The sequence below is a fragment of the Verrucosispora sp. WMMC514 genome (genome assembly GCF_027497295.1).
GTDB lineage: Bacteria > Actinomycetota > Actinomycetes > Mycobacteriales > Micromonosporaceae > Micromonospora > Micromonospora palythoicola.
Genome location: NZ_CP114906.1, coordinates 402,746 through 460,416, shown reverse-complemented (window position 1 = coordinate 460,416; position 57,671 = coordinate 402,746). Strand labels below are relative to the sequence as shown.

Genomic DNA, 57,671 nt, shown 5'->3' with positions numbered 1-57,671 from the left:
TGATCAGATTGTGCGCGTCCGGCCCGCCGTGGTGCTCCTTGGCGTAGGAGAAGACGTCGTTGCACCAGCAGATCAGGTCGGCGGCGAGCATCTCCAGGGTGGCCCAGCCGGGGTCGGCCCGGCGGGCGGCCGGTGGAAAGCCGTCCAGGGCCAGGTCGGTCAGGGTGAGGCTGGGGTACACGGCGCCGGTGTGTCGGCGCATCTGGACGTACTCGTCGACCGGCGGAACCCGCTCGTGCTCCCGGTTCGCCGCCTCCCACAGCAGCGCGAGCAGGTACTCGCGCATCCCGGCGACGAACCGCAGCAGCACGGCCGGGCGCCGGTGGCCGCGTACCCGTTGGCACAGGTCGGTCAGCCCGAGCGCCAGCGTCCCGGCCGCTCCGGGCGGCGTCGGACCCGGCGCGCCCTGGCGGTCCAGCACGTCCAGCAGCGCGGCCACGGTCGGCGCGAGTCGGGTGGGCTCGGCGCCGAGCCCGTCCTCGTCGCAGGCGTCGTCCATCACGAACAGCCAGGAGATCAGGTCGGTCAGCAGACGCAGACGCTCCGGCGGGGCCTGCGGGCAGGCCCGTCCGGCGAGCCCGGCGGCATCCGCCCGGTGCAGCCGCTGGCCGTTACTGATCAGGCCCAGTTGCTGCGCCCAGTCCGCGCTCTCCCGGGCCACGCGCTCGGTTTCGTCGTGCCGGACGCCGGTGAACGGAGGCTCTCGCAGGGCCGAGACCACAAAGCTTCGCATCGCGCTCCCTGTCGCCACCCCCCCACGAGGCGGCGCGGGCCAGCGTACGGGAGCACCGATGGTGGTCGGTCGATGCGTCTGGTAACGTTTCGGATTTTGCCGTGACCGGTTCCGCACAGACGGTTAGAGGCCCAGGCTGGCGGTGCGGAGCCGATCGGCCAGAGCCGGGTCGCCGTCGAGTTGGATGCGTGCCGCACGCTGCCGGCCGGACAGGAACAGGGCCAGCTCACCGGGCGTGCCGACCAGCCGCAGCGGTTCGCCGCCCCGGCCGGTGGCCACCTCGCCGTGGCCGGGGGCCTGCACCAGCACCTGGGCGGGGAAGCGGCGCAGGGCCAGCCGGCCGAGCGCCGACAGCCGTCGCCACAACGCCCGCTCCAACCCCACCGGCAGGTCGCGCGGCTGCCAGCCCGCCCGGGCCCGACGGACGTCCTCGTGGTGGATGAAGAACTCCAACGTGTTCGTCAGCTCGTCGGTGAGCGGGTTGCTCACCGGGCTCCACACCGGTGGGTGCCGCACCTGGCCGAGCAGCTCGGTCCAGTCGAGCGCGGCGACCCGGCGTCGCACCCGTTCGGCGTGGCCGCCGAGTGGCGGGACGACGATTCCCGCCGCGGCGTCCGGCCGACGTTCCCGCACCACCAGATGCGCGGCGAGGTCACGGGTCGTCCAGCCCTCGTTGAGGGTCGGGGCGTCCGGGCCCAGGGTGGACATCAGCTCGGCGAGCGCCTCGCGCTCCGATCGGGCGTACCGCGACATGACAGTGATCGTAGGCCGAGGCGGCCGGGGTCGCGTGTCGAGCGGGCGCTGTCGATCCGGCCGTGGGGTGACGTCGGACATATCTCCTCGGGTCGGCGTACCCGACGCGCAGCGGTAAGGATGAGAGATGATTGTGGCGGCTTACGGCGGGGGAGAATGTGGCGAGCGGGACTAGTCGGGACGTGCTCGGTCGCGGGCTGAGCGTCCTCGGGCGGGCCATCCGAGAACAACCGAGGATCTTCGCGGTCGCCGTGTCCGGCAGCGTGCTGTTCGGCCTGATGGTGGTCGCCAGCGCGTTCGTGGTCGGCGCGGTCGTCGGTGACGTGGTGGTGCCGGCCGTGCAGACCGGTTCGGTGGCGGTGGGCGCGCTGGCGCTGGCCGCCGCGGCGCTGCTCGGGCTGAGCGTGCTGCGGGTGGTCGGCATCTTCGGTCGCCGACTGGGCGCCGGCTACATGCAGTTCCGCCTGCAGGCCGCCTACCGTCGCCGGGTCACCCGCCGCTACCTGGAACTGCCGCTGTCCTGGCACCACCGCAACGCGACCGGCACGTTGCTGTCCAACGCCAACTCCGATGTCGAGGCCGCCTGGCAACCGATCGCGCCGCTGCCCTTCGCGGTGGGCACGCTCGTGATGCTGGTCGGTGCGGTGACGTCGCTGTTCGCCGTCGACTGGGCACTGGCACTGGTCGGGCTGGCCGTCTTTCCGGCCCTGTTCGCGCTCAACGTGGCGTACTCCCGTCGGATGGCCCCGCGCCAGGCGCGGGCGCAGCGGCTGCGCGCCGAGGTCAGCGGCATCGCCCACGAGAGCTTCGACGGCGCGCTGGTGGTCAAGACGATGGGTCGGGAGGCCCAGGAGACCGCCCGGTTCGCGGCCCGGGCCGGCCAGTTGCGCGACGCGTTGATCTCGGTCGGCCGGCTGCGGGGCATCTTCGACCCGATGCTGGAGACGCTGCCCAGTCTCGGCACCCTCGCGGTGCTGGTGGTCGGGGCGTACCGGCTGCGGCAGGGCGCCATCGAGGTGTCCGAGCTGGTCAGCGTGGCCTTCCTGTTCACCGTGCTGGCCTTTCCGGTGCGGGCCATCGGCTGGGTGCTCGCCGAACTGCCGCGCAGCGTCGCCGGCTGGGACCGGATCCGCCGGGTACTCGACGCCACCGGCGAGATGCCGTACGGCGACCTCCGGCCCGACCCGGCCGTGGCGACGCCAGCCACGCTCACCTTCACCGACGTCGGCTTCGCCTACGAGCCCGCCGAGGCGCACCTGCCCGGCGCCGAGGTGTTGGGCGAGGTCTCCTTCACGGTGCCGGCCGGCAGGACCGTCGCCCTGGTCGGGCCGACCGGGGCCGGCAAGTCCACCGTCACCGCGCTGGCGGTCCGGCTGGTCGATCCCCGGTCGGGCACGGTGAGCATCGACGGGGTGGACGTCCGGGACCTGGCCGCGGACGTGCTCGCCGGTACCGCCGCGCTGGTCGCCCAGGTGCCGTTCGTCTTCGACGACACCGTACGGGCCAACGTGTCGCTGGACCGGCCCGGCGTGGACGACGAGGCGGTCTGGGCCGCGCTGCGGCTGGCCGAGGCGGACGGGTTCGTCGCCGCCCTGCCCGCCGGTCTGGACACCATGGTCGGCGAGCGGGGTACCTCGCTCTCCGGCGGCCAGCGGCAGCGGCTCACCCTCGCCCGGGCGTTGGCGGGACGTCCCCGCCTGCTGGTGCTCGACGACGCGACGAGCGCGGTCGACCCTCGGGTGGAGGCCGCCATCCTGGCCGGGCTGCGCTCCTCGGCCGGCGGCGGCCCGGGCGCGTCGATCCTGGTGGTGGCCTACCGGCGGGCGACCATCGCCCTCGCCGACGAGGTCATCTACCTGGAGCAGGGGCGGGTGGTGGCGCGGGGCACGCACAGCACGCTGCTGGCCACCGTGCCGGGTTACGCCGATCTCGTCACCGCCTACGAGCAGGCCGAGGTCGACCACGACCGGCAGCGCACGTACGACGAGGTCACCCCGATGACCTCCGGACTGGAGGTGGACCGGTGATGGGCGGCGAGGCGCCGGAGCAGGCCGAGTCGACGTGGCGGACGCTGCGGCGGGGGCTGGCGCTCTCCCCGGAGCTGCGGGTCGGGCTGGCCGGCACCCTCGGTCTGGCCCTCGTGTACATGGTCGGCCGGGTGGCCGTGCCGGTGGCGGTGCAGCAGGGCATCGACCGGGGTATCGCCGGTGGGTTGAACCTGGACGCGTTGTTCGTGGTGGTGTCGGTCACCGCCGCGGTGCTGGTGGTGACCACGGCCTGTGGCTACCTGATGATGCGCCGACTGTTCACGGTCAGTGAGACGGCCCTGGCGGGGGTGCGGATCCGGGCCTTCCGGCACGTGCACGACCTGTCGATGCTGCACCAGCAGTCGGAGCGGCGCGGTTCGCTGGTGTCCCGGGTCACCAGCGACGTCGACCAGATCACCCAGTTCCTCCAGTGGGGTGGGGTGATCCTGCTGGTCAACCTGGGTCAGTTGGCGGTCACCACGGCCGTGATGCTGGCGTACTCGTGGCAGTTGACGCTTGTGGTGTTCGCCGCCTTCGGGCCGGCGGTGCTGGTGATCCGGCTGCTCCAACGCCGGCTCGCCGCGGCGTACGGGGTGGTCCGGCAGCGTACCGGTGCCCTGCTGGGTGCGGTCGGGGAGAGCGTGGTCGGCGCGCCGGTGATCCGGGCGTACGGCATCGCGGGACGCACCGCCCGGCGGTTGGACGAGGCGATCGACGGTCAGCGGCGGGCCCAGCAGAAGGCGATCCGGATCAGCATTCTCGGCAGCTCGGTCGGTGAGCTGGCCGCCGGTCTGGCGTTGGCCGGCGTGGTGGTGCTGGGGGTGTTCCTCGGTGCCGACCGGACGCTGAGCATCGGTGAGATCACCGCGTTCCTGTTCCTGGTGACGCTCTTCATCCAGCCCGTGCAGATCGCCACCGAGGTGCTCAACGAGGCGCAGAACGCGATCGCCGGCTGGCGACGGGTGCTCGACGTGCTGGACGTCGCACCGGACGTGGCGGATCCCGGACCGCAGGGGCGGGAACTGCCCACCGGGCCGCTGGACATCCGCTTCGCCGACGTGCGCTTCGCCTATCCAGGTGGTCCGACGGTGCTGCACGACATCAGCCTGGAGATCCCGGCGAAGAGCCGGGTGGCGGTGGTCGGTGAGACCGGCAGCGGCAAGACCACCTTCGCCAAGCTGGTCACCCGGCTGATGGACCCGTCGGCGGGGGCGGTGCTGCTGTCGGGGGTGCCGCTCACCGACGTGCGTTTCGACTCGCTGCGCTCCCGGGTGGTGATGGTGCCGCAGGACGGGTTCCTGTTCGACGCCACGGTGGCCGACAACGTCCGCTTCGCCCGTCCGGAGCTTTCCGATGAGCAGCTCGCCGCCGCCTTCACCGAGTTGGGGCTGGCCGACTGGCTGGACGGGCTGCCCGCCGGGTTGGCGACCGGGGTGGGCGAGCGTGGTGAGGCGTTGAGCGTGGGGGAGCGCCAGTTGGTGGCGCTGGCCCGGGCGTACGTGGCCGATCCGGACCTGCTGGTGCTGGACGAGGCGACGAGTGCGGTGGATCCGGCCACCGAGGTGCGGTTGCAGCGGACGTTGGACGCGGTGACCCGGGGCCGGACCACTCTGGCGATCGCCCACCGGCTGTCCACCGCGCAGAACGCCGACGAGGTGATCGTGGTGGACCGGGGGCGGATCGTGCAGCGTGGCTCGCACGACGAGCTGATCCGCGACCCGGATTCGGTGTACGGACTGCTCTACGCCTCGTGGCTTGAGCAGACCCGGTAGACGCCGTCGGGCCGATGCCATACCCTCCGAGTTAGGTAAGCCTAACCTCAAAGGAGGTCGTGTCATGCGGCCCAGCCCCGCCGAGATCGTCCGGACCCTGGTCGCGGGTCGGTTGCCCGGCCTCGTCCATCTGGCCTGCCGGCCCGGCCTGCACCACGCGCGCCACGCCACCGACCCCGAGGGGCGGGTGCTGCTGCTGGTGCCGGTGGTGAGCGATCTCGCGGCGGCGTTGGGCGCCGAGGACCGGGCGGTCGCGGTGGTGCTCGACGTGCTCGACCTGCCGCCCGCCGCCGGGGCGCCGTCACTGGGTCGGGCCCTGGTCTCCGGTTGGGCGCGTCGGTTGGCCGGTGACGAGGCGCGGGCCGCCGCGGTGGACTTCGCCACGGTGGAGCCCACCGGCGACCTGCTCGACGTCGGCACCCGCTTCCGGCTGTTCCGCTTCGAGGTGGCCGAGGCCCGTTGGCACCGGGCCGGCGAGTTGCGCCGCGTCGATCCGCAGGCGTACGCCGAGGCCGAGCCGGATCCGCTGCACCCGGTCGAGGCGGAGCTGCTCGCCGAACTGGGCGAGGACCACGCCTCGCGGCTGACCGACTACCTGTGCCGGCAGCTCGGCCTGGCCGCCGGTCCGGCCGAGCACGCGCCACGGGTCGAGCGGATCGACAGGTACGGGATGCTGGTGACCTTCGGCCGGCCGGGCGCCCGGCGACGGGCCCGGCTCGCCTTCGGTCGCCGGCTGGCCGGCCGGGCCGAGTTGACCCGGCTGCTGCACCCGGTGCTCCGCGCGGGCTGAGCTACCGCTCCGACGGTGCCGAGTGGGGCACACCGCCGAGAGCGCCGGTGAGATAGCGGTGCACGGTCGGCCCGACCGTGGCGATGAGGGTCTCGGGCGCGGCGGAGGCGACCGGTTCCAGTCGGATCACGTAGCGCATCAGCGCCAGCCCGACGAGTTGGCTGGCCACGAGCGACCCGCGCAGCGGCACCTCGGCCGGGTCGACGTCGAGATGATCGAGAACGCGGCGCAGCACCTGGGTGGTGAGGAACTCGCGCAGCAGCCGGGCGGTCCACTCGCTGCTGACCGCGGAACGCAGCAGGGCCACCCCGGCGGCACCGGCCGGCGAGTCCCACACCGTGACGAACATGCGGACCAGCCGCTCGCCGAGGGCGGCACGGTCACCGGCGAGCACCTTCGGCAGCAGTTCCCCGGGGTTGACCGGAAAACGCATGGCGGCCAGGAAGAGCTGTTCCTTGGTGCCGAAGTAGTGGTGCACCAGGGCCGGGTCGACCCCGGCCGAGGCGGCGATGGCCCGGATGGTGCTGGCGTCGTAGCCGCGTTCGGCGAACGCGGCCCGGGCCGCGTCGAGGATCGTGTCCCGGGTGCCGGGTCTGCCCGGTCGCCGTCCGCTGCGCCGTACCATCGTCCTCCCTCGCTCCTGTCCGTGGTGCCGCCCCGGCCCGCGCGGGGCACGCGCCGGGGCGGCACCACCGGCCTCAGCCGCTGCGCCGGCGCAGGGTGGCCGCGGCGAGCACCAACGCCAGCACCGCCGCGACGGCGACGATCGCCACGTCGCGCCACATGGTGCCGGTCGGTTCGGCGTGTGTGCCGACTTCCTGCAGGGCCTCGACGGCGTACGACAGCGGCAGCACGTCACTGATCGCCTGCAACCAGCCGGCCATCTCGTCGCGGGGCACGAACAGCCCGCAGAGCAGCAGTTGCGGTGCGACCACGACCGGCATGAACTGTACGGCCTGGAACTCGGTGCGGGCGAAGGCGCTGCAGAGCAGGCCGAGCGCGACGGCGAGCACCGCGTTCAGCGCGGCGATCATGATGACCAGAGCGCTGCTGCCGGCCGTCTGCAGGCCGAAGACCCAGTACGCGACGGCCGAGGCGATGCCGGCCTGCACCGCGCCGGCCAGCCCGAAGGCGATGCCGTACCCGAAGAGCAGGTCGGTCTTGGCCAGTGGGGTGGTGAGCAGTCGTTCCAGCGTGCCGGTGGTGCGCTCGCGCAGCATCGCGATGCTGGTCACCAGGAACATGATGATGAACGGGAAGAAGCCGAGCATCACCAGGGCGATCCGGTCGAAGCTCGACGGCTGTCCGGGCGGCGCGGGCTGGTCGGCGTACATGTAGTAGACCAGGGTGAGCAGGACGGTCGGCACGGCCACCAGCAGCGCGACGGTGCGTCTGTCGTGGCGCAACTGCCGCAGGATGCGCCCGACGGTGGCGGCCAGGATGCGCGGGTTCATCGTGCCTCCCCGGAAGGGTCGGGCTGGGCGGCTCGGATCAGCCGCAGGAAGGCCTCGTCGAGATCGTCCACGCCGGCGGCGGCCCGGACGGCCGCCGGCGTGTCGTCGGCGATGAGCCGGCCCTCGCGGATGAGCAGCAACCGGTCGCACCGGGCGGCCTCGTCCATCACGTGGCTGGACACCAGCAGGGTCGTCCCGGTCGCGGCCAGGGCGTGGAAGCGGGCCCAGAGGTCGGCCCGCAGCACCGGATCCTGGCCGACGGTGGGCTCGTCCAACACGATCAGCTCGGGCTCGCCGACAAGTGCGCAGGCCAGCGACGCCCGGCTGCGCTGGCCGCCGGAGAGGGTGCCGACCAGTTGGCCGGCCGCCGAGGCCAGCCCGACGTCGGCCACCGCGCGGTCGGCCTCGGCCCGGTCGCGACCGTGCAGGGTCGCGAAGTAGCGGGCGTTCTCCCGCACCGTCAGGTCGGCGTAGACGCTCGGCGCCTGGGTCAGGTAACCGACCCGGTGGCGCAGCGGCGGCGAGCCGGCCGGGGCTCCGAGCACCGTCACCGTGCCGGCGGCGATCACCTGCACTCCGACGATCGCCCGCAGCAACGTGGTCTTGCCGCTGCCGCTCGGTCCGAGCAGGCCGGTGACCGAGCCACGCGGCACCGTGGCGTCGATCCCGTGCAGCACCCGCCGTCCGCCCCGGTCCACGACCAGGCCCCGGACGGCGATCGCGTCCGCCATCGCCCACCTCCCTAATTCATCATCTGTTGAAATCAACGGTAGATGAAATACCGCCGCTTCGGCAAGGCGCGGCCACCGGAGCGGGGTCGCGCCGGGCCGGCCGGTGCTGCGACCCTCGAACGATGGACATCGGTACCCGGGAGCCGACCTTCACCGTCAGCGAGGCGGCCCAGCGGGTCGGCCTGACCACCCACACGTTGCGTTGGTACGAGCAGGAGGGGCTGGTGGCCCCGGTGGGCCGGGACTCCGCCGGCCGGCGTCGCTACACCCCGCAGGACGTCAACTGGTTGCTGCTGCTGACCAGGCTGCGCCGCACCGGCATGCCGGTGCGCGACATGCGTCGCTACGTCGAACTGGCCCGCCAGGGTGACGGCACGCTCGGCGCCCGGCGGGCACTGTTCGAGGAGCATCGGGTGCGGGTGCTGCACCGGATGGCCGAGCTGGAGGAGGACCTCAAGGTGCTCGACTTCAAGATCGACCACTACCGGCGGGCGGAGCTCGGCGAGCTCGACTGACCGAGGCTCCTGATCGGGACGAAAATCTCGTAGAGTAACAAGGCCGTAGCAAGCACAGGTAGCCACAGATCGGACGCCAGGTCCGTCACCGGGCATTGCACCCCGATCGGACGTGCGGCACGATGGCGCGGTGGATCACGCTCCGTCACCGGACAGTGGGTTCTTCGACGACTGGACCGCACGGCTGCGGGCCACCGCCGACCGGCCCGTGGTGGGCATCCTGCTGCGCGGCAGCCACGCGCGCCGGGCCGCCACCGCGCACAGCGACGTCGACGTCGACGTCCTGCTCGGCGGCGCTCCGTACGCGGCCCGGCGGGCCTACCTCGCGGAGCACTCCGGCCGACTGACCCACGTGTCGGTCGCGGCCCGGGACATCCACTCGTGGGTGACCCGGCTCGGTGAGCCGGCCGACTGGGCGTTCGGCCTGCCGGTGACGGCACCCACCCGGCTGCTGTGGGCCGACTCGTACTGGCGGCACCGCATCGACCTGCCGGTGCTCTGCCAGCCGGCCGACGAGCCACGACTGGAGGAACTGATCGCCACGCTGGGCAAGGTGGCCGCCGCCCGGGACACCGAGGACGCGCTCGGCGCCCGGCTGGCCGCCGCCGACCTGGCCCGGCTCTGCCCGTCGGTGTTGCGGCTGGCGAACCCGTCGGTACGGGTGGTCTCCCGCCGGTCGGCCTTCGCCGCCGCGCTCGACCTACCGGTGGCACCCGCCGGCTACCGCGAGGACATGCTGCGCTGCCTCGGCCTGCGTCCCGGCTCGACCGGACAGGTGTGGGCGGCGGCGGCCCGCCTGGTGACCGGCACCCTGCCACTGATCCGCCCGTACGCCACCGAGGTGGCGGGGGTGGCCGGTCCGGACCTCGCCGACGCCCTGCTGGACGGGCGGCTGGACCGCTACGTGGCCCAGTTGGGCCGGCCCGGCGGCGGCACGCCGTCCGTCAACCGGGAGCCGGCTGGGGTACCCGCGCCGCGTGCCGGACAATGGGTCACTGTGCCCGTTCCTGACGCGCCGGTGACCGGCGCCCACCCTGACCTGCCGGAGTCGCCGGGCGGTTCGCAGCGACCGTCTCGGCTCGACCCGGCGATCGCCGGCCGCCTACGGCGTACTCCCGACGGTCTGGTGGCCGCCGTGGTCCGCCAACACGACAGCGGTGAGGTGCTGATGATGGCCTGGATGGACGACGAGGCGCTGCACCGCACGCTGACCACCGGTCGGGCCACCTACTGGTCGCGCAGCCGGCGTGAGTACTGGGTCAAGGGCGCCACCTCCGGCCACCACCAGTACGTCCGCTCGGTGGCCCTCGACTGCGACGGCGACGCGGTGCTGGTGAGCGTGGACCAGGTCGGCGCCGCCTGCCACACCGGGCAGCGCACCTGCTTCTCCGACGAACTCCCGGTCACCGGCCAGGTGACCTCGTGAGCGAGCGGAGTGACGGTCGGGTGAGCCCCGACGCGGCCACCTTCACCGAGCTGGCCGCCCGGTGGCGGGTGGTGCCGGTCACCCGCCGGCTGCTCGCCGACGCGGAGACCCCGGTCGGCGTCTACCGCAAGCTCGCCGGCGGTCCGGGTACGTTCCTGTTGGAGTCCGCCGAGCAGGGCGTCGGCTCGTCCGGCCTGGCCTGGGCCCGGTACTCCTTCGTCGGGGTGCGCAGCAGCGCCACGCTTGTCGAGCGGGACGGTGCCGCGGCCTGGCTCGGCGTGCCGCCGGTCGGGCTGCCGACCACCGGGGATCCGGTCGAGGTGCTGCGCGCCACGGTGGCGGCGCTGGCCGGCCCGCCCGGCGCGCCGGGTGACGGGACGCCACCGCTGACCGGCGGCATGGTCGGCTATCTCGGCTACGACCTCATCCGCCGCTTCGAGCGGTTGCCCGCGCTCACCGAGGACGACCTGCGCCTGCCCGAGCTGGGCATGATGCTCGCCACCGACCTGGTGGTGCTCGACCACTTCGACGGTTCGGCGATCCTGGTCGCCAACGCCATCCTGCCGCCGCTCGACGAGCCGGGCCGCGACGAGCGGGTCACCGCCGCCTACCACCACGCGGTGGGCCGGCTGGACGCGATGACCACCGCACTGTCGCGGCCCATTCCGCCGATGGTCGCCACGGTCGCCCGACCGCCGGCCGGCGAGGTGCGCAGCCGTACCCCGGGCGGCGGGTACCCGAAGGCGGTGGAGGCGGCGAAGGAGGCGATCCGGGCCGGTGAGTGCTTCCAGATCGTGCTCGCGCAGCGGTTCGAGCGGGAGACCGACGCCGACCCGCTGGACGTCTACCGGGTGCTGCGCACGACGAATCCCAGCCCTTACATGTACCTGCTGCGCTTCGACGACTTCGACATCGTCGGGTCGTCACCGGAGGCGCACCTGAAGGTGACGGGTGAGGTGGACGGCGAGCGGCGGGCGCTGCTGCATCCGATCGCCGGCACCCGTCCGCGCGGCGCGACCCCGGAGGCCGACAACCGGCTCGCCGCCGAACTGCTCGCCGATCCCAAGGAGCGTGCCGAGCATGTGATGCTCGTCGACCTGGGGCGCAACGATCTGGGCCGGGTGTGTCGTCCCGGCACCGTCGAGGTGCCGGAGTTCGCCACCATCGAGCGGTACAGCCACGTGATGCACATCGTCTCCACGGTGGTCGGCACGCTGCGGGCGGACCGCACCGCCTTCGACGCGCTCGCCGCGACCTTTCCGGCGGGCACGCTCTCCGGCGCCCCGAAGGTGCGCGCCATGGAGATCATCGAGGAGTTGGAACCGGTCCGCCGGGGCCTCTACGGCGGCACGGTCGGCTACTTCGGGTTCGCCGGCGATCTCGACATGGCCATCGCGATCCGGACCGCGCTGATCCGCGCGGGCCGGGCGTACGTGCAGGCCGGTGCCGGCGTGGTGGCCGACTCCGACCCGGCCGCCGAGGACCAGGAGACCCGGAACAAGGCCGCCGCGGTGCTGGCGGCCATCGCCGCCGCGGAAACCCTCCGGCCAGCCCGGTGAGCGCGAGGAACGTAGCGCAGCGGAGTCCCGCAGTCGCGAGCGGAAGGTCAGCTCGGTGAGCGCGAGGAACGTGGCGCAGCGGAGTCCCGCAGTCGCGAGCGGAAGGTTCGTCCGGTGAGCGTGACGGAGGAGACCGGGACCGGCGGTGCGCGGGCCGGCCGGCGCGAACTGGCGTACGCCGTGCTGCTCTGCCTGGCCGGCGCGGGGTTGGCGCTGTGGGCGGCGACCCGCACCTGGGTGGTCGACGTGGTCGGCCGCTCGGAGCCGATGCTGCTGGTGGAGGAGGGGCGTACCGGCGGGCAGTTGCTGCCGTGGCTGCCGGCGCTGGCCCTCGTCGGGCTGGCCGGCGGCGGTGCGGTGCTGGCCACCCGGGGCCGGCCGCGTCGGGTGCTCGGCGGGCTGCTGACCCTGCTCGGTCTGGCCGTCGCGGCCGGTGGAGGTTACGGGCTCGTCGGTGACCTGGGTGATCCGGTCACCTGGCAGTGGCCGGCCCTCACCCTGCTCGGCGGGTTGCTCGCCGCGGTCGGTGGTTCGTTGACCATGCTGCGTGGGCACCGCTGGCCGGCGATGGGGGCCCGCTACGAGCGTCGGACCCCTCGGCCGACCGGCACCAGCGGCCCGATCGGTGGCGCGGGCACCGTCGAGGCGTGGGAGGCCCTGGATCGCGGGGAGGATCCGACGGTCCGCTGACCGGCCGGAGGTCGCTGGGGGGCCGGGGTGCCGGTGTGCGCCTCGCGAGGTGCGGGTGCGCTCAGCCGACCGGCTGGCGGGCGCGGGCGTGGGCGCGGGCCGCGGTGAGTTCCGCGACGAGGCGGTCCAGTTCGGCCCGCTGGTCGGCTCGGGCCCGGTCGGCACAGATGGCCTCCCAGGCGTTGCCGGACGCGGTCCGCATCCGGTCCGGCCCGACCATTGCCCGCTCCAAGGTGTGGACCACACCGACGGCGAGCGACGCGACGGTGCGCGAGATGGTGGTGAGTCCGATGGTCTGGTGCGGCGCGGAGGTACTCATGATCACCCGGGGAGAGATCGTCGTGGCGGTGGGGCAGGCGCGTCATCGAGTGTGCCCGAGCCTGATGTTGCTCGGCCCGGGTTTCCTGGTGATGACCGCACCGTCAACTCTGCGGTAGGGGGCCTGACCGGCACAGGGACCTTGGTCCTTGAGCTTGGTCACAGCATCGACGTGACCGGATCGCTGGCCGTCGAGCGGCCGGCCGGAAGGCCCCTATATGGGCGATCGTCGATGATGTCGTTACTCATGGTGACGACCCGTGCGCGCAAGTCGGCCATTATGCCGCAGCCCGATTCGTGAGGAGCGCCATACCCCCGGCGGTCGGGTCCAGGTGGGGCCCCCTAGCATCGGCCCATGACACCCGGAGAGGGGAGTCCGTTGGTGACTGCTGAACATGCGCACGCGGAGGGGAACGAGGCCGGCCCGGCGGCGCCCGTCAGCGTGCTCGACGAGATCCTGGCCGGCGTCCGGGAGGACGTGGCCCGGCGGCAGGAACAGGTTCCGCTGGAGCGGATCCGTGAACTGGCCGCCGCCGCGCCGCCGCCGCTCGACGCGTACGCGGCGCTGCGCCGGCCCGGCGTCGCCGTCATCGCCGAGGTGAAGCGCGCCTCGCCGTCCAAGGGCAAGCTGGCCGAGATCGCCGACCCGGCGGACCTGGCCGGCGAGTACGCCGCCGGTGGGGCCCGGGCGATCAGTGTGCTCACCGAGGGGCGTTGGTTCGGTGGCTCACTCGACGACCTGGCCGCCGTGCGGGCCGCGGTGAACATCCCGGTGCTGCGCAAGGACTTCGTGGTCTCCAGCTACCAGGTGCACGAGGCCCGCGCGCACGGCGCCGACCTGGTGCTGCTCATCGTCGCCGCGCTCGAGCAGAACGTGCTGGTCGGCCTGCTGGAACGGATCGAGTCGCTGGGCATGACCGCGCTGGTCGAGGTGCACGACGAGGAGGAGGCCGACCGGGCCATGGAGGCCGGTGCCCAGGTCATCGGGGTCAACGCCCGTGACCTGCGTACCCTTCAGGTCGACCGGTCCGTGTTCGAGCGGATCGCGCCCGGCCTGCCGAGCCACGTCGTCAAGATCGCCGAGTCGGGCGTACGCGGTCCGCACGACCTGATTCGGTACGCCTCGGCCGGCGCCGACGCGGTGCTCGTCGGTGAGGGGCTGGTCACCCAGAAGAGTCCCCGGGAGGCGGTGGCCGAACTGGTCAACGCCGGCAACCACCCGGCGACCCCCCGCCCGGCGCGCTGAGCCGCGTCCGGCGACCCTTGCGAGCGAGAGGACCCGCGATGAGTGCTGACGCCACGGACGTCGAGGTGCCGGCGCAGTTTCCCGACGCCGCCGGCCACTTCGGCACGTTCGGCGGCCGGTTCGTGCCGGAGGCACTCGTCGCCGCCCTCGACGAGCTGGCGTCGGCGCACCGGGCGGCGATGGCCGACGAGTCGTTCCGGACCGAGTTCGCCGAATTGTTGCGCGACTACGCGGGTACGCCCTCGCTGCTCTACGAGGCCCGCCGGTTCTCCGCCCGGGCCGGTGCCCGGGTGCTGCTCAAGCGGGAGGACCTCAACCACACCGGGGCGCACAAGGTGCGCAACGTGCTCGGTCAGGCGCTGCTGACCCGGCGGATGGGCAAGCGGCGGGTGATCGCCGAGACCGGTGCCGGCCAGCACGGCGTCGCCACCGCCACCGCCGCGGCCCTGTTCGACCTGGAGTGCGTGGTCTACATGGGTCAGGTCGACACCGAGCGGCAGGCGCTGAACGTGGCCCGGATGCGGATGCTCGGCGCCACTGTCGTACCGGTGACGACCGGCTCGCGCACCCTCAAGGACGCGATGAACGAGGCGATGCGGGACTGGGTCGCCAACGTCGACGAGACCCACTACCTGATCGGTACCGCCGCCGGGCCGCACCCCTTCCCGGCGCTGGTCCGCGACTTCGTCCGGGGCATCGGCGAGGAGGCCCGGGCGCAGTGCCTGGACCTGACCGGTGGGCTACCCGACGCGGTGACCGCCTGCGTCGGTGGTGGCTCCAACGCGCTCGGCATCTTCCACGCCTTCACCGACGACCCGCAGGTGCGGCTGTACGGCTTCGAGGCCGGCGGCGACGGGGTGGACACCGGCCGGCACGCGGCCAGCATCACCGGCGGTTCCACCGGCGTGCTGCACGGCACCCGGACCTTTGTGCTCCAGGACGCCGACGGGCAGACGCAGGAGTCGCACTCGATCTCCGCGGGTCTGGACTACCCGGGCGTGGGTCCGGAACACGCCTGGCTGCACGACACCGGCCGGGCCACCTACCAACCGGTCACCGACGACGAGGCGATGGCCGCCTTCGAGCTGCTCTGCCGCACCGAGGGGATCATCCCCGCGATCGAGAGCGCGCACGCCCTGGCCGGCACCCTGGCCATCGCGCCGAAGCTCGCCGCCGAGCTGGGTCGGCAGCCCACCATCGTGGTCAATCTCTCCGGCCGGGGTGACAAGGACGTGCACACCGCCGGTGAGTACTTCGGCATCCTCGACAAGGAGTGAGGCCATGAGCGAGCGGACCAGCCGGATCGGGGTGGCGTTCGACAAGGCCCGGGCGGACGGCCGGGCCCTGCTGGTCGGCTGCATGCCGGCCGGGTTTCCCACCGTCGAGGGCAGCATCGCCGCGATGAAGGCGATGGTCGCCGCGGGTGTCGACGTGATCGAGGTGGAGATTCCGTACTCCGACCCGGTGATGGACGGCCCGGTGATCCAGCGTGCCAGCGACATCGCGCTGGCCGGCGGGGTACGCACCCGGGACACGCTGCGCATCGTCGAGGCGGTGGCCGCCACCGGCGCCCCGGTGGTGACGATGACCTACTGGAACCCGATCGAGCGGTACGGGGTGGACGCGTTCGCCCGGGACCTCGCCGCGGCCGGCGGCACCGGGCTGATCACGCCCGACCTGATCCCGGAGGAGGCCGGCGAGTGGCTGGCCGCCTCGGACGAGTACGGGCTGGACCGCACGTTCCTGGTCGCGCCGTCGTCGACCGACGAGCGGCTGGCGATGACCGCGGCGCACTGCCGGGGCTTCGTCTACGCCACCGCGATCATGGGCGTCACCGGTGCCCGGTCGCAGACCTCGCAGGCGGCGCCGGTGCTGGTGTCCCGGGTGCGGGAGGTCACCGACCTGCCGGTCGGCGTCGGCCTGGGCGTGGGCACCGGAGCGCAGGCCGCCACCGTCGCCGGGTACGCCGACGCGGTCATCGTCGGCAGCGCGCTCATCCGCTGCCTGCTCGACGCCCCCGACGAGGCGGCCGCGCTGACCGCCCTGCGCACCCTGAGCGCCGAACTGTCCGACGGCGTCCACCACCCCGCCCGCTAACACCCCACCTCACCCCACCGCGTCGTCGATCTTGTAGTTGTCGCCATTCTGCGAGGAATGTCGGTTTTGTGGCGACAAGAAGCGCAAGATCGCGGGGGTGGGGGTGGGGAGGGGGCGGCGGACCGGGGTGACGGTACGGGGGTGCGCAGCGGTAGCGTGTGCACCCGTGAGTCTCGCCTCGCCGACGTCCCTGGCCGCCATCCCGAGTCCGAGCAACGCCGTGTGGCAGCTCGGCCCGTTCCCCATCCGGGCGTACGCGCTGTGCATCCTCGCCGGCATCGCGGTGGCCTGCTGGGTCACCGAGCGGCGGCTGCGCCAGCGCGGCGCGGCCCCGGGCGCGGTGCTCGACATCGCCCTCTGGGCGGTGCCGGCGGGCATCATCGGCGCCCGGATCTATCACGTGATCACCTCACCGGCCCCGTACTTCGGCACCGGCGGGGACTGGCTCAAGATCTTCTTGATTTACGAGGGTGGGCTGGGTATCTGGGGTGCGGTCGCCGGTGGCGCGGTCGGCGCCTGGATCGGGGCCCGGCAACTGGGCATGCCGCTGACGGTGGTCGCCGACGCGCTGGCGCCGGGTCTGGCGCTGGCCCAGGCGATCGGCCGGCTGGGCAACTGGTTCAACAACGAGCTCTACGGCGGGCGGACCGACCTGCCCTGGGGGCTGGAGATCCACCGGATGGACGGCGGGCAGGCACTGCGCGACGAGGCCGGCCAGCCGATCCTGGAGGAGGGGCTCTACCACCCGACCTTCGCCTACGAGCTGCTGTGGAACGTCGGCGTCGCCGCGATGGTGTATCTCGTCGACCGTAAGCTTCGGCTCGGCCGTGGCCGCGCCTTCGCCCTCTACGTGATGGGCTACACCGCCGGCCGGTTCTGGATCGAGATGATGCGTACCGACGAGGCCAACACGATCCTCGGCGTACGGATCAACGTCTGGACCGCGGCGCTGGTGTTCCTCGGCGCCCTCGTCTACTTCCTGCGGGTGCGCGGGCCACGGGAGTACCTGATCCCGGTGGGTCTGCCGAGTGTCGCCACCGCCCCGTCCGCCACCTCCGACGTCTCGCAGGTGGATCTGTCGGCCAAGGGCGCCACCACCGAGGCGGCCAGGCCCGAGGGTTACCGCGTGGTCGACGAGGAGCAGTTCGCGCACTGGCGCCGCACCGGCGAGACGCCACCCGACGCGGGCGCTCAGCCCGATCCGGGCCGGTTGGACGACGAGGCGACCACGGCACCCCGGCCGTTGGCTGAGCAGCCCGAAGGGTCGGCGGGCGGGTCCGCCGAGCCGGCTGGTGCGGGCGACGGGTCGGCCGGTGGGCGTGACGGGTCGGCCGACGACGCGCACGCCGCGTCGGCGTCGGGCGCACCGGCCGAGGGCACAGCGGCGGAGTCCGCCGCCGAGCGCGACAGCTGAGGTCAGGGGGACGCCATGCGGACCGCGGTGGTGGTCGGCGGCGGGCTGGGTGGCCTGGCGGTCTCCGGTGCGCTCGCCCGCTCGGGCTGGCAGGTCACCCTCCTGGAGCGGGCCGACCGGATCCGCCCGGAGCCGGCCGCCGTGGTGCTCTGGCCCAACGGGGTCCGGGCGCTGCGCAGCCTCGGGCTCGGTGCCGGTCTGGACGCCATCGCCACCGTCCTGTCCGACGGCGGGGTACGCCGCCCGGACGGGCACTGGCTGGTGCAACCACGACCGACGCCGGCCGAACGCCTACCGGTGGTGGTGCACCGGGAGGACCTGCACGACGCGCTGATCGCGGGCCTCGGCGAGCGGGTCGAGCTGCGTACCGGGGTGACGGTGCGGACGGTGCGGGCGGCCGCTGGTGAGCGGCCCGCCGTCGGCGACGGCCGGCACACGTACGAAGCGGACCTGGTCATCGCCGCCGACGGTACGGACAGCGTGATCCGTCGCCAGCTCGCCCCCGCCTCGGGGGTGGTCAGCTCCGGCTGCGCCGCCTGGCGGGCGGTGATCCCCTGGTACCGCGCGCCGAGCCTGGCCGACGCGGTGGGCGGTGAGATCCTCGGTGCCGGCTACCGGTTCGTCTCCGCCTCGCTGGGCGAGCGCGGCTCCTCCGGTGCCTCCAGCCGGGGCGGCATCTACTGGATGGCCACCGCGGCCGGTGCGCCCCGACCCGAGCCGCCGCAGACCCAGCTGGCGCTGCTGCGTCGCTGGTACGCCGGTTGGCCCGCGCCGGTCGACGAGCTGCTGGCCGCGACCGAACCGGCCGACCTGGTGCAGCGGGAGATCCGGGAGCTGCGTCCGCTGCCCCGGGCGTTCGGTTTCCCGGCCGGGCCGGGCGGGGTGGTGCTGCTCGGGGACGCCGCGCACGCCATGCCGCCGCACCTCGGGCAGGGTGCCTGCCTGGCCTTCGAGGACGCCGCGACGCTCGCCGCGCTGCTGCGCGAGTCCACCCTGCCCGACGCGGTGATGGCGTACGACCGGGCGCGGCGGCCCCGCGCGGCGGCCGTGGTCCGGCAGACCCGCCGGATGTCCGCCGTGCTGCGCACCCGGGGCCGGCTGGCCCTGCGCGCCCGCGACGCCGCCCTGGGCACCATAACCCCCCGCCTGCTCGGCACCGCCGCCACCATCGCCGCCCAATGGCGCCCCCCACCCACCTGACCCCCACCCCACCTTGCCCCGTTGATCATGAGGTTAGCGGCACTTGCGGAGATCGACAGCGCCGTCAACCTCATGATCAACAGGGGGAAGGTGGGGGTGGAGTCAGGGGAGCAGGGGGGTGGGGGAGGCGATGCAGGCGGTGCCGATGCGGCGGAAGCCGACGCGCACGTAGACGCGGGCGATCTCCTCGCTGCCGGCGGAGAGGAACACCAGGTCGGTGCCGGAGTCCAGCAGGGCGCGGGCCAGGGTGGCGGTGACCGCCGCACCGAGCCCTCGCCGGCGGGCGGTGGGCAGGGTGGCCACGCCGGCGATCTCGGCGACGTCGCCGACCCGCATGGCCATCCCGCTGGCCAGCGGGCCCTCCGTCGCGGTGCCGGCCAGCGCGGACAGCCGGCTGCCGTCGGCGACGCGGGACCGTTCCTCGTCGACCGCCGCCGCGTCCAATCCGATGATGGCGGCGTCGCGCTCGGCCGGTCCGGCCTCGCCGCGGGCGGTGCCGGGCGCGGCGAACCCGACCGCCGCCACGGCCCGTCGGGCGGCCACCGCCGACTCGAAGTCCGCATCCGCCGGGTCGAGCAACCGCACCGGCTCGCCCAGCCCCGCCGGATCCGGCAGGGTTGCCGGGTCGAGCACCATCAGCGGCGCTTCGAGGACGCCCAGGCCGGCCGAGCGGGCCACCGCGAGCAACTCCGGGTTGAGGTCGTGCACCCACTCCAGGGCCTCGGGCAGGCCGAGTTCGCGCTGGCGTGCCCGCACCGCGGCCACGTCGGCGAGGGTCGGCGACCCGGTGCCGTCCGGCCGCGGCCGGGCGTAGAACGGCCATCCCGGGCCTTCCCGGACGAACAGCACCAGACTGCCGTGATCTTCCACACGGGCCGCGTCCCGGGGCACCGCGTCGTAGAACCGTTCCAACCGGTCGAGGAGGTCGGTACGCTCGGAATCCACGGCGCGAGACTACATGTCCCAGAGTCTGGACGGTGTGATCAATCTGCACTGGCCTTGTGTGCCGGGCCCTAACGTAGACTCAATAGTCCGATCCAGGGCCGACGTCGTCCCGACCATGATCCAGCCTGAGCGACGACAGGAGGCCCGGTGGCCCTTGCGTACCCACACCGCCCCCAGCCGGCGCCGCGAGAGGGCCAGGTAGCGTCCCCTGCCGGCCTGCACGACCCCGCGTACGAGCATGACGCGTGCGGCGTGGCGTTCGTGGCGGATCTGCACGGCCGACGCTCGCACACGGTGGTCGCCAACGGCCTCGGCGCGCTGTGCCGGCTGGACCACCGTGGCGCCCGCGGCGCCGAACCGAACACCGGTGACGGTGCCGGCATCATGATCCAGGTGCCGGACGCGTTCCTGCGCGCGGTGGTCGAGTTTCCGCTGCCCCCGGCCGGCGAGTACGCCACCGGTCTGGTCTTCCTGAGCGACGACGACGCCGCCGAGGCCCGTGCCCGGCAGGTGGTCGAGAAGTACGCCCTGGTCGAGGGGGCCGAGGTGCTCGGCTGGCGGGACGTCCCGGTCGACCCGAGCGACCTCGGTGAGACGGCGCTGGCGGCGATGCCGCGCGTCCGACAGGTCTTCCTTGCCGCGAAGCGGCTCACCGACACCCCCGCCGGTCCGGCCGGCGCGGCGTTGCGCGGCGTCGAGCTGGAGCGGGTCGCCTTCTGCGTCCGCAAGCAGGCCGAACGAGAGTCGGCCGAGCGGGGGGTGCCGGCCTACTTCCCGTCGCTGTCCGGCCGGACCATGGTCTACAAGGGGATGCTCACCCCCGAGCAGCTTCCCGCGTTCTATCCGGACCTCACCGACGAGCGGGTGGCCAGCGCCATCGCCCTGGTGCACTCCCGGTTCTCCACGAACACCTTCCCGTCCTGGCCGTTGGCGCACCCGTACCGCCTCATCGCCCACAACGGCGAGATCAACACCATCCGGGGCAACCGGAACTGGATGCAGGCCCGCGAGGCGTTGCTGCGTACGCCCGACCTGCCGGGCAACATCCGGCGGGTCTTCCCGGTCTGCACCCCGGCCGCCTCCGACTCGGCCAACTTCGACGAGGTCCTCGAACTGCTGCACCTGGCCGGGCGCAGCCTGCCGCACGCGGTGCTGATGATGATCCCGGAGGCGTGGGAGAACGACCCGGACATGCGCGCCGACAAGCGCGCCTTCTACCGGTTCCACGCCAGCCTGATGGAGCCGTGGGACGGTCCGGCCTCGGTCGCCTTCACCGACGGCGAGATCGTCGGCGCGGTGCTCGACCGCAACGGTCTGCGTCCGGGCCGCTGGTGGCAGACGTCGGACGGCCTGGTGGTGCTGGGCAGCGAGGCGGGCGTACTCGACCTCGACCCGGCCACCGTGGTGGCCAAGGGTCGGCTCCAGCCGGGCCGGATGTTCCTGGTCGACACCGTCGCCGGGCGGATCGTGCACGACGACGAGATCAAGACCGAGCTGGCCGCCGCCCAGCCGTACGCCGACTGGCTGCACGCCGGGCTCATCGAGATGGACGACCTGCCGGCGCGAGAGCACGTGGTCTACACCCACGACTCGGTCCGCCGCCGCCAGCAGACCTTCGGCTACACCGAGGAGGAGCTGAAGATCCTGCTCGCGCCGATGGCGCGGACCGGTGCGGAACCGATCGGCTCGATGGGCACCGACACCCCGATCTCCCCGCTGTCCACCCGGCCACGGCTGCTCTACGACTACTTCCACCAGCTGTTCGCCCAGGTGACCAACCCTCCGTTGGACGCCATCCGGGAGGAGCTGGTGACCAGCCTGGCCACCACCATCGGCCCGGAGGGCAACCTGCTCGATCCCGGCCCGGCGAGCTGCCGGCAGATCGTGCTGCCCTACCCGGTGATCGACAACGACGAGCTGGCGAAGATCCTCTGCATCGACGAGGACGGTGACCTGCCCGGGTTCAAGGCGGTACGGGTCTCCGGGCTCTACCGCATCCGGGACGGCGGCGCCGGGATCAGGGCCCGGCTGACCGAGATCTGCCGGCACGTCTCCGAGGCGATCGAGGACGGCGTACGGATCCTGGTGCTCTCCGACCGGGACTCCAACGCCGACCTGGCCCCGATCCCGTCGCTGCTGCTCACCGCGGCGGTGCACCAGCACCTGGTGCGGGAGCAGACCCGGACCCAGGTCGCGCTGATCGTCGAGTCGGGCGACTGCCGCGAGGTGCACCACGCGGCCGTGCTGATCGGCTACGGTGCGGCGGCGGTCAACCCGTACCTGGCCTTCGAGTCGGTGGAGGACATGATCTCCACGGGCGTGCTGGCCGGGGTCGAGCCGCGGGCGGCGATCCGCAACTACGTCAAGGCGCTCGGCAAGGGCGTCCTGAAGATCATGTCCAAGATGGGCATCTCGACGGTGTCGTCCTACTGCGGCGCGCAGGTCTTCGAGGCGGTCGGGCTGGACACCCGACTGGTCGAGCGGTATTTCCGGGGTACACCGAGCACGATCAGCGGTGTCGGCCTCGACGGCATCCACGCCGAGGTGGCCGCCCGGCACGCGCTGGCCTGGCCGGCGCCCGGCGCCGAGTCGGTCGAACTGCTGCCGGTGGGCGGCGAGTACCAGTGGCGCCGCGAGGGTGAACTGCACCTGTTCAACCCGGAGACGGTCTTCCTGCTCCAGCACGCCACCCGCAGCCGGCAGTACGACGTCTTCCGTCAGTACACCGCCAAGGTGGACGAGCTGGCCGCGCGGGCGGGTTCGTTGCGTGGGCTGTTCCGGCTGCGCGACGGTGTGCTGCCGCCGGTGCCGATCGAGGAGGTGGAGCCGGCCAGCGAGATCGTCAAGCGGTTCGCCACCGGCGCCATGTCGTACGGGTCGATCTCGGCCGAGTCGCACGAGACCCTCGCCGTCGCGATGAACCGGCTCGGCGGCAAGTCCAACACCGGCGAGGGCGGGGAGGACGTCGAGCGACTGCACGACCCAGCCCGCCGGTCCGCCGTCAAGCAGATCGCCAGCGGCCGCTTCGGTGTGACCAGCGAGTATCTGGTCAACGCCGACGACCTCCAGATCAAGATGGCGCAGGGAGCCAAGCCCGGCGAGGGCGGCCAGCTGCCCGGCAACAAGGTCTGGCCGTGGATCGCCCGTACCCGGCACGCCACCCCCGGCGTCGGCCTGATCTCACCGCCGCCGCACCACGACATCTACTCCATCGAGGACCTCGCCCAGCTGGTGCACGACCTCAAGTGCGTCAACCCGGCCGCCCGGGTGCACGTCAAGCTGGTCAGCGAGGTCGGTGTCGGCACCGTCGCCGCCGGGGTGGCCAAGCTCAAGGCCGACGTCATCCTGATCTCCGGCCACGACGGCGGCACCGGCGCGTCCCCGTTGAACTCGCTCAAGCACGCCGGCACCCCCTGGGAACTGGGCCTGGCCGAGGCGCAGCAGACGTTGCTGCTCAACAAGCTGCGGGACCGGGTCACCGTGCAGGTCGACGGGCAGCTCAAGACCGGCCGGGACGTGATCGTCGCGGCGCTGCTCGGCGCCGAGGAGTTCGGTTTCGCCACCGCCCCGCTGATCGTCTCCGGCTGCATCATGATGCGCGTCTGCCACCTGGACACCTGCCCGGTCGGCATCGCCACCCAGAACCCGGTGCTGCGCGAGCGCTACACCGGCAAGCCCGAGTTCGTGGAGAACTTCTTCCTGTTCCTCGCCGAGGAGATCCGCGGCTACCTGGCCGAGCTGGGGCTGCGCAGCATCGACGAGGCGATCGGGCGTACCGAGCTGCTCGACGTGGCGCCGGCGGTGGAGCACTGGAAGGCCGGTGGGCTCGACCTCGGTCGGGTGCTGCACCTGCCGGAGCTGCCCGAGGGCGCGGCCCGGCGCGGCGTACGCGCTCAGGACCACGGCCTCGAGCTGGCGCTGGACAACGAGCTGATCGCGCTCGCCGAGCCGGCGCTGCGTCCCGCCGGTGCCGACGGGTCGGTGCCGTTGGTGCGGGCCGAGGTGGCGATCCGCAACGAGCACCGCAGCGTCGGCGCGATGCTCGGCGGCGAGGTCACCCGCCGCCACGGTGGCGCCGGCCTGCCCGCCGACACCATCGAGTTCACCCTGCGCGGCACCGCCGGGCAGTCCTTCGGCGCGTTCCTGCCGCGCGGGGTGACCCTGCGCCTGCACGGCGACGCCAACGACTACGTCGGCAAGGGACTCTCCGGTGGCCGGCTGGTCGTCCGGCCGGACGCGGCGGCACCGTTCGTGTCCGCCGACGCCGAGGCGGGCGGCCGGGCCGAGGACCAGATCATCGCCGGCAACACCATCCTGTACGGCGCCACCGCCGGTGAGGTGTTCCTGCGGGGCCGGGTGGGGGAGCGGTTCGCGGTCCGCAACTCGGGCGCGGTCACCGTCGTCGAGGGTGTCGGCGACCACGGCTGCGAGTACATGACCGGCGGCACCGTGGTGGTGCTCGGTCCGACCGGCCGTAACTTCGCCGCCGGCATGTCCGGCGGTACGGCGTTCGTCTGGAACCTCGACCGCCGCCGGGTCAACACCGAGCTGGTCGACCTGTCCGCGCCGAGCGAGGCGGAACGGACCCGCCTGCACGAGCTGGTGCAGCGGCACTTCGCCGAGACCGACTCGGCCATCGCCGAACAGCTGCTCAAGCGTTGGCCGGAGGCGGTGGAGGAGTTCACCGCCGTGGTTCCCCGCGACTACCGCCGGGTGATGGAGATCATGCGGGCCGCCGAAGCCGCCGGCCAGGACGTCGACGACGCGGTGATGAGCGCGCTGGCGGCACCGGCGCCGCCGGCCGTCGCCTCCGCCGCGCCGGTAGCCCCCGCCCCGCGGGCGGTCGCCCAGGAGGTGGCTCGTGCCTGACCCGAACGGTTTCCTGCGCTACGGCCGGCGGGTTCCGGCCCGCCGGCCGGTGCCGGTGCGGATCAGCGACTGGCGGGAGGTCTACCCGCCGGCCGGTGAGGGACTGATCCGCGAGCAGGCCACCCGCTGCATGGACTGCGGCATCCCGTTCTGTCACGACGGCTGCCCGTTGGGCAACCGCATCCCGGACTGGAACGACCTGGTCCGCACCGGCAACTGGGACGCCGCCGTGGAGTCGCTGCACGCCACGAACAACTTTCCCGAGTTCACCGGCCGGCTCTGCCCGGCGCCCTGCGAGGCCGCGTGTGTGCTCGGCATCGCCGGTGGCGAGCCGGTCACCATCAAGCAGGTCGAGGTGGAGATCGCCGACGCCGCCGCGGCCGGGGGGTTGACTCCGCGTCCGGCGTCCGCGCCCTCCGGCCGGTCGGTCGCCGTGGTCGGCTCCGGGCCGGCGGGGCTCGCCGCCGCGCAGCAGCTGGCCCGCGCGGGTCACGCCGTGACCGTGTACGAGCGCGACGACGCCATCGGTGGCCTGCTGCGGTACGGCATCCCCGACTTCAAGCTGGAGAAGCGGCACATCGATGCCCGGTTGGCGCAGCTGCGCGCCGAGGGGGTCGAGTTCCGGGCCGGGGTGAACGTCGGCGTCGACGTCACCGCCGAGCAGCTGCGCGCCCGGCACGACGCGGTGCTGCTGGCCTGCGGCGCGTTGCAGGGCCGGGACACCGACACGGCGGGCCGGCAGCTGCGCGGCGTGCACCAGGCGATGGCGCACCTGGTGGCGGCCAACCGGGTGGTCGCGGCGGCCGGCGAGGGCCGGCCGGCGCTGGCCACCCTGGCGGACGGTACGCCGATCGACGCGGCCGGCAAGCACGTGGTCATCATCGGCGGCGGCGACACCGCGGCGGACTGCCTGGGCGTGGCGCACCGGCAGGGCGCCGCCGGCGTGCACCAGCTCGACCTGTACCCGCAGCCGCCGCGCGCCCGGGACGAGGGTCGCGACCCGTGGCCGACGTGGCCGTGGGTCCTGCGCGAGTACCCGGCGCACGAGGAGGGCGGCGAGCGGGTCTTCGCGGTGGCGGTGCAGGAGTTCGTCGACGACGGCACCGGTGCGGTGCGGGCGGTGCGGATCGCCGAGGTGAGCGTGGAGAAGCGCGACGGCCGGCGGATCGTCACGGTGGTGCCGGGCACCGAGCGGGAACTCCCCGCCGACCTGGTGCTGCTGGCGATCGGCTTCGAGGGCACCGAGGAACAGCCGTTGCTGGCGCAGCTCGGGGTGGCCCGTAACGCGCGAGGCGCGGTCGACTCCCGGGCGGACTGGCAGACCGAGGCCGACGGCGTCTTCGTCGCCGGTGACATGCACCGGGGTGCGTCGCTCATCGTCTGGGCGATCGCCGAGGGGCGGGCCGCCGCGGCGGCGATCCACACCTACCTCGACGGCGTCGGCGCCCTGCCGGCCCCGGTGCACCCGGCCAGCCGACCCCTGGCGGCGCACTGACCCCCACCCGACGGGCTGAACGAGGCCGCGTCCACGCGGGACGACCGCGCGGACGCGGCCTCTCCTTAACGGCTATTCACTTTATCCAGATGTTTCGATAGCATTACCGACCAGTAACAACCCTTGGCCACGCGCGCGGTTCTCGGGCTCCACCACCACCCCCGTGGAGGTCCCTCATGCCCCACCGTCCGTTGGCCCGCGCCCTGACCGCGCTGGTCGCCCTCCTCACCGCCGCCGTCGGCGCGCTGGCCGTCCCCGGCGTCGCCCAGGCCGCCGCGCCGATCCACTACGTCGCCCTCGGCGACTCGTACTCCTCCGGGGTCGGCGCCGGACCGTACGACCTGTCCACCTGCCTGCGCAGCCAGAAGTCGTACGCCCCGCTGTGGGCCGCCGCCAACAACGTGGCCAGCTTCCGCTTCCCCGCCTGCGGCGGCGCGAAGACCGCCGACGTGCTCGACGACCAACTGGGCTCGCTGTCCGCCACCACCACCATGGTCACCATCACCATCGGCGGCAACGACGCCGGCTTCGCCGACGTGATGACCGACTGCCGGTTCGGCAGCACCTCCACCTGCACCAACGCGGTGAACGCCGCGAAGGCGTTCGCCACCGGCACGCTGCCGGCCCGGCTGGACAGCACCTACGCCGCCATCCGGCAACGGGCCCCCAACGCCCGACTGATCGTGCTCGGCTACCCCCGGCTGTTCGAGACCCGCTACTGCGGTCTGCTGGCCATGAGCACCTACAAGCGCACCATCCTCAACGAGGCCGCCGACGTCCTCGCCACCGTGACCGCCGACCGGGCCGCCGCGGCCGGCGCCACCTTCGCCGACACCCGACCCACCTTCGCCGGTCACGGCGTCTGCGGTGCCCAGCCGTGGATCCGGGACGTCACCGGGGTCATCGAGGCGTACCACCCGAACGCCGACGGCTACCGCTACGGCTACCTGCCGGCGCTCAACGCGGTCACCGGCTGACCACGGTGCGGCCGAGGTCCGGTTCGGACCGTCGGCCGCCGTGCGTCCGGGCCCGGACGACGCGGCCGTCCGACACGTCCGGATCGGACACGTGCCGGTGTCGCCGTCGTCCGTTAGGGTTTCTGCGACCAGGCGGCGCTCGGCGGTGAGGGGCAGGGTGTGGGCAGGCTCGCGTCGGCGTACGAGCAGGCGGTCGCCGCCCACCGGGCGGCCCGCGCGCATCTTGACTCCGCCCGCACCGCGCTGAACGCCACCACACCACCCGCTCCGGTGCTCGACACCGACCTGCTGGCCCGGCTGGCGAGGGTCGGTGCCGCGCTGGCCACCCCGACCCCGGGCACCCCACTGGCCCGCCAACCCGTGCCGGTGCGCGTCGGGGAGGCGGTCACCGCCGGCGGTGGGTTCCCGGTGCTGCTGCCCCTGGGCGCCGGGCACCACCTGGCGATCGACGGTGACGGCCGGCACCCGGCGGTCGCCGGGCTGCTGCGGGCCCTGGTGCTGCGGCTGCTGGCCACCGCCGCGCCCGGTGGCGTGCGGGTCGCCGCGCTGGACACCGCCGCCCTCGGCGCCACCTTCGGTCCACTGCGACCACTGCTCGACGCCGGAGTCGTCGACCCGCCCGCCACCACCGAGGCGGAGGTGACCGCACTGCTCGACGCCGCCGAACGGCACGCCCGGACCGCCCGGCAGGCCGACCACCCGGACCAGGACCTGCTGCTGCTGGTCGCCGCGTCCATCCCCTCGCCCCGCGAGGCCGCCCGGCTGGCCGCGCTCACCCACGCCGGCCCGGCCGCCGCCGTCTGTGTGCTGCTCGCCGGCTGGCCGCCGGCCGGGCCGGGCGAGTCCGCCCCACCGCTGGGCGCCACCACCGCGCTGCGACTGACCGACGGGTACGCCCGGGTCGGTGATCCGCCCGGCACGCCGTTCAGCGCCGACGGCAGCGGGCTGGCCGCGCCGGTGGTCCTCGACGGCGACCCGCCGCCGGCCTCCGTCGCCGCACTCGCCACCCACCTGGGCGAGGCCGCCCGGCGCGGCGCGGCGGTCGACTTCGCCGACCTGCTGCCCGGGCAGCGGTGGACCGCCTCCGCCCGGGCGGGCCTGCGTACCGTGGTCGGGCGGGCCGGACGTGACCCGGTCACCATGGGCTTCGACGACGCCACCCCGCACTGGCTGGTCGGCGGGCGTACCGGCGCCGGCAAGACGGTCTTCCTGCTCGACGTCCTGTACGGCCTGGCCGCCCGCTACCCGCCGGCCGAGCTGCAGCTCTACCTCCTGGACTTCAAGGAGGGGGTCAGCTTCACCGAGTTCGTGCCCACCGAACGCGACCCGTCGTGGCTGCCGCACGCCCGCGCCGTCGGCATCGAGAGCGACCGGGAGTACGGCGTGGCCGTGCTGCGCGAGCTGCGCCGCGAACTGCACCGGCGGGCCACCGCACTCAAGCGGCACGGCGTCACCAAGCTCGCCGACCTGCCCGCCGACACCTCGGTGCCCCGGATCGTCGCCGTGATCGACGAGTTCCACGTGCTGCTCGCCGGCAACGACCCGGTGGCCCGCGAGTCGGTCGACCTGCTGGAGGAACTGGCCCGCAAGGGCCGCTCGTACGGCGTACACCTGGTGCTGGCCAGCCAGAGCACGACCGGGATCGAGGCGCTCTACGGCCGGGCCGAGGCGGTCTTCGGGCAGTTCGCCCTGCGGGTGGCGCTGCCCGGCGGCGGGGGAGTGCTCGACCACCTCAACGACGCCGCGGCGACCCTGCCGGTCGGCTCGGCCGTGGTCAACACCGCCGCCGGTGCGCCCGGGGCGAACACCGTGATCCGCTTTCCCGACGCGCACGCCGCGACCGACGAGTTGACCCGGCTGCGCCACGAGTTGTGGCAGGCCCGCCCCGCGGGTGCCCGCCCGCCGTCGGTGTTCCGTGGCTACGCCACCGCCCAAGTCGAGGACGACGCCACCTTCACCGGGCTGCGCCCGGGTGGTCGGCGTCCACTGGCGCTGGTCGGTCGGACGGTCGACGTGGACGGCACCACCGCCCTGTTCATCATGGACACCGCCCCCGGCCGGCACCTGGCCGTGGTCGGCACCTCGTCCGCCGGGGCCGAGGTGCTGCGGGCAGCCACCCTGAGCCTGGCCCGCCAGCACGCCCCCGGCGAGGCGACGTTCGTGCTCGCTCCGCTGGTCGCCGCCGCCGACCCGGCCGCCGACGACACCGCCGCCACGCTGGCCGCCGCCGGGCACCGGGTCGAGCGGCTCGACGCCGCCGCCCTGCGCGACCGGATCCGCGCCCTCGCCACCGGCGGAAGTGGTGACCGACCGGAGCGCGCCTACCTGGTGGTGTTCGGGATGGACGCCGCCGCCGGTCTGCTCGGCGAGAGCGACCCCACCACGTTCCGCTCCGGCCACGACGACCTGCGGGCGCTGTTGCGGCAGGGGCCCGGCCACGGGGTGCACCTGCTCGGCTGGTGGCGCGGCCTGCGCCGGCTCGCCGACGACCTCGGCGGCACGCAGAACCGCGACGATGTCGCCTGCCTGGTCGCGTTGAACGTGCCCGGCTCGGATCTGGGCCTGCACCTCGGCGTGCACGACCTCGCGTACGCTCCCCGCGCGGATCGGGCGCTGCTGGTGGACCGGCACGACCAGCGGGTCCGGTTGATCGTGCCGTTCGTCCGTGACGGTCACCCCTCCGACGGGCAGGAGTGAGGCGTGTCCACCTTCGACGAGTACGCGGCGCTGGCCCGCCACCTCGCCGTGCAGCACCGCGCCGGGGAGCAGGGCGCCGCCGCCGAGGCCGAACGGCAGCGGGATCTCGGTGCCGCCGTGGAGTACCTCGACCGGCGGCTGACCGCCCAGGGGCAGCGCCTCGACCACCTCGGCCGCACCCTGGGCAGGGCACCTGGCCAGGTGCCCACCGGCGCGCCGACCGGTGTTCCGCCGGGCGGATTACTGCCCGGCGGTCCGCCGCCCGGCCCGCCGTCGAGCGCGGCGCCTACCTCCGGGCCACCGGCCCCGCCCGGCCCGCCCGGGAGCGCGACGCCGGTGCCCGGGGCCGCCGGTCGGCCGGCGGGTCCGTCCGGATATCCGGCTGGTGGGTGGGGGACGGGGTCGGCCGGCGGCGCAGCCGCCGCCCCGGGGCGGTCGGATGTCGGGGCGTACTCCCCGATGGGTGTGGGGGAGACGAACCCGGCGCTGCCGGTGGCGGTGAGCGCGACGGCGGCGGGGGTGCCGAGCCCGCGCGCGGGTGAGGTCGACCCGGCGACGGAGCTGGAGCTGGCCCGGCGCTGGGCCGACGAGGCCGACCGGCACGGACAGCAGGCGGAACTGCTCGCCCAACAGCCGGCGCTGCTGCCGAGCTGGTCCCCGATGGCCCGGGCGGTCGCCGTCTACCTCGGGTTCGCGGGCGTGTCCGTGGTGCTCATGCTGGTGATGGTGCTCGCTTCAGGCGTCGGCGTGGTCGGTCCGAGCACCCTCTACGCCTGGATGTGCGCCGGCCTGCCCGCGGTCGCGCTGATCGGCGGCTGGCTGGTACTCGGCCGCTGGGGCCGGCCCGCCGTCGGCGCCGCCACCCCACCCCGCTATCCGGTCCTCGGTTTCCTGCTCTGCTTCCTCGCCGTCCCCCTCGCCTACTGCGGTTATCTGCTGCTCTTCCGCGTCATGCGCTGACCCGACGCGGTCGAGGCTCCGATCGGCCCGTCCCGACTCGGCCACCGGCGTTCCTGGCGGTGCGGGTGGCTGGCAGCGCAGGAGGTGGTGTGTGGTTCGGGCGCCCCCTGCCCCTTGCTCGGCGAGACTCGATTGCTGTGCGGTGGGTGCACTTGTTGTCGTCACGACGACAACAAGTGCACCCACGGCTGGACGTCGCGCGAGGTCGGGTGGTCGCGGCGGGCGAGTGGATCTCGTAGGCTCCTGTGTGGTCGCTGCTGGTGAGCGAGCGGCGACGCCGGTGTGGTGCGATCGTGGGGAGGGCGTGTGAGCGCGGCGGAGATGATCGCCAGGCTGGCGGCGGCGGCCCAGAAGCTGGACGAGGCGAAGGCGAAGACAGCGGCGGCGGCGCAGGACGCGGCCGAGGCCCGGCAGCTCGTCGCCGGCGCCCTGCAGGGCGTGGCCGCCGGGCCGTTGATCAACATGATCGACTCGTACCGGCAGGCGCTCGCCCAGGCGGCCCAGGGGCACGAGCCTGCCCGGCAGCACGTCCAGGAGACGATCGCCAAGGTACGCGCGCTGGGCAACTGAGTCGGAAACCGATCGAGGCGGTGGGATGAGCAGCGACGAGACGCGCGACGGTGGGGTGCTCGACGGCTTCCACATCGGGCAGGTGCCCGCCGGCGTCGGTGACGAGGTGTCGGACTTCGCCACCGAGTGGGACGACGTACGCTTCGCCAGCCGGGTCTGGGAGCGGCAGACGCCCGACGGCCATCGCGTGGATCTGCGGGTCCACGTGTTGCGCGGGGAGCGGCTGGTCGACCTGACCGTGCTACGGGACTTCCTCTGCGGGTATCACGAGCGCGACCCCGCCGAGTGGCAGCTGAGCGAGTTCCCGCACGGTGACGGCCCCGGCCTGCACGACAGCGGCCAGGCGTTCTGGCTCGTCGAGCCCGGCGTCGCGGTCAACGTGCTGACGACCCCGGAGTTCGGCGGGTCGCTGCTGTCGACCGCCCGGTCCATTCAGGCCGGTGACAGCGACCCGCAGGAGTGACGAGGCTGGCCGCTCAGCGCAGCCACCGTACGCGTTTCTCGACGGTCCGGATCACCCTGCGCCACGCGCTGGTCGCCGGCCCCGAATTCATGGCGTCGAGCCGACGCCGTGCGCCCCATCCGGCGAGTGGTCGGTCGGCGACCCGCATCAGATCGTCGAGCGTGTCGATCGCCGAGCCGACGTGCAACAGCTCCAACGCCTCGGCGATCCCGAACGCCTCCGCGATGTCCACCAGGAGATCGCGGTTGGTGATGAAGAGCCGGGGAACCCACTCGGTCACCGGGTGCCTGATGCTGTAGAGAATCAGCCCGAAGTCGTACGTGCGATCGTCGTCGACGCTGATTCCGGCCTTGAGGATCGAGTTCATGAACTCGTCCCAACCGGGAACTGCGGCCAGTTCGTGGGAGCTGGTCTCGGTCAGGTACCGGTGCAGCGTCTCCTTGGCGCGGAACAGGAGCAGCTCGCCGTCGGCGCCGGGAAGGAAGGCCACCGACTCCGGGATTTCGGATCGAGCCACCAGCGTGTAACCCTCGGCGCCATCCGACAACGAGATGGTTATCGGTTCGATGGTCAGCGGTTCCGGTAGATACGCCGGCTCGTACCGGGGATGCGTCCACCGGGCGCGGGGATGCTGATGCTCGCGTGCCTCCCGCTCGCTTATCCGCGCCAGCCGCTCGGCCTCCGCCCGTTCGCGCATCTCGCGCTCGCGGGCTTCCTGCTCACGGGCCTCACGTGCCGCGTGCTCCCGGGCCCGTCGTGCGTCCGCCGCCCGATTCCGGGCCTCCTGCTCGCGCGCCTCGCGTTGCTGGGCTGCCCAGTCGTGGGCCCGCTGCCCACCGCCCGCCCGCTGGCGCCCCGCGCGTTGCTGTTCCTCGGCCTGGCGTTCGCGGGTTTCGCGTTCCCGAACGTCGGTGAGGAGTTTGTACGCCCGGTTGATCTGCTGCATCTGCCGGGTCGCTTCTTCGCGAACGTTCTCCGGGCTCGATTGATGCTTGTCCGGGTGCCAGACCTGCACCAGGATCAGGTAGCGCTGGCGTATCTCCGCCACTGACGCTTCCCGGCTGACGCCGAGAAGCACGTACGGATCCTGCTCGTTCGGGGACATCGATTCGCCGGATCCTCAAGGGTGCTGGACGCGTCCGCCGGTGATGCTAACAGCACCCGTCGATGCGGTGGATCTGGCCGCCGCCGGGCCGACCCCGGCTTCCTGAAGATCATCCTCTGCTGGTCTGAGTGGGCGGGGAGCCGAGCTGCTGGTCTAAGTCGACGCGAGGGCTGGTAGTGCGGGGTAGGTCAGCAGTTGCGTCAGGTCAGCCGCCGGACGACCGGACGGAGTACCGCGATCAGCCCGCTGAGGTCCGTGCTGGCAAGGTGCTGGTGGCACGCCGCGATGTTCGCCTCCGCGTTCAACTCCGACCAGTCAAGTAGGTATCCGGCCGCCGCCGCCAGTTGCCGAAGGAATGCGCGAATCGTGCGTCCGTTACCCTCGCGGAAAGGGTGGCAGACGTTCAGTTCGCCGTAGTAGTGCGCCAAGGCTTCGATGAACGCGTCTCGGTGCAGGCCGAGGAGGAATCCGTCCTCGTCAAGACGGCTCAGGATGGCGCTTACCTGGTCGTCGATGTAACGCCAGTGGCAGAATCGTGCGCCGGGCTTGCTGATGTCCACCGTCCTGGTCTGCCCTGCCCAGGGATAGACATCAGAGAAGATGTGCCGGTGGAAAGCTTGGAGATGCTCCAGGCCGTAGTTCCCCGGAATGATCATCCGAAGCGCTTGGACCTCCCGGATCGAAGCCAGCCTGGCCTCGATCTCGGCGAGTTGTTTCGCGTCGGCGATGCCGAGATTGTTCTTCAGGCAGTCCGATCCCGGCCAGCAGTACGGGTCAGTCTCGGTCACCGCGGATCCGGGAGATCTCCTGAGCAATAAGCTCGTCGGCATCGGTCACGCCGGAGGCGACATCGCGGAGCTTGTCCTGCCAGTCCTCGTCGAACTCGACGCCTTCGAGGGCGGCGTTCGCGGAGGCGAGGACGACGGCCGTCTCGACGTTTGCCACCTGCCGGGCGAAGTACGTCCGCATGAGGTCGATGTCGAGCTTCTCCGTCGAGCTGGCGGATTCGGGAAGTGCGCCTCGGGCGACGCGCCAGGGCAGTTCGTTGTGCGTCATGGTCGACAACTCGGTCGCGGAGAATCGACCGTAGCTTTCCGCAACCCAGCGGACTGTGTCGGCTTGGGCCGGGGTCAGGCGAGAATGCTCACCGTGCGGCCAGTCGGACACCACGCGCTGTCGTCGGTGGTGGCGGTAGAGGAGCGGAACTACCGGGCCTTCCCGCCAGGCTTCGATCGGCTCCTGGAAAAGAGGATGTCCCTCGCGCGCGAGGTGCCATCCCTGGCAGTAGTAGACGAGCTTCTCCAGCTTCATGGCCGTCATCGGACCGAGTTCGTCCAGCACCGCTGCTGCGACGTCGTGCGCCGTTGCCACCTTCGGCACCCCCCTCCGGGCGTGGGTCTGCCTGGCTTCAGCGTAGCGGCCCGGGGGGACATGTCAGCCCAGGCAGACTGAACGTCAGGGACGACCTCTGGCGGAGGTGGCAGGCACCCAGTCGGTGAAGCGGCGGTGCAGGTCCGGCAGGCGGGTGCCGGGGTCGCGCTCGGCGAGTTGGGCGATGGCCTCCTCGCGCAGCGTCACAAGGTAGATCATGAGACCGGGGATGTTGCCCCGGTACTCGGCGAGCAGGCGCAGCTTCGCCGCGGAGCAGGGCCAGGCGATGCCGCAGGCACGGCAGCGCCACGTCGGGCGGGACGGTACGTGTTCACGGGCGGGCGTGTTCATCCGGCGGTCCTCGTCGCAGCTCGCCGGGCCGGTGTGCGGTGTCGCAGCGGCGGCGCGGGGCGCATTCCGTCGGGGCGTACGTACAACTCGCGGCGGTCGATCGCCTCGCCCTGAGAGTCGAGCTGGTACACCTCGATCCACGCCCACCCGTCGTAGGTGCTCCGGCCGGTCCGTTCGCGGATCACCCGGACCGTGATCGGCCTGGCGAACTGCGGGGATGCGTCGCGGGTCAGCAGGTAGACGCCAGGTGTGACCCGGGGCGTACCGTCCTCGCGGGTGCCGCCCGGCGCGACGGCGGGGCGGGCGGCTCGGCGGGTCGGCCAGCGCGCTGCCGGAACGGCATTGGCGTGCCTCGTCGCGGACACGACACACCTCCTTCGTCGGTGGCAGGGGGATCGGGGGTCGCCGCGGATGCTCGCCCGGCGGCGACCCCCGGCACGGGCGCGCCTGCCGGGGCCGGGGGATGGGTCGCCGCCAGGCGCGTCGTGCTCCTTCCACCCTGGACGTACGCCCCCTACGCTCGGAACAGTCATCGCCTGATCGCGGAACGTGACGACCTGCTTCGAGCCGGCATGGAACGGAGTGGGGCGTCGTGGAAGGGACTGGAAGCCGTGGGAATCTCGCCGTCGGAGTACCTGCTTCGCGAACTGAGGCGACGCCGGGCGGCGGCCGGGCTGACCCAGGCTCAGCTCGGCGAGCGGGTTTTCTGCTCGGACTCGCAGGTGAGCGCGATCGAGACCGGCACCAAGCCGCCGACGCTGCCGTACCTGACCGCCGTCGACAAGGCGCTTGACACGGGTGGCTACTTCGCGACGCTCTGGGACGAGTTGGTCAAGGGCGACGCCGCGCCGATCTGGCTGCGCGAGTGGATCCAGATCGAGCGGGATGCGACAGCTTTCCGGTGGTACGAACACTCCTTCGTGCCGGGGCTGCTCCAGACCGAGGCATACGCCCGCGCAACCTTCCAGGCCGCCCGCACGCCATTCGCCGATCTGGACCAGCGGGTCGCGGCGCGGCTCGAACGGCAGGTGGTGCTCGCACGTGATCCGGCCCCGCAGCTCTTCGTGGTGCTGGACGAGATGGTGCTGCGGCGCGCGTGCGGCGGCCCCGACGTGATGGCCGAACAGGTCGAGCACCTGGTGAACTGCGCCGAGCAGCCGCATATCCAGTTGCACATCGTGCCGCTCTCCGCTGGTATCTACTCAGGACTAGCCGGGACGTTCATCCTGGCCGACCTGCCCGACGGATCACGAGCCGCCTGCGTAGATCATCAGTTGGAGTCGCAAACCACCGGGCAGTCGGATTCGATTGCTCGTCTTGCACTGGCATGGGACGTGGTTCGGGGCGAAGCCCTTCCTTTGGGGCAGACCCTCGACGTACTCAAGGAGGCGGCGAAGACATGGACCACCTGACCGGGGCGCGGTGGCGCACGTCGTCCCGCTCGTCCACAAACGGCGGTGTCTGTGTGGAGGTCGCCGACAACCTGCCCGGTGTGGTCGGTGTCCGGGACTCGAAGGACCCCACCGGCCCGGTGCTGACCTTCCCACCCACCGCCTGGCAGACCTTCGTCACCCACCTCACCGTCCGGCCCTGACTCTCCGCTCAGCGCGGCATCGATCATGCAGTTGTGGTGGTTGACCGAGCAGCGCAAACCGGTTGATTCCGGGTGCCACAACTGCATGATCGGCGGGCGCGGGCGGGCGCGACCTGGGATCGGACCGACCTCGTCTCGGGTATCCGATCTACGGGTCGGTGAGGAGGAGCCAGTCGGTGTCGAGGGGTTCGACGTGCGTACCGTCGGGCCAGGTGTGGGTCGCCGACGTGGTGGCGCGGGCCTGGTCGAACAGGGGGCGGCGGGCCGGGGTGGCGCCCTCGAAGGTGACCGGGCCGTGGAAGCGGGCCCGGCCGAAGCTGGCCGCCCCGGCGAAGCGCGCGTCGGCAAACGAGGCTTCACCCCCGAACTCGGTCCAGCGGAACAGGACCAGGTCGGCGAAGCGGGCCCGCCGGAAGCCGACGTCGCCGCCGAACGTGCTGTGCTCCATGGACAGTCCACCGTGGAACTCGGCCTCGGAGGAGCTGGCGCTGCCGATGAAGGTGGTGTGGTCGAAGGTGGCGGTCCGGTGGAACGTGCTGCCCCGCCAGGAGGCCTCGCCGAGGGTGGCCCGCCGACCCGACAGCGGGCCACCGAACTCGGCCCCCTCGGCGCTGAGCCGGCCGGTCACCCGGGCGCCGTCCAGGACGATCGTCGCGTCGCCGCCGACCCCGTCGAGCACGAGGGTGTCGAAGCTCGCCCCGAGGGCCAGCCGTCCGGTCAACGTGGCGCCGGTGAACCGGGTGGTGCCGGTGCAGGTGGCGTCGGTCAGGTCGGCGTCGTGGAGGGTGCAGCCGGTGGCGTCGAAGTCGTCGAGTCGCGCACCGGTCAGGTCCAGGCGCACGCCGGGCCAGAAGGCGTCGTCGTCCGCGCGCAGGTGCCGGGTCAACACCCGCTGCGCGCTGCGGCGTACCTCCGTCTCCCGCGCGTCGTCCGGCGACGGCATCCGCAGGTACGCGCAGAGCACCCCGACGATCGTCGTACGCTGCGCCGGGTTGTCCTGACCGAGTCGTTCCAGGGCGTGCAGGCCGCCGAGGCGTACCGCGGCGTTGTCGTTGCCGAGCAGTTCGACGGCCCGGGTGTACAGCTCGGTCAGCCGGCGCTCGGCGGCGTCGTGCGCGGCGGCCTCGGCCTGCTGCTCCTGGTGCCGCTGCCCGGCCTCGGCGACCGCCTCGGCGTGCGCCTGCACCCGGTCGCGGTGCGCCTGGTCGGCGGCGGCGACGACCTCCTGGTGTCGTTGCGCCCGTTCGCTTATCCACTGTCGCCGGGCGGCGAGCAGCAGTGCCAGCCCGCCACCGGTGCCGGCGACCACGGTCAACCCGGTGCGGATGGCGTCGATGCGTAGCGTGGCCCGGGTGTCCGCCGCGGTGGCGCGGTCGGCCTCGCCGAGCAGCCAGGACAGCACCCACCAGCCGAGCAGGGCGGCCAGCAGCAGCCCGACGAGCACCAGCCACCACGGCATGACCCGCAGCCGTTCGTCGCGGGGTGGGGTGCCGGGCACGGCCACAGCATGCCACCGATCCGTTCGTGGCGTAGGCCCCGGACTCGGCCGGCCGGGACCGGCCGGGCCGCTGTCGTGGCGTGCGGCCGGAGAGCCTTCAGCTGACCCGGCCCAAGGTCACGGTGCGGGATCCGGGTACGAAGTCGCTGAAGGACTGTTGCCAGGACTCGCCGGGCCAGTAGTACGTCACACGGCCCTCGACGGGCTGGTAGTGGGCTGTGTAGAGCGTTCTCGACCCCTGCTCGTCTGCGGATCGATAAAGCGGTGGCTTCAGCATCGCTGCCACGTCCGCGCCCGCGGCGCGGATGGCTCGTAGCCGCTCCTGCGTGCGCATGGCGCGTTCCTGCTCGTCGGTCACCGGCAGGTGCTGGTGATTGGCGGCGCAGGCGTCCGGCGCCACCGTCGGCGGCATATCCGGCCCCACGAACACCGTCATCGCCTTGCTGGAATCGACAAGGGTGAGGTTCTGGGGGACGGCGACCGGTAGGGACCGCAGCCTGTCGACCGCCTCATCGACGGTGTCGCACGTCTCCAGCAGGTAGCGCACCAGGATGAGAATGGCGAAGCCGCGTCCGTAGGCGGGACGTCCGCCCCAGGTGATCGAGACCGCGAGACCGGCGTCGTTCATTCCGTCCAGCAAGCCCCACAGCAGGTCCTGCATCCCGAGCACGGGGCGCAGGAAGCAGGAGGAGACGATGGTCCCCTCGCACCGATCGGGTCGCAGGTCATAGTTGCGCAGCAGAGTGCCGCTCTGGCCGATCTGGGTGCACGCCGGGGAGAACGGTCGCAGTGCCGCGTGGGTGAGGAAGACTTCCGCCTCGGGTCGGTCGAGTTGGCCGGCCAGGCGGTCCAGAACCGGGACCAGTTCCGGCAGGTGCGCACGGAACAGCGCCCGAACACGATTCGCGCCCTGCGGAGTCCGGCCCTCCTCGGTCAGCAGGCCCTCCATGTCCTGCCACAGGCCCCGGGCGTGGGCGGCCCACCGCCCGTCGCCGCCGTCACCGACCTCGATCGCCTGGAAGGTCTTGTGCTGTTGCCGCACGGGCTGCCACTCCCCCTGCGAGGATCGGATGAGGTGAGGGCAACCTAGCTAATTCGGCAGATATTCACCAGGTCGGACGTGGCCGGCGAACGCGCGGATCATCCGCAGCCGGGCCTCGACCGTCGCGAGGGCGAGGTTGCGGGCGACTTGCGGTAATCGCCAGCCGTCGAGCATCGCCGCCAAGACCGCCTCCTCCGGCCGCAGCGACACGAACGGCTCTTCGTCGATGAGAATCGTGCGCAGACCTCCGGCCAGGGTGGGCGTTACCGCCTCAGCAGGGCCGCCATCGAGCGCGTCCGACGATCGCGTGATCGCATCTGATCGAGTACGCGCCGGTCGCGGCATCGTTACGCTTCCGGTCCCCGAGAGAGGCCGACATGCCGCACGTCGTGTGGTTGGTCCGGTGCTGGCCGGGTGCCGCGGGGCGGCCGGGGTTGCGGAGCGGCTGGCGGCCCGGTAGGTCATCATGATGCAGATCAGCCGATGGTCCGGGTGCCGACCCGGCGGCCGGTCGGGAGAGTCGAGGATGGCATGGAGTTCCTGACCAGTCCCGAGCTGTGGATCGCGTTCGCGACCCTGCTCCTGCTGGAGATCGTGCTGGGCATCGACAACGTCGTGTTCATCTCGATCCTGTCCGGTCGGTTGCCCGAGCACCAGCAGGCCCGGGCCCGGACGATCGGAATCTCGCTCGCCCTGATCACCCGCCTGCTGTTGCTGGCGTCGTTGTCCTGGATCATCGGTCTGACCGCGCCGCTGTTCACCGTGCTGGGGCAGGAGATATCCGGGCGTGACCTGATCCTGTTGCTCGGCGGGATATTCCTGGTCGGCAAGGCGACGTACGAGATCCACGAGCATCTGGAGGGCTCCGACCACGAGCGCGAGGGCCGCAAGGTGGTCTCGTTCGGCGCGGTCATCGCGCAGATCCTGGTGCTGGACGTGGTCTTCTCGCTCGACTCGGTGATCACCGCGGTCGGCATGGTCGACGAACTCGCCATCATGGTCGCCGCCGTGGTCATCGCGATGATCATCATGCTGGTCTCGGCCGGCGCGGTCAGCAGGTTCGTCAACCAGCACCCGACGGTCAAGATGCTGGCCCTGTCGTTCCTGCTGCTCATCGGCGCGAGCCTCATCGCGGAGAGCTTCGACCAGCACATCCCGAAGGGCTACGTGTACGGCCCGATCGCCTTCTCGATCTTCGTGGAGTTCCTCAACCTGCGGGTCCGGGCGCGGCAGCGTCGCCAGCAGGAGCGGCAGCCGGTGCAGTTGCACCCGACGTACGTGAAGCAGGGTTCGCCCCGCACCGAGCCGGAGGCGCAGCCGGAGAGCACGCCCGCCGGCTGACCCGCGCCGAACTCGACGCCGCACGCACCCACCCGGTGCGTGCGGCGTTCGTCGTACGTGGACAGTGCCGCCGTGCGCCCCCGGACGCCCGACACGAATATTCGCTACTCGTGCGTAACTTTTCATTGACGTTTCTAGATTGTGACCCGCATCATCAGTGCACGGTCGATCGGACATCCCACCGCCTCCACCCGGTAACCCCGGGATCCCCTTGGGAGGTGCAGCGATGCTGCTCCGAAAGGCTGTCCCCGTCCTGGCTCTCACCGTCGCCGCCGTCCTCGCGGCTCCCGCCGCCACCGCCGCTCCACCCGCCACCGCAGCGCCCACCAGCGTCGCCACCACCACCGGCACCCCCGCCGCAGCCGATCCGGCCGGCGCACCCGACGGTGTCACCGGGTCCGCCGGCACCGGCGCATCGTCCGTCCGGGACGGCGCGTCCACCGGCGGAGCCGCACCCGCCGACGTCGCGTCCACCGGCGCTGCCGCACCCGCCGACGTCGCGTCCACCGGCGCTGCCGCACTCGCCGACGTCGCGTCCACCGGAGCCGCACCCGCCGACGTCGCGCCGACCGGTGCGGCGGCAGCCGACAACCTGCGGGCGCTGGCCGGTGCCAATCCGGTCATCGTGGTCGGTGGGCTCAGCGGGATCGCGGCCGTCTACGAACCACTCGCCGCCCGGCTACGCGCCGACGGGTACCGGGTCTGGATCTACCAGTTGCCCAACCTCGGACTCGGCGACATCACCGCGTCCGCCGCCGGGCTGCGCGGATACGTGGGACAGGTCCGCGCCGCCGCCGCGGGTGCCAAGGTCGACCTGGTCGCACACTCCGAAGGTGGCCTGGTCAGCCGCTACTACATCAAGAATCTCGGCGGCGGCGAGGCCGTCGAACGCTATGTCAGCCTGGGCACCCCGCAGTACGGCACCTACGTGGCGAACATCGTGTCGTTCCTCGGCCTGGGCAGCTGCGCCGGCGTGGTCGCCTGCCAACAGATGACCATCGGGTCGTCGTTCCTCACCGCCCTCAACGCGGGCGACGACACGCCGGCACCGGTGCGCTGGACCACCGTGCGCACCTGGCAGGACGAACTGGTCCGACCGGTGGACAACGCGATGCTGGCCGACGGGGCGACGAACGTGCTGATCCAGTCCCGGTGTCCGCTGCGCGTGGTCGGTCACCTCGGCCTGGTGCTCGACGGCACCACCTACACCGTCGTCCGGCAGGCCCTGCGCGACGCCGCGATCAGCCCCAACTGCCTGGCCCTGTGACCCACCCGGCCCGGCGGCCGCACGCAGCCGCCGGGCCGCAGCCACCGACACCCACCTGCCCGTCGACGAAGCCCGACCCAGACCCCCCCGATGCCAGGCGGGCCGCGCAGGCAGCAGTTTCCCCGAAGTTGTCGGGTCTGAGCGGGCGCAGGCAGCAGTTTCCCCGAAGTTGCGAGCGCACGGCACGGCGCGCACGGCACGGTGCGATGCGCATGGCATGGCGCGGGGGCGACGGGGCGTGCGGCGGGGGTGACGTATCGCGTGGAAGATCAGGCGGTGGCGGCGGAGAGCCTTTCGTACTCGGCGTCGGTCAGCTGCACCTGGGCGGCGGCCACGTTCTCCTCCAGGTGCGCCACCGACGACGTTCCGGGAATCGGCAGCATGACCGGCGACCGGCGCAACAGCCAGGCGAGGGCCAGTTGCGCGGGCGTCGCGTCGTGCTCGGCGGCCACGGCGTCCAGCGGGCCGCCCGGCCGGGCCAGGTCGCCGGTCGCGATCGGGAACCAGGGAATGAACGCGAGGTCATGCTTTTCGCAGTGGTCGAGCACGTCCTCCGCGTCGCGGTTGGCCAGGTTGTACAGGTTCTGCACGGACACGATCGGCGTGATCCGGCGGGCCGCCTCGATCTGGTCGACGGTCACCTCGGAGAGCCCGATGTGCCGGATCTTGCCCTCCTCCCGCAGCAGCGCCAGCTCACCGAGCTGGTCGGCCAGCGGCACCGCCGGGTCGATGCGGTGCAGCTGGTAGAGCCCGATGGACTCCAGCCCGAGGTGACGCAGGCTCAGCTCACACTGCTGACGCAGGTACTCCGGTCGGCCCACCGGCCGCCAGTCACCCGGGCCGCTGCGGGTCAGCCCGGCCTTCGTCGCGATCAGCAGGTCGTCGGCGTACGGGTGCAGCGCCTCGCGGATCAGCAGCTCGGAGACGAACGGCCCGTACGAGTCGGCGGTGTCGATGAACGTCACCCCCAGCTCGTAGGCGCGGCGCAGCACCCGGACCGCCTCGGCCGGATCCTTCGGGTCACCCCAGACCCCGGGACCGGTGATCTGCATCGCGCCGTAACCGAGCCGGTCGACCGGTATGTCGCCGCCGATACGGTAGGTGCCGGACTCCTTCGCCGGTCGGGTGCCGGTGTCGAGCGCCATGGGGGCCACCTTTCGGTTCGCTGGCTGTCGGAGCCTCAAATTACCCCGGTCGGCTTCGGGACAGCGGGCGGTCGCCGTGGCTGATACTGCTGTGCGGGACGGTGCCTGCGACGGGAGGGCTGGCATGTGGCGACCGTTCAGGTCCGATCCGGTCCGGCGGCTGCGGGAGCGGCTGGACAGCTACGGCACCACCATGGAGCCGCGGTGGGTGCTGGACCACGAGGCGCTGCGGGAAGCCAAGCCGCTCTACGACCTGCTCAACGGCGTTAGCCGGCGGGGCACGACGGAACGCGAGGCCGAGGCGCTGTTCCTCCTGGCCTGTCTGCACTGGTACCGGTACCAGTGCCTACCGGCGGGCTCGGACGGGCCGGACCTCATCCAGGCGGTCGGGTTGACCGAACTGTTGCTCAGCCTGGCGCCGGAGCGGGTACCGCCGTCGCTGCTGGCGATGCTCCGCGCGCACGTAGCCACCGCCGGCGGACCGGCCGGTCCCGGCCGCGACGTCCGTTCCGGTGCGTCGGCCCGGGCCGATCCTCGTTCCGGCTCCGGGATCGGGGCGTCGGACGCCGGTACCGCGAGCACGGCAGGTTCCGGGCCCTCCGGCAGCGCGCACAGCGGTACGCCGCCCCCCGGTGTTCGCGTCCCGGCCGCGCGCTCCACTCCCGAGGCCGAGTTGGGCGCTGCGCTGTTCGGCCAGGCGGTCATGCTGATGGCCGGGGCCGAGCGTTCCGGGGACTACCGGGTGGCCGACCAGGCGCAGGCGCTGCTGGAACGGGCGCTGGTCGGGACACCGTCCGGCGCACCCGAACGCCTGCACTACCTTTCCGCGCTCGGACGGGTACGCCGGGAGCAGTACCTGCGACTGGGCCGGCAGCAGTCGCTTCCGGCGGCGATCGACGCGCACCGGGAGAGTCTGGAGTCGACCCCGGCCGGTGACCCGGAACGTCCGACCCGGCTGTTCAACCTCGGCAACGTTCTCGGTGACCGGTTCGAACAGGCGGGGGACGTCGCGGCGCTGGACGAGTCGATCCAGCTGCTCGGCGACGCGGCCCGGGCCGCCCCCGCCGACGCGCCGGTGTGGCTGATGGCTCGGGTGAACCTCGCCGGGCAGCTGCGGGAACGCTGGGAGCGCCGGGGTGAGCCGGCCGACCTCGACCGGGCCGTCGACGTGCTGGCGCAGGCGGTGTCCGTCCGGGCCGACCCGCTGGTCCTGTTCACGTACGCGACGCTGGCCAGTAGACGGTTCGTGGCCAGCGGCACCGACCGCGACCTGGACACGGCGATCGAGGCCAACCGTGCCGCGCTGGCCTCGGGGCTCAGCGAGGAACAGGGCGGTCTGGCCCGAGTCACCCTGGCGGGGCTCGTCGGTGAGCGCCACGAACGGCGGAAGACCCCGGCCGACCTGGACGCGGCGATCGAGGCGTACCGGGCGGCGGCGGCCGGACCTCGGCTCGACGGGCAGGACGTGGGCGGGCTGTGGCAGGCCGAGGGCAAGCTGTTGGAGACGCGCTACGCGCTGCACCGCCGGGCCGACGATCTGCGCGAGGCGGAGCGGCTGCTGCGGGCGGCGGCCGACGGGACGACCGACCCGGAGCAGCGGGCCCGCGCGCTCTGCGACCTCGGGTACACACTGGGCCGATGGCACGCCGACCTGTTCGGGTTGGCGACCCTCCGGCAGGCCCGCGAGGTGTTGACCGAGGCGGAGCGGCTGCTGCCGGTCGAGCATCCGTCGCGGCCGGACCTGCTGAACAACCTGGGCGACACGCTGCGTGAGCTGGCCGACCAGGCGGGTGAGCCGGAGCTGCTGGAACTCGCCGTGACGAAGCTGCGCGAGGCGGCGGCGAACCCGGCGCATCCCGCGAAGCTGCCGCTCTACCTGTCGAATCTCGGCCTGGCGTTGCAGGAACTCTTCGGCCGGACCCAGGACCTGGCAATCCTCACCGAGGCGATGGTGGTGCTGCGGCGGGCCGTGGCCGCTGCTCCGCCCGGGAATCCGGACCGGATGTGGGGGCTGTTCAACCTCGGATCGGCGCTGAACCGGCGCACCGAACTGGTCGTCAACGCCGCGCTGCCGACCGACGGTGCCACGCCGGAGCAGGCCCGCGCCGCCGCGCTGGCCGACGCCGAGCAGGCGGTCACGCTGCTACGGGAGGCGGCGGAGCTGGCGCAACGGGAGGCCGAGCCCGAGGAACGCGTCCGGATCGTGCGCACGCTCGCGCTCAGCCACCTGCTGCGGCACCAGCTCACCGAGGATCCCGCCGTGCTCGACGAGGCGGTCACCCTGCTGCGGGCGCTCGCCGACGCGGCCGCCACCTCGGCCGGCGACCAGTACCGGCTGCTGACCAACCTCGGCAACGCGCTGCTGATCAGGTTCCGGACCAGGCGCAACACCCCCGACGCCCGCGAGATGCTGACGGCGTACCGGGCGGCGGTGGCGGCCCTGCCCGTGGACCATCCGGAGCGGACCATGTGCCTGAGCAACCTGGCCGTCGCCGTCGAGGAGATCGCCCACGCCACCGCCGACGCGACCGCTGCGGCCGACGCCACCGCGGAACCGGCCCCCGACGGCCCGGCTCCCGACGGCCCGGCCGCCACGGGGCACCGCGCGGACTCGACCGCCGTCGTTTCGGCTGTCGGCGGCGACCTGCCGGCGGTCGAGCTGGCGGAGGCGATCGCCGCGCTGCGCGAGGCCGCCGCGATCGAGGCGGCGCCGTCGCTGTTGCGGGCGGTCGCCGCGCGGCGGTACGCCGCTCTCGCCGCCGAGGCGGGCGACCTGCCGGCCGCCCTGGCGGGCTACACCACGGCGATCGAACTGCTCGACCTGGTGGCCTGGCACGGCATGGACCTCGACGACCAGGGCCGGCTGCTCGGGCAGTTCCCGGGCCTGGCCGGCGACGCCGCGGCGGTGGCGATCGCACTCGACCGGCCGCAACGCGCGGTGGAGCTGTTGGAGTACGGCCGTGGGGTGCTGCTCACCCGGGCCCACGACGCCGGCGCCGACCTGGCGGCGCTGCGCGCGGAGGCACCCCGGCTGGCCGAGCGCCTGGCCGCCGTCCAGACCGCCCTCGACCGCCTCGACCCGCGCCGCGACCTGACCGGACCCGCGCCGGTCGCCGGGCTGGCGGTCCCGGCCCGCGCCGTGCCGTCCGGTGGCGAAATGGGGGCGGGCTCGGAACGCCGGCACGAGCTGGCCGTCCAGCGGCGCGAGGTGCTTGCGGAGATCCGGCAGCTGCCCGACTTCGACCGTTTCCTCCGCCCACCCCCCTTCGCCGACCTGGCCCGGGCCGGCGAGGACGGCCCGGTGGTGCTCGTCAACGTCGCCGACCGGCGGTGCGACGCGCTGCTGGTCAGCGGGGGACGGGTGACGACGGTGCCGCTGCCCGAGCTGAGCCTCGGCGAACTGCAGGTGCGGGCCGCGTACTTCCTGACCGGGCTCGCCGAGGCCACCGCGCCCGTCGGCGACCCGGGTCCGGAGGCGCAGCGCCGTCGGGCCGCGTTCCGCCGCCGGATCCCGGAAACCCTCGACTGGTTGTGGCGGGTGGTCGCCGCCCCGGTGCTGGACGCGCTGGACCCGGCCGTCGCACCAGCTGCCACCGGCGTCACGCCGACGCGCCTGTGGTGGTGTCCCACCGGGGTGCTCACCCTGCTGCCGCTGCACGCCGCTGCCCCGCTGGACGGCGGAGCCGGGGTCCTCGACCGGGTCGTCTCGTCGTACACCGCCTCGCTGCGCTCGCTCGTCCGGGCCCGGCAGGGGCCGGCGGCCAGGTCCGCGCCGGTCACCTCGGCCCTGTTCGTCGGGATGCCCCGCACGCCGGGGCTGACGGACCTGCCGGGCGCGGCGGGGGAGCAGGCCGTGGTACGCCGGCACCTGAGCGACGTGACGTCGCTGACCGGACCGGCGGCCACCCCCTCGGCGGTGCTCGACGCGCTGCCGGGAACGTCCGTGGTCCACCTGTGCTGTCACGGCACCCAGGATCTGGCCGCACCCGCCCGGGGTCGGCTCGCGTTGGCGGGTGGGCCGCTGCACGTACGGGACCTGTGGCGGCCGGCTGGCACCACGGCCGCGCTCGCGGTCCTGTCCGCCTGCGACACGGTACGCGGCGGCGCCGCCCTGCCGGACGAGGCGCTGACCCTGGGCACCGCGTTCCAGTTGGCGGGTTTCCGACACGTCATCGGCGCGCTCTGGGCCATCTCCGACACGCTCACCGTGCAGCTGTGCGAGGACCTCTACGCGTCGCTGGCGGTGGCCGGTGGTCTCGACCCGGAACGGGCGGCGTCCGCCCTGCACCACGCCGTCCGGCAGGCGCGTGCCGCCCTGCCCGACCTGCCGGAGCTCTGGGCCGGCTACGCCCACGTCGGCCCCTGACCGGGCGCGGGTCGCCCTCGCGATCTCACCGGGACGCCCCGGCTCCGGCCCACGACGCACGGCCGGCGACCGGACGCCGGCTCGGGTCAGGGCTGGCCGGGCGCGTACCAGGTGACGCCCACGGCGGCGACCAGCAGAGCGGTGCAGGCCAGTACCAGCAGCACCCCGAGGCGCAGGGCCCGGGCCGCGGCGAGGGCCTCGCGGTGCTCGCCGAGCGGAGCCGGGAGCAGTTCGGCGACCGGCGTCACCGACAGCGGCCCGTGCGCGGCCCGCAGCAGCGCCAGCGCCCCGGCGACCCCGGCCCCGATGGCGGCCAGCAGCAGTACGCCGACCAGGACGCCCCAGCCCGGTGCGAGGGTGCCGACGTCGGAGCGACCCCGGATCAGGCTGAACCCGACGAGCGCGACGAGCAGGCCGCCCAGCCCGTTGCGCCAGGCCAGCGCGGCGGCCCGGACCCGGTCCAGTTCGCCGCGCAGCAACGCGGCCAGTTCCTGCGCCCGGCGCAGGTCGGTACGGGTCGCCGGGGGACCGGGCCGCAGTCGGATCACGCCTCGACCTCCAGGGTCACCGTCCAGTACGCGCCGCAGCCGGCCAGCCCGTCGGGGCGGGCCGGGTGGTCGGCGGCGCAACTGCACAGCAGCGTCCGGTAGCCGGGGTCGACCGCTGCCGGCGGTGCCTCCCGCCGGTACACCTCGTCGACGATCGGGCAGCTGATCGGGTGCTGGCACCGGGGGCAGTCGCCGGTGAGCAGCACCGCCGGACCGTACCGGCGCACCGAGAACGTCTCCGCGACCCGGCTGCCGTACCCGGCGTCGGTGACCTCCGCGTACGGCAGCGGCTCCGCCGCCGGCTCATCATCCCGCACCGCCGCACCCTCCCACCGTCGTCGCCCTGACGACGAGCACACGGTAGCGACCGCCCGCCCGCCGGTCACCCGGCGCGCGGGCGGACCCGGTGATCGGCCCGGCGCGGGTTGCCGGGGCGCGGGATCGGCGGAGCGCCGGTACGGCCGGACCGTCCGTGGGAGGCTGGACGGTACCGCCGCGTGCACCGCCTGGCGTCGGCGGGCCGTGCGGAAGGGAAGCCATGTCAGGGGAGCCCCAGGTCGACTTCGCGCTCGACACCTACGAATGCATCGTGCTGTATCCCGGCGCTGCCGGGCGGGCGTTGCCGCCCGAGACGGTCCAGCGGTTGCAGGCCGAGCACGCCAGTCACATGCAGGCGATGCAGCGGCGGGGGATCATCCTGGTCGCCGGGGCGGTGGACGGTCAGGCCCGGGATCCGGACCCACCGCTCGGGTTCGGTCTGGCCCGGACCGGGTCGGTCGACGACGTCCGCAGCGTGATGGAAGCCGATCCGGCGGTGCAGGCCGGCCTCTACCGGGTGGACGTGATGACCTTCCTCTGCCCGGCCGGCTCGCTGGAGTTTCCGCTGGTCAAGACGGAAAGCTGAGGCGCACCAGCCGCGGTCACGGCGGGTTGTCGACGGTGCGCGTACAGTTGTCGACCCGGAGCGCCCCCACGCGGCCTGGCGCCAGGGGCGTACCATTCCGGCGCGCGGTCGCCGTTGCCCGCCGTCGACGTCCGGAGCGGCCCACGCTCGCCGGCCGCGCCACTGGGCCGCGCGCCGTTGGACAACTGTTCCACATTGCGCAAGGGGTCGGCCGGTGGTCCGACCCGGAGGAGAGACTAGCCTGATGGGCGTGACACGCCGCGCGAAGATCGTCTGCACTCTTGGCCCCGCCACCTCGTCGCCCGAGCGCATCCGCGGGCTCGTCGAAGCCGGCATGAACGTGGCGAGGCTCAACTTCAGTCACGGTAGCCACGCCGACCACGAGTCGGTCTACCGGCTCGTCCGGGAGGCGGCCGAGGCCGCGGGCCAGCCGGTGGCGATCCTGGCCGACCTCCAGGGGCCCAAGATCCGACTCGGCCGGTTCGCCGAGGGTCCGCACGAGTGGCGCACCGGCGACTCCGTGGTGATCACCGGTGACGACGTCGTGGGCAGCAAGGAGCGGGTCTCCTGCACCTACCGCAAGCTGCCGCAGGAGGTCAAGCCCGGTGACCGGCTGCTGATCGACGACGGCCGGGTGGCCGTCGAGGTCACCGACGTCACCGGCAACGACATCCGGGTGCTGGTCACCGAGGGTGGTCCGGTCAGCAACAACAAGGGTGTCTCGCTGCCGAACGTGGCGGTCAGCGTGCCCGCCCTGTCGGAGAAGGACGCCGCCGACCTGCGCTTCGCGCTCGGCCTCGGGGTGGACCTGGTCGCCCTGTCGTTCGTCCGCTCCGCCGACGACATCAAGCTGTGCCACGCGATCATGAGCGAGGTCGGTGTGCACCGCCCGGTGCTGGCCAAGGTCGAGAAGCCGGAGGCGGTCGACCACCTCGAAGCGATCGTGCTGGCCTTCGACGGGGTGATGGTGGCCCGTGGTGATCTCGGCGTGGAACTGCCGCTCGACGAGGTGCCGTTGGTGCAGAAGCGCGCGGTGCAGTTGTGCCGGGAGAACGCCAAGCCGGTCATCGTGGCCACCCAGATGCTCGACTCCATGATCGAGAATTCCCGGCCGACCCGCGCCGAGGCCTCCGACGTGGCGAACGCGGTGCTCGACGGGGCCGACGCGGTGATGCTCTCCGGTGAGACGAGCGTCGGCAAGTACCCGGTGCTCACGGTCAGCACCATGTCCAAGATCGTCACCACCACCGAGGCCGGCTCGATCCTGGTGCCCCGCCTGCAGCACGACCCGCGTACGCACGGCGGCGCGCTCACCGTGGCCGCCTCCTCGATCGCCCGGGCCATCGGCGCCAAGGCGCTTGTCGCGTTCTCCCAGACCGGTGACACCGTGCGCCGGCTCAGCCGGCTGCACTGCGACCTGCCGCTGCTGGCCTTCACCCCGGTGCCCGAGGTCCGGGCGCAGCTCGCCCTCTCCTGGGGGGTGGAGACCTTCCTGATGCCGTTCGTGCAGCACACCGACGACATGTTCCGCCAGGTCGACCAGGCGCTGCTCGGGCTGAACCGGGGCAACCCCGGCGACTACGTGGTGATCGTGGCCGGCAGCCCGCCCGGCAGCCCCGGCTCGACGAACACCCTGCGGGTGCACCAGCTCGGTTCGCTCGTCGACGCCGCCACGGCGCGGGCTTTGCAGTGACCGTCAGCTCGCTCGTCGGTCAGGCCGCCGTCGACCAGCTGCTGGAGGTCCTGGACCTCGCGCCCACCGGCGCGATGTCGTTCCGGGGGATGAGCCCGCCGGTCGGCCCGCAGCGGGTGTACGGCGGCCAGGTCGCCGGCCAGGCCCTGGTCGCCGCCGGCCGCACCGTCGATCCCGAACGGGTGGTCCACTCCCTGCACGGCTACTTCGTACGCGCCGGCGACCCGGTCGAGCCGATCGAGTACGAGGTGGAGAACATCCGCGACGGCCGCTCTTTCTCGGTGCGCCGCTCGGTCGCGCTCCAGCACGGCAAGCCCATCTTCTTCATGTCCGCCTCGTTCCAGCGGCCGGAGGAGGGGCTGGACCACCACGCCCCCCTGCCGCCGGACGTGCCCGGGCCCGAGTCGGTGCCGACCATGACCGACCGGCTGTCCCGGTACCCGGAGCGGCTGGGCATCTGGGGGCAGATTCCCCGACCGATCGACGTGCGTTACGTCGGTGAGCCCGGTTGGGTACGTCCCGGCGACCGGCCGGCCGACCCGCACCAGCGGGTGTGGATGCGCATCGACGGCAAGCTGCCCGACGACCCGCTGCTGCACGCCTGCGCCCTGACCTACGCCTCCGATCTGACCCTGCTCGACTCGGTGCTTTCGGTGCACGGCGAGGTGTGGGGACCGGGCGGGGTGGTGGGGGCGAGCCTGGACCACGCCCTGTGGTTCCACCGCCCGTTCCGGGCCGACGAATGGTTCCTCTACGACTGCTGGAGTCCGTCGGCCTCCGGGGCGCGCGGGCTGGCCACCGGCCGCATGTTCACCGTGGCCGGCAGCCAGATCGCCAGCGCCGTCCAGGAGGGACTGCTGCGCCGGGTCGGCGGATAGCTGACCGGTCGGCGTCCGGCGTGGCCGGGCGATGCGTCAGGTCCGGTGTCGGGCCGCCGGGCAGCGCCTGGATACCCGACCGTTAACCTGTCCGACATGCGTCTCTCAGCCCGGGTGGACTACGCCCTTCGAGCGGTCGCCGAACTGGCCTCGGTGACCGGGGCTGGCCGGGGGCGACCGGTCACCGCCGACCAGATCGCGCGGGCCCAGCAGATCCCGCCGAAGTTCCTGGAGAGCATCCTGCTGCAACTGCGTCGGGCCGGCGTGGTGCAGGCCCAGCGCGGCCCGGAGGGCGGCTACTGGCTGGCCCGGCCGGCCGAGGAGATCAGCCTCGCCGAGGTGATCCGGGTGATCGACGGGCCGCTCGCCCACATCCGGGGTCAACGCCCCGAGCACCTCGGCTACCAGGGTGCGGCGCGGGCGTTGCAGGAGGTCTGGATCGCGTTGCGGGCCAGCGAGCGGCAGATCCTCGAACTGGTCACCGTCGCCGACGTGGCGCGGGGCACCCTGCCCGAGCCGGTCACCAAGCTGGTCGCCGATCCCGCCGCCTGGACCTGACCGGACGCACCGGCGCACCTCGGACGCCACGCGTCGGGCGACGTTGTCGTCTCACTGACTGATCGCGGGGTTGACCGGAGGCCCCGGCATGCCGCATTGTCGACCAAGCCGATAGGAGATACCAATTTAGCCGGGAGGCGTCGTGCGCAAGCTGCTCGTCATCGCGTTGGTGGGGCTCGCCGCGCAACTCGTCGACGGTTCCCTCGGCATGGCGTACGGGCTGACCTCCTCGACGCTGTTGCTGCTGGTCGGCGTCGCACCGGCGGCGGCGTCCGCCTCGGTGCACCTGGCCGAGATCGGCACCACGCTCGCCGCGGGCACCGCGCACTGGCGGTTCGGCAACGTCGACTGGCGGGTGGTGCGCCGCATCGCGGTGCCCGGCGCGCTCGGTGCCTTCGCCGGCGCCACCTTCCTCAGCGCCCTGTCCACCGAGTCGGCCGCACCATGGATGGCCGCGATCCTGTTCACGCTCGGGGCGTACCTGCTCATCCGGTTCTCCCGGCCGCTGCGCCGCAACCCGGCCGCCGGACGGCTACGCGGGCGTTTCCTCGGCCCGCTCGGCCTCGTCGCCGGCTTCGTCGACGCCACCGGCGGTGGTGGATGGGGTCCGGTGGCCACCCCGGCGCTGCTGGTCAGCGGTCGGCTGGAGCCGCGCAAGGTGATCGGCTCGGTGGACACCTCCGAGTTCGTCGTGGCTGCCGCCGCCAGCCTCGGCTTCCTGATCGGTCTGGGCACCGAGGGCTTCCTGCTGCCGATCGTGCTCGCGCTGCTCGCCGGTGGCCTGATCGCCGCGCCGGTCGCGGCCTGGCTGGTCCGCATCGTGCCGGCCCAACTGCTCGGCGCGGCCGTCGGTGGCGTGATCGTGCTGACCAACGCCCGGGTCCTGATGCGCGCCGGTGATGTGGACGGTTCCCTGCCGGTGATCGTCTACCTGCTGTTGGCCGCCGGATGGATCACCGCCCTGACGCTCGCGGTCCGGGTGCTGCGGCGGACCCGCCGCGAGCGGTCCCTCGCCGCGGCCCTCACCACCGACACCCCCGCACAGACCCCCGCCCCCGCCGAGCCGGTCGGCGCCGGGCACGACCGCCGGCCCTGATCCCTGTTGACCATGAGGTTGTCGTCCCGACACGCCAGGCGCGGGGACAACAACCTCATGATCGACGAGGTGGGGGAGGGGAGAGGGTTGTCGCGGTGTGGGAGATGAGGTGCCAGGCCTCGTCTACGTGGGACTGGGTGGTCCGGGGGGCGCCGACGGCCAGGCGTAGGGTGTGTCGGCCGGCGACGCGGGTGTGGGTGAGGTAGATCCGGCCGGTGGCGTTCACCGCCGCCAGCAGCCGTTCGTTCGGCCCGTCCGGGCCGCGCAGCCGGAAACAGACCAGCGCGTACGGATGGTCGGCGACCAGCTCGAACCGCTCGTCGGCGCGGACCCGGTCGGCGAACCCGGCGGCCAGCGCGACGCCGCCACGGATGTGCTCGCGCAGACCCTCGACGCCGTACCAGCGCAGCACGAACCACAGCTTCAAGGCCCGGAACCGCCGACCGAGCGGCACCTGCCAGTCCCGGTAGTCGATCACCGCGCCGGACTCGGTGGCCGCGTTGCGCAGGTACTCCGGCAGCACGGTCAACGCCTCCACCAGCTCGCCCGCGTCGGCCACCCAGAACGCGTCGCAGTCGAAGCCGGTGAGCAGCCACTTGTGCGGGTCGAAACAGTACGAGTCGGCGTACTCCAGGCCCGCGTGGCCGAACCGCAACTCCGGGCAGACCGCCGCCGCGCCCGCGTACGCGGCGTCGACGTGCAGGAAGACACCGTGCTCGGCGCAGATCGGACCGATCTCGGGCAGCGGGTCCACCGCCGTGGTGGAGGTGGTGCCGACGGTCGCCACCACCAGGGCGGGCACCGCCCCGGCCGCCCGGTCCGCCTCGATCGCGGCGCGCAGCGCCGCCGGCGACATCGCCCGGGTCGCCGGGTCCACCTCGATCAGGCGTACCCCGTCGGCGCCCAGCCCCGCGATCCGGGCGGCCTTCTCCACCGACGAGTGCGCCTCGGTCGAGGCGTAGACCCGGTAGCGACGGTCGACTCCGGCCTGCCGCCACCGGCCACCGGCCGCCCGGTGCAGCGCGACCAGGGTGGCCACCAGGGTGGCCGAGGAGGCGGAGTCCTGGATGACGCCGCCACCGCGACCGGCGGAGCGGAACCGGGCCGGCAGGTCCAGCAGGTCGGCCAGCCAGTCGAGCAGCACCGTCTCCAGTTCGGTGCACGCCGGACCGGTGGCCCAGAGCATGCCCTGCACGCCGAGCCCGGCACTGACCAGGTCACCGAGCACGCTGGGGCCCGAGGTGTTGGCCGGGAAGTACCCGAAGAAGCCCGGGTGCTGCCAGTGGGTGAGCCCGGGTGCGACCAGCTTGTCCAGGTCGGCGAGGACCGCCTCGACCGGCTCACCCCGCACCGGTGGTCCGGCCGGCAGCCCGGCGGCCACCGTGCCGGGCGGGTCCTGGGAGGTCACCGGGCGCTGGGGCAGGGTCGCCCAGTAGTCGGCGATCCAATCGACCACCGCGTACCCGGCCTGGCGGAACTCCTCCGGCGTCATGTGTGCAGCCACCCGGCGAGTGGATCAAAAGGAGCGGCGGTAGAGCAAGGCGGCGGATCGATTGTGCGTAGAAAACGCTTGCCCTAGCATCACAGATGCGCGGGAACGCACTCATGACCATCGATCAGATGGACCCTTTCCGCTAGCGCGGCCCGGCCGCCGGCCCGGGCACGGCCGGTGGACGAACACCCGTCGGCCCCGGGCACGGCCGACGGAGCGCCGGACGTCGCGCGTCCCGACCTCCATCGGAGGAACCATGCCTCGCACCGCCCCCCGGGCGGCCCTGCTCGCCGCGGCCACCGCCACCGCGGTCGCCGCCGCCGGCGTGCTGACCACCCTGACCGCCTCGGCCGCCGCCGCCGGATGCCGCGTCGACTACCGCGTCACCAACCAGTGGACCGGCGGCTTCGGCGCTGACGTCACCGTCACCAACCTCGGCGACCCGGTCGACGGCTGGACCCTGACCTGGACCTGGGCCGCCGGACAACAGGTCACCCAGGCCTGGAACACCACCGTCACCCAGTCCGGCGCTCAGGTCAGCGCCCGCAACGTCGACTACAACGCCGCCATCGGCACCAACGGCAGCGTCAACTTCGGTTTCAACGGCTCGTGGACCGGCAGCAACCCGGCCCCCACCAGCTTCGCGCTGAACGGCACCACCTGCACCGGCGCCACCACCCCGACCCCCACGCCGACCACCCCAACGCCCAGCCCGCCGCGCCCGTCACCCACCGTGGCGCCGACGACGACTCCATCGCCGACCACCCCACCGCCCACCCCACCGCCCGGGGCGATGCAGGCGGAGAACCTGGAACGGGGGCTGGTCAGCGTCCGCTCCGGGTCGGCCAACCTGGTCTCCTGGCGGCTGCTGGGCACCGAGACCAGCGGCGTCGCGTTCAACCTCTACCGGGGCACGACCAGGGTGAACGCCAGCCCGATCACCGGCGCGACCAACTACCTGGACAGTGGCGCGCCGGCCGGAGCGAACTACATCTTGCGGGCCCTGGTGGACGGCGTCGAACAGACCCAGTCCGTGCACGCCCTGCAGTTCCCCGCCGGCTACCTCGACGTGCCGTTGCAGGTCCCGCCCGGCGGCACCACACCCAGCGGCGAGGCGTACACCTACTCCGCGAACGACGTCAGCGTCGGCGACCTCGACGGTGACGGCGACTACGACTTCGTGGTCAAGTGGGAGCCGTCCAACGCCAAGGACAACTCGCAGTCCGGCTACACCGGCAACGTCTACCTCGACGCGTACACCCTGCCCGGCTACCGGCTGTGGCGCATCGACCTGGGCCGCAACATCCGGGCCGGTGCCCACTACACCCAGTTCCAGGTGTACGACTACGACGGTGACGGCCGTGCCGAGGTGGCCATGAAGACCGCCGACGGCACCCGTTCCGGCACCGGCCAGGTGATCGGCAACGCCAACGCCGACCACCGCAACTCCGCCGGCTACGTCCTCGCCGGCCCCGAGTACCTGACCATGTTCGACGGCGGCACCGGTGCCGCCCTGTCCACCGTCAACTACGACCCGCCGCGCGGCACCGTCTCCTCCTGGGGCGACAACTACGGCAACCGGGTCGACCGGTTCCTCGCCGGCACCGCCTACCTCGACGGACAACGCCCGTCGCTGATCATGGCCCGTGGCTACTACACCCGCGCGGTCATCGCCGCCTGGGACTTCCGCAACGGCACCCTCACCAGACGGTGGACCTTCGACTCCAACGCCGCCGGCAACGGCGCCGCCGCCGGGCAGGGCAACCACAGCCTCTCCGTCGCCGACGTCGACGGCGACGGCCGGCAGGAGATCGTCTACGGTGCGGCCACCATCGACGACAACGGCCGGCTGCTGTGGTCCACCGGCCACGGCCACGGCGACGCCGGACACGTCGGCGACCTCGACCCGTCCCGCCCGGGTCTGGAGTACTTCAAGGTGAGCGAGGACGGCAGCAAGCCCAGCTCCTGGTTCGCCGACGCCCGCACCGGCCAGATCCTCTGGTCCACCCCCACCGGCGGCGACAACGGCCGGGGCGTCTCGGGCGACATCTGGGCCGGCAGCCCCGGTGCCGAATCCTGGTCGTCCGCGGTGAGCGGCCTGGCCAACACCCGGGGCCAGAACATCGGCCGCAAGCCGTCCTCGACGAACTTCCTCGTCTGGTGGGACGGCGACCCGGTCCGCGAACTGCTCGACGCCACCCGCATCGACAAGTACGGCACCGGCGGCGACACCCGCCTGCTCACCGGCAGTGGCGTCGCGTCAAACAACGGCACCAAGGCCACTCCCGCGCTCTCGGCCGACCTGTTCGGTGACTGGCGGGAGGAGGTGGTGTGGCGCACCACCGACAGTCGGGCCCTGCGCATCTACAGCACCCCGACGCCGACCAGCCTCCGGCTCCACACCCTGATGCACGACCTGCAGTACCGGGTCGCCATCGCCTGGCAGAACACCGCCTACAACCAGCCCCCGCACCCGAGCTTCTTCCTCGGCGACGGCATGAGCACGCCACCCGCGCCCGACATCTACCTGCGTTGACCGCCGGGGTGCACAAGCGGTAGAAGAAAGGGAGAAGGCACCGGGCCGCAATCGCGGAATCCGCACAACTGCGGCCCGGTGCCCCACACCGCGGCACCCCCGACCCGTCCCGACCGGGGAGTGCCGTACCACCACCGGATACAACGTTAGGCGGGCTCCGCGTCGCGAGAGTGACGCTGCCGTGAAGATCGTGTTTCACAACCCCGGGAACGCTGTGACCTGGGCCACCTCGCCGCCCCGGCCACCGGGCCCGCCGACCGTCGGCCGCCGCCTCAGCGACGCAGACCGCCGGCCACCTCGGTCGCGATCAGCTCGAACGAACGCACCCGGTCGGCGACGTCGTACACCATCGTGGTCAGCATCAGCTCGTCCGCGCCGGTGCTTTCCAGCAGCTCGCCCAACTGCCGGCGGACCGTCTGCGGGGAACCGCTCGCCTGACCCTGCCGGCGCTGCGCCAGGAACTCCCGCTCGAACTCGGTGTACGGGTACGCCGCCGCCTCGTCCGGGCTCGCCAGCGGCTCCGGTCGCCCCGACCGCAACCGCAGGAACGACAGCCCGGCCGGCCCGGCCAGCCACTCGGCCCGCTCGTCGGACTCCGCGCACACCGCGTTCACCGCCACCATCGCGTACGGCCGCTCCAGCCACCGCGACGGACGGAAACTCTGCCGGTACAGCGCCAACGCGGGCAACGTGTGCTGCGCGCTGAAGTGGTGCGCGAAGGAGAACGGCAGGCCCAGCGCGCCGGCCAGCTGCGCGCTGAACCCACTGGACCCCAGCAACCACACCGCCGGCCGCTGCCCACGCCCCGGAGTCGCGGTGATCCGCCCCGACGCCGTGTCGTCGAAGTAGCCCATCAGATCGTTCAGCTCCCGGGGGAAACCCTCGGCCGACAGGCCCTCCATGGTCCGGCGCAGCGCCAACGCGGTCACCTGGTCGGTGCCGGGCGCCCGGCCGATGCCCAGGTCGATCCGGCCCGGATGCAGCGCCTCCAGGGTGCCGAACTGCTCGGCGACCACGAGCGGCGCGTGGTTGGGCAGCATCACCCCACCGGAGCCGAGCCGGATGTCGGTGGTGTGCGCGGCCAGATGCGCGATCAGCACCGCCGGCGCCGACGAGGCGATGGCCGGCATGTTGTGGTGCTCGGCCACCCAGAACCGGTGGTAGCCCAACTCGTCGGCGCGTCGC

Annotated in this window: 50 protein-coding genes and 1 pseudogene (2 of these 51 running past the window's edge); 31 read left to right on the top strand and 20 right to left on the bottom strand. The window is 72.9% G+C overall.

Annotated elements, in window-relative coordinates:
* Both O7597_RS01950 and O7597_RS01945 read right to left on the bottom strand, forming a co-directional pair.
* Nucleotides 1–733, bottom strand: partial view of a terpene synthase gene (locus tag O7597_RS01950; protein WP_281581876.1) — the 5' portion only. It extends 206 nt beyond the left edge of the window; the window shows 733 of its 939 coding nt (coding positions 1–733); its start codon is at nucleotides 731–733; its stop codon lies beyond the left edge, outside the window.
* Nucleotides 734–856: 123 nt separating this feature from the next.
* Nucleotides 857–1,486 carry a TIGR03085 family metal-binding protein gene (locus O7597_RS01945; protein ID WP_281581875.1) on the bottom strand — a complete coding sequence of 210 codons (630 nt, stop codon included), beginning with the start codon at nucleotides 1,484–1,486 and terminating at the stop codon, nucleotides 857–859.
* A 158-nt stretch (nucleotides 1,487–1,644) separates the two neighbouring features.
* Between O7597_RS01945 and O7597_RS01940 the strand changes: the two genes are divergently transcribed.
* From O7597_RS01940 to O7597_RS01930, 3 genes are all read left to right on the top strand, one after another.
* Nucleotides 1,645–3,513, top strand: a complete 1,869-nt coding sequence (locus tag O7597_RS01940; RefSeq protein WP_269737449.1) for an ABC transporter ATP-binding protein — start codon at nucleotides 1,645–1,647, stop codon at nucleotides 3,511–3,513.
* Nucleotides 3,513–5,285, top strand: coding sequence for an ABC transporter ATP-binding protein (locus O7597_RS01935; RefSeq protein ID WP_269738654.1), 1,773 nt, complete (start codon nucleotides 3,513–3,515; stop codon nucleotides 5,283–5,285). Before O7597_RS01940 ends, O7597_RS01935 begins: the two co-directional genes overlap by 1 nt.
* Before the next feature lie 64 nt (nucleotides 5,286–5,349).
* A complete protein-coding gene (locus tag O7597_RS01930) occupies nucleotides 5,350–6,075 on the top strand; it encodes a DUF2470 domain-containing protein (protein ID WP_281581874.1) in 726 nt (241 codons plus the stop codon).
* A 1-nt stretch (nucleotide 6,076) separates the two neighbouring features.
* On the opposite strand, the gene O7597_RS01925 is transcribed toward O7597_RS01930, so the two are convergent.
* The 3 genes from O7597_RS01925 to O7597_RS01915 form a co-directional block, all read right to left on the bottom strand.
* A complete protein-coding gene (locus tag O7597_RS01925) occupies nucleotides 6,077–6,700 on the bottom strand; it encodes a TetR family transcriptional regulator (protein ID WP_281581873.1) in 624 nt (207 codons plus the stop codon).
* Nucleotides 6,701–6,773: 73 nt separating this feature from the next.
* Nucleotides 6,774–7,529 (bottom strand): ABC transporter permease, encoded by a 756-nt coding sequence (locus O7597_RS01920; RefSeq protein ID WP_269737446.1) that lies wholly within the window; start codon nucleotides 7,527–7,529, stop codon nucleotides 6,774–6,776.
* A complete protein-coding gene (locus O7597_RS01915) occupies nucleotides 7,526–8,260 on the bottom strand; it encodes an ABC transporter ATP-binding protein (RefSeq protein WP_281581872.1) in 735 nt (244 codons plus the stop codon). Before O7597_RS01915 ends, O7597_RS01920 begins: the two co-directional genes overlap by 4 nt.
* A 122-nt stretch (nucleotides 8,261–8,382) precedes the next feature.
* On the opposite strand from O7597_RS01915, the gene O7597_RS01910 reads away from it, so the two are divergent.
* The 5 genes and pseudogenes from O7597_RS01910 (at nucleotide 8,383) to O7597_RS01890 (ending at nucleotide 12,450) form a co-directional block, all read left to right on the top strand.
* The gene (locus O7597_RS01910) at nucleotides 8,383–8,775 is read left to right on the top strand and encodes a MerR family transcriptional regulator (RefSeq protein ID WP_269737444.1); all 393 of its coding nucleotides are present in this window, start codon (nucleotides 8,383–8,385) and stop codon (nucleotides 8,773–8,775) included.
* 112 nt (nucleotides 8,776–8,887) lie between these two features.
* A pseudogene (locus O7597_RS31710) lies at nucleotides 8,888–9,592 on the top strand (phosphoribosyl-AMP cyclohydrolase); the annotation flags it as partial.
* Nucleotides 9,593–9,772: 180 nt separating this feature from the next.
* Nucleotides 9,773–10,201, top strand: a complete 429-nt coding sequence (gene hisI / locus O7597_RS01900; protein ID WP_269738653.1) for a phosphoribosyl-AMP cyclohydrolase — start codon at nucleotides 9,773–9,775, stop codon at nucleotides 10,199–10,201.
* A complete protein-coding gene (locus tag O7597_RS01895; protein ID WP_269737443.1) occupies nucleotides 10,198–11,760 on the top strand; it encodes an anthranilate synthase component I in 1,563 nt (520 codons plus the stop codon). The genes hisI and O7597_RS01895 overlap by 4 nt, the downstream gene beginning before the upstream one ends.
* 114 nt (nucleotides 11,761–11,874) lie before the next feature.
* Nucleotides 11,875–12,450 (top strand): Trp biosynthesis-associated membrane protein, encoded by a 576-nt coding sequence (locus O7597_RS01890; protein WP_269737442.1) that lies wholly within the window; start codon nucleotides 11,875–11,877, stop codon nucleotides 12,448–12,450.
* 61 nt (nucleotides 12,451–12,511) lie between these two features.
* Here O7597_RS01890 and O7597_RS01885 read toward each other — a convergent pair whose 3' ends face one another.
* A complete protein-coding gene (locus O7597_RS01885; RefSeq protein ID WP_269737441.1) occupies nucleotides 12,512–12,769 on the bottom strand; it encodes a hypothetical protein in 258 nt (85 codons plus the stop codon).
* A gap of 441 nt (nucleotides 12,770–13,210) precedes the next feature.
* Between O7597_RS01885 and trpC the strand changes: the two genes are divergently transcribed.
* The 5 genes from trpC to O7597_RS01860 all read left to right on the top strand — a co-directional run bounded on the left by trpC (nucleotide 13,211) and on the right by O7597_RS01860 (nucleotide 18,725).
* On the top strand, nucleotides 13,211–14,014 hold the full coding sequence (gene trpC / locus O7597_RS01880) for an indole-3-glycerol phosphate synthase TrpC (protein WP_210830529.1): 804 nt from the start codon (nucleotides 13,211–13,213) through the stop codon (nucleotides 14,012–14,014).
* 38 nt (nucleotides 14,015–14,052) lie between these two features.
* A complete protein-coding gene (gene trpB / locus O7597_RS01875) occupies nucleotides 14,053–15,291 on the top strand; it encodes a tryptophan synthase subunit beta (protein ID WP_281581871.1) in 1,239 nt (412 codons plus the stop codon).
* Nucleotides 15,292–15,295: 4 nt separating this feature from the next.
* On the top strand, nucleotides 15,296–16,111 hold the full coding sequence (gene trpA / locus O7597_RS01870) for a tryptophan synthase subunit alpha (RefSeq protein WP_281581870.1): 816 nt from the start codon (nucleotides 15,296–15,298) through the stop codon (nucleotides 16,109–16,111).
* Nucleotides 16,112–16,277: 166 nt separating this feature from the next.
* Nucleotides 16,278–17,525, top strand: a complete 1,248-nt coding sequence (lgt, locus tag O7597_RS01865; protein ID WP_281581869.1) for a prolipoprotein diacylglyceryl transferase — start codon at nucleotides 16,278–16,280, stop codon at nucleotides 17,523–17,525.
* A gap of 15 nt (nucleotides 17,526–17,540) precedes the next feature.
* Nucleotides 17,541–18,725: an FAD-dependent monooxygenase gene (locus O7597_RS01860; protein ID WP_269737438.1), complete on the top strand. Its 1,185-nt coding sequence runs from the start codon at nucleotides 17,541–17,543 to the stop codon at nucleotides 18,723–18,725.
* A gap of 102 nt (nucleotides 18,726–18,827) precedes the next feature.
* Here the strand turns inward: O7597_RS01860 and O7597_RS01855 are convergent, their stop codons facing one another.
* Nucleotides 18,828–19,670, bottom strand: coding sequence for a GNAT family N-acetyltransferase (locus O7597_RS01855; RefSeq protein ID WP_281581868.1), 843 nt, complete (start codon nucleotides 19,668–19,670; stop codon nucleotides 18,828–18,830).
* A gap of 147 nt (nucleotides 19,671–19,817) precedes the next feature.
* Here O7597_RS01855 and gltB point away from each other — a divergent pair, with 147 nt between their 5' ends.
* The 7 genes from gltB to O7597_RS01820 all read left to right on the top strand — a co-directional run bounded on the left by gltB (nucleotide 19,818) and on the right by O7597_RS01820 (nucleotide 31,701).
* Nucleotides 19,818–24,539: a glutamate synthase large subunit gene (gene gltB, locus O7597_RS01850; RefSeq protein ID WP_281581867.1), complete on the top strand. Its 4,722-nt coding sequence runs from the start codon at nucleotides 19,818–19,820 to the stop codon at nucleotides 24,537–24,539.
* On the top strand, nucleotides 24,532–26,034 hold the full coding sequence (locus O7597_RS01845; RefSeq protein ID WP_269737435.1) for a glutamate synthase subunit beta: 1,503 nt from the start codon (nucleotides 24,532–24,534) through the stop codon (nucleotides 26,032–26,034). Before gltB ends, O7597_RS01845 begins: the two co-directional genes overlap by 8 nt.
* 176 nt (nucleotides 26,035–26,210) lie before the next feature.
* Complete coding sequence (locus O7597_RS01840; RefSeq protein ID WP_269737434.1) at nucleotides 26,211–27,011, top strand: SGNH/GDSL hydrolase family protein; 801 nt, start codon at nucleotides 26,211–26,213, stop codon at nucleotides 27,009–27,011.
* A 159-nt stretch (nucleotides 27,012–27,170) separates the two neighbouring features.
* The gene (locus O7597_RS01835) at nucleotides 27,171–29,708 is read left to right on the top strand and encodes an FtsK/SpoIIIE domain-containing protein (protein WP_281581866.1); all 2,538 of its coding nucleotides are present in this window, start codon (nucleotides 27,171–27,173) and stop codon (nucleotides 29,706–29,708) included.
* A gap of 3 nt (nucleotides 29,709–29,711) precedes the next feature.
* Nucleotides 29,712–30,668, top strand: a complete 957-nt coding sequence (locus O7597_RS01830; RefSeq protein ID WP_281581865.1) for a hypothetical protein — start codon at nucleotides 29,712–29,714, stop codon at nucleotides 30,666–30,668.
* Between the two features lie 306 nt (nucleotides 30,669–30,974).
* Nucleotides 30,975–31,238, top strand: coding sequence for a DUF6244 family protein (locus tag O7597_RS01825; protein WP_204014823.1), 264 nt, complete (start codon nucleotides 30,975–30,977; stop codon nucleotides 31,236–31,238).
* Nucleotides 31,239–31,263: 25 nt separating this feature from the next.
* Nucleotides 31,264–31,701: a hypothetical protein gene (locus tag O7597_RS01820; RefSeq protein ID WP_281581864.1), complete on the top strand. Its 438-nt coding sequence runs from the start codon at nucleotides 31,264–31,266 to the stop codon at nucleotides 31,699–31,701.
* Nucleotides 31,702–31,714: 13 nt separating this feature from the next.
* Here O7597_RS01820 and O7597_RS01815 read toward each other — a convergent pair whose 3' ends face one another.
* The 5 genes from O7597_RS01815 to O7597_RS01795 form a co-directional block, all read right to left on the bottom strand.
* Nucleotides 31,715–32,806 (bottom strand): J domain-containing protein, encoded by a 1,092-nt coding sequence (locus O7597_RS01815; protein ID WP_281581863.1) that lies wholly within the window; start codon nucleotides 32,804–32,806, stop codon nucleotides 31,715–31,717.
* A 200-nt stretch (nucleotides 32,807–33,006) separates the two neighbouring features.
* On the bottom strand, nucleotides 33,007–33,594 hold the full coding sequence (locus O7597_RS01810; protein WP_281581862.1) for a putative adenosine monophosphate-protein transferase Fic: 588 nt from the start codon (nucleotides 33,592–33,594) through the stop codon (nucleotides 33,007–33,009).
* Nucleotides 33,581–34,177 carry a type II toxin-antitoxin system antitoxin SocA domain-containing protein gene (locus O7597_RS01805; protein ID WP_281581861.1) on the bottom strand — a complete coding sequence of 199 codons (597 nt, stop codon included), beginning with the start codon at nucleotides 34,175–34,177 and terminating at the stop codon, nucleotides 33,581–33,583. Before O7597_RS01805 ends, O7597_RS01810 begins: the two co-directional genes overlap by 14 nt.
* 84 nt (nucleotides 34,178–34,261) lie before the next feature.
* The gene (locus O7597_RS01800; RefSeq protein WP_281581860.1) at nucleotides 34,262–34,528 is read right to left on the bottom strand and encodes a flavin reductase; all 267 of its coding nucleotides are present in this window, start codon (nucleotides 34,526–34,528) and stop codon (nucleotides 34,262–34,264) included.
* Nucleotides 34,525–34,893, bottom strand: a complete 369-nt coding sequence (locus tag O7597_RS01795; protein ID WP_281581859.1) for a hypothetical protein — start codon at nucleotides 34,891–34,893, stop codon at nucleotides 34,525–34,527. Before O7597_RS01795 ends, O7597_RS01800 begins: the two co-directional genes overlap by 4 nt.
* A 246-nt stretch (nucleotides 34,894–35,139) precedes the next feature.
* Here O7597_RS01795 and O7597_RS01790 point away from each other — a divergent pair, with 246 nt between their 5' ends.
* Both O7597_RS01790 and O7597_RS01785 read left to right on the top strand, forming a co-directional pair.
* Complete coding sequence (locus O7597_RS01790) at nucleotides 35,140–35,940, top strand: helix-turn-helix transcriptional regulator (protein ID WP_281581858.1); 801 nt, start codon at nucleotides 35,140–35,142, stop codon at nucleotides 35,938–35,940.
* On the top strand, nucleotides 35,928–36,122 hold the full coding sequence (locus O7597_RS01785; RefSeq protein ID WP_281581857.1) for a DUF397 domain-containing protein: 195 nt from the start codon (nucleotides 35,928–35,930) through the stop codon (nucleotides 36,120–36,122). The genes O7597_RS01790 and O7597_RS01785 overlap by 13 nt, the downstream gene beginning before the upstream one ends.
* Nucleotides 36,123–36,270: 148 nt before the next feature.
* Here the strand turns inward: O7597_RS01785 and O7597_RS01780 are convergent, their stop codons facing one another.
* From O7597_RS01780 to O7597_RS01770, 3 genes are all read right to left on the bottom strand, one after another.
* Nucleotides 36,271–37,620 (bottom strand): pentapeptide repeat-containing protein, encoded by a 1,350-nt coding sequence (locus O7597_RS01780; protein ID WP_281581856.1) that lies wholly within the window; start codon nucleotides 37,618–37,620, stop codon nucleotides 36,271–36,273.
* A gap of 97 nt (nucleotides 37,621–37,717) precedes the next feature.
* A complete protein-coding gene (locus tag O7597_RS01775; protein WP_281581855.1) occupies nucleotides 37,718–38,662 on the bottom strand; it encodes a C45 family peptidase in 945 nt (314 codons plus the stop codon).
* 48 nt (nucleotides 38,663–38,710) lie between these two features.
* Entirely contained in the window at nucleotides 38,711–39,007 is a 297-nt protein-coding gene (locus O7597_RS01770; RefSeq protein ID WP_281581854.1) for a hypothetical protein, read from the bottom strand.
* 186 nt (nucleotides 39,008–39,193) lie between these two features.
* On the opposite strand from O7597_RS01770, the gene O7597_RS01765 reads away from it, so the two are divergent.
* Both O7597_RS01765 and O7597_RS01760 read left to right on the top strand, forming a co-directional pair.
* Entirely contained in the window at nucleotides 39,194–40,003 is an 810-nt protein-coding gene (locus tag O7597_RS01765) for a TerC family protein (protein ID WP_269737420.1), read from the top strand.
* Nucleotides 40,004–40,229: 226 nt separating this feature from the next.
* Nucleotides 40,230–41,270, top strand: a complete 1,041-nt coding sequence (locus O7597_RS01760; protein ID WP_281581853.1) for an alpha/beta fold hydrolase — start codon at nucleotides 40,230–40,232, stop codon at nucleotides 41,268–41,270.
* A 269-nt stretch (nucleotides 41,271–41,539) separates the two neighbouring features.
* On the opposite strand, the gene O7597_RS01755 is transcribed toward O7597_RS01760, so the two are convergent.
* Nucleotides 41,540–42,415: an aldo/keto reductase gene (locus O7597_RS01755; RefSeq protein ID WP_281581852.1), complete on the bottom strand. Its 876-nt coding sequence runs from the start codon at nucleotides 42,413–42,415 to the stop codon at nucleotides 41,540–41,542.
* A 124-nt stretch (nucleotides 42,416–42,539) separates the two neighbouring features.
* Here O7597_RS01755 and O7597_RS01750 point away from each other — a divergent pair, with 124 nt between their 5' ends.
* The gene (locus O7597_RS01750) at nucleotides 42,540–46,781 is read left to right on the top strand and encodes a CHAT domain-containing protein (RefSeq protein ID WP_281581851.1); all 4,242 of its coding nucleotides are present in this window, start codon (nucleotides 42,540–42,542) and stop codon (nucleotides 46,779–46,781) included.
* Nucleotides 46,782–46,867: 86 nt separating this feature from the next.
* On the opposite strand, the gene O7597_RS01745 is transcribed toward O7597_RS01750, so the two are convergent.
* On the bottom strand, nucleotides 46,868–47,329 hold the full coding sequence (locus tag O7597_RS01745) for a hypothetical protein (RefSeq protein ID WP_281581850.1): 462 nt from the start codon (nucleotides 47,327–47,329) through the stop codon (nucleotides 46,868–46,870).
* A complete protein-coding gene (locus O7597_RS01740) occupies nucleotides 47,326–47,646 on the bottom strand; it encodes a hypothetical protein (protein WP_269737415.1) in 321 nt (106 codons plus the stop codon). The genes O7597_RS01745 and O7597_RS01740 overlap by 4 nt, the downstream gene beginning before the upstream one ends.
* A gap of 221 nt (nucleotides 47,647–47,867) precedes the next feature.
* On the opposite strand from O7597_RS01740, the gene O7597_RS01735 reads away from it, so the two are divergent.
* The 5 genes from O7597_RS01735 to O7597_RS01715 all read left to right on the top strand — a co-directional run bounded on the left by O7597_RS01735 (nucleotide 47,868) and on the right by O7597_RS01715 (nucleotide 52,458).
* Complete coding sequence (locus tag O7597_RS01735) at nucleotides 47,868–48,233, top strand: YciI family protein (protein ID WP_269737414.1); 366 nt, start codon at nucleotides 47,868–47,870, stop codon at nucleotides 48,231–48,233.
* Between the two features lie 244 nt (nucleotides 48,234–48,477).
* Nucleotides 48,478–49,926, top strand: coding sequence for a pyruvate kinase (gene pyk, locus O7597_RS01730; protein ID WP_269737413.1), 1,449 nt, complete (start codon nucleotides 48,478–48,480; stop codon nucleotides 49,924–49,926).
* Nucleotides 49,923–50,804, top strand: coding sequence for an acyl-CoA thioesterase II (locus O7597_RS01725; protein WP_269737412.1), 882 nt, complete (start codon nucleotides 49,923–49,925; stop codon nucleotides 50,802–50,804). The genes pyk and O7597_RS01725 overlap by 4 nt, the downstream gene beginning before the upstream one ends.
* Before the next feature lie 96 nt (nucleotides 50,805–50,900).
* Entirely contained in the window at nucleotides 50,901–51,362 is a 462-nt protein-coding gene (locus O7597_RS01720; RefSeq protein ID WP_164448334.1) for an Rrf2 family transcriptional regulator, read from the top strand.
* Nucleotides 51,363–51,504: 142 nt separating this feature from the next.
* Nucleotides 51,505–52,458, top strand: a complete 954-nt coding sequence (locus O7597_RS01715) for a sulfite exporter TauE/SafE family protein (protein WP_281581849.1) — start codon at nucleotides 51,505–51,507, stop codon at nucleotides 52,456–52,458.
* A 55-nt stretch (nucleotides 52,459–52,513) separates the two neighbouring features.
* Here O7597_RS01715 and O7597_RS01710 read toward each other — a convergent pair whose 3' ends face one another.
* Nucleotides 52,514–53,962 (bottom strand): pyridoxal-dependent decarboxylase, encoded by a 1,449-nt coding sequence (locus O7597_RS01710; RefSeq protein ID WP_281581848.1) that lies wholly within the window; start codon nucleotides 53,960–53,962, stop codon nucleotides 52,514–52,516.
* Between the two features lie 244 nt (nucleotides 53,963–54,206).
* Between O7597_RS01710 and O7597_RS01705 the strand changes: the two genes are divergently transcribed.
* Nucleotides 54,207–56,486, top strand: coding sequence for a cellulose binding domain-containing protein (locus O7597_RS01705; RefSeq protein ID WP_281581847.1), 2,280 nt, complete (start codon nucleotides 54,207–54,209; stop codon nucleotides 56,484–56,486).
* A gap of 272 nt (nucleotides 56,487–56,758) precedes the next feature.
* On the opposite strand, the gene O7597_RS01700 is transcribed toward O7597_RS01705, so the two are convergent.
* Nucleotides 56,759–57,671: the 3' portion of an LLM class flavin-dependent oxidoreductase gene (locus O7597_RS01700; RefSeq protein ID WP_281581846.1), read on the bottom strand. The gene runs 104 nt beyond the window's last position; only the last 913 of its 1,017 coding nucleotides appear in the window; its start codon lies off the right edge, out of view; the stop codon is at nucleotides 56,759–56,761.

Bases quoted from the DNA above. Each gene is read 5' to 3' on its own strand.
- O7597_RS01925 (WP_281581873.1), bottom strand. From the start codon at position 6,700: ATGGTACGGCGCAGCGGACGGCGACCGGGCAGACCCGGCACCCGGGAC.
- O7597_RS01785 (WP_281581857.1), top strand. From the start codon at position 35,928: ATGGACCACCTGACCGGGGCGCGGTGGCGCACGTCGTCCCGCTCGTCC.
- O7597_RS01760 (WP_281581853.1), top strand. From the start codon at position 40,230: ATGCTGCTCCGAAAGGCTGTCCCCGTCCTGGCTCTCACCGTCGCCGCC.
- O7597_RS01915 (WP_281581872.1), bottom strand. From the start codon at position 8,260: ATGGCGGACGCGATCGCCGTCCGGGGCCTGGTCGTGGACCGGGGCGGA.
- O7597_RS01885 (WP_269737441.1), bottom strand. From the start codon at position 12,769: ATGAGTACCTCCGCGCCGCACCAGACCATCGGACTCACCACCATCTCG.
- O7597_RS01735 (WP_269737414.1), top strand. From the start codon at position 47,868: ATGTCAGGGGAGCCCCAGGTCGACTTCGCGCTCGACACCTACGAATGC.
- O7597_RS01755 (WP_281581852.1), bottom strand. From the start codon at position 42,415: ATGGCGCTCGACACCGGCACCCGACCGGCGAAGGAGTCCGGCACCTAC.
- O7597_RS01820 (WP_281581864.1), top strand. From the start codon at position 31,264: ATGAGCAGCGACGAGACGCGCGACGGTGGGGTGCTCGACGGCTTCCAC.
- pyk (WP_269737413.1), top strand. From the start codon at position 48,478: ATGGGCGTGACACGCCGCGCGAAGATCGTCTGCACTCTTGGCCCCGCC.
- O7597_RS01750 (WP_281581851.1), top strand. From the start codon at position 42,540: ATGTGGCGACCGTTCAGGTCCGATCCGGTCCGGCGGCTGCGGGAGCGG.
- O7597_RS01945 (WP_281581875.1), bottom strand. From the start codon at position 1,486: ATGTCGCGGTACGCCCGATCGGAGCGCGAGGCGCTCGCCGAGCTGATG.
- O7597_RS01930 (WP_281581874.1), top strand. From the start codon at position 5,350: ATGCGGCCCAGCCCCGCCGAGATCGTCCGGACCCTGGTCGCGGGTCGG.
- O7597_RS01815 (WP_281581863.1), bottom strand. From the start codon at position 32,806: ATGTCCCCGAACGAGCAGGATCCGTACGTGCTTCTCGGCGTCAGCCGG.
- O7597_RS01800 (WP_281581860.1), bottom strand. From the start codon at position 34,528: ATGAACACGCCCGCCCGTGAACACGTACCGTCCCGCCCGACGTGGCGC.
- trpA (WP_281581870.1), top strand. From the start codon at position 15,296: ATGAGCGAGCGGACCAGCCGGATCGGGGTGGCGTTCGACAAGGCCCGG.
- O7597_RS01840 (WP_269737434.1), top strand. From the start codon at position 26,211: ATGCCCCACCGTCCGTTGGCCCGCGCCCTGACCGCGCTGGTCGCCCTC.
- O7597_RS01935 (WP_269738654.1), top strand. From the start codon at position 3,513: ATGGGCGGCGAGGCGCCGGAGCAGGCCGAGTCGACGTGGCGGACGCTG.
- O7597_RS01765 (WP_269737420.1), top strand. From the start codon at position 39,194: ATGGAGTTCCTGACCAGTCCCGAGCTGTGGATCGCGTTCGCGACCCTG.
- O7597_RS01720 (WP_164448334.1), top strand. From the start codon at position 50,901: ATGCGTCTCTCAGCCCGGGTGGACTACGCCCTTCGAGCGGTCGCCGAA.
- O7597_RS01910 (WP_269737444.1), top strand. From the start codon at position 8,383: ATGGACATCGGTACCCGGGAGCCGACCTTCACCGTCAGCGAGGCGGCC.
- O7597_RS01920 (WP_269737446.1), bottom strand. From the start codon at position 7,529: ATGAACCCGCGCATCCTGGCCGCCACCGTCGGGCGCATCCTGCGGCAG.
- O7597_RS01860 (WP_269737438.1), top strand. From the start codon at position 17,541: ATGCGGACCGCGGTGGTGGTCGGCGGCGGGCTGGGTGGCCTGGCGGTC.
- trpB (WP_281581871.1), top strand. From the start codon at position 14,053: ATGAGTGCTGACGCCACGGACGTCGAGGTGCCGGCGCAGTTTCCCGAC.
- O7597_RS01770 (WP_281581854.1), bottom strand. From the start codon at position 39,007: ATGCCGCGACCGGCGCGTACTCGATCAGATGCGATCACGCGATCGTCG.
- O7597_RS01705 (WP_281581847.1), top strand. From the start codon at position 54,207: ATGCCTCGCACCGCCCCCCGGGCGGCCCTGCTCGCCGCGGCCACCGCC.